At 42.0% G+C, this 49,550-nt stretch carries 42 protein-coding genes, 1 tRNA gene and 2 pseudogenes (1 of these 45 only partly in view); 19 read left to right on the top strand and 26 right to left on the bottom strand.

Annotated elements, in window-relative coordinates:
* Window positions 1–40 precede the first annotated feature (40 nt).
* Window positions 41–997: a hypothetical protein gene (locus tag QO187_RS08105; protein WP_371547956.1), complete on the bottom strand. Its 957-nt coding sequence runs from the start codon at window positions 995–997 to the stop codon at window positions 41–43.
* A gap of 334 nt (window positions 998–1,331) precedes the next feature.
* On the opposite strand from QO187_RS08105, the gene hsdR reads away from it, so the two are divergent.
* The 5 genes and pseudogenes from hsdR (at window position 1,332) to QO187_RS08080 (ending at window position 8,530) form a co-directional block, all read left to right on the top strand.
* On the top strand, window positions 1,332–3,758 hold the full coding sequence (gene hsdR / locus QO187_RS08100; protein ID WP_197707693.1) for an EcoAI/FtnUII family type I restriction enzme subunit R: 2,427 nt from the start codon (window positions 1,332–1,334) through the stop codon (window positions 3,756–3,758).
* Window positions 3,759–3,848: 90 nt separating this feature from the next.
* Window positions 3,849–5,270: pseudogene (locus tag QO187_RS08095) on the top strand (N-6 DNA methylase); the annotation flags it as partial.
* Between the two features lie 281 nt (window positions 5,271–5,551).
* A pseudogene (locus QO187_RS08090) lies at window positions 5,552–7,390 on the top strand (restriction endonuclease subunit S).
* A gap of 227 nt (window positions 7,391–7,617) precedes the next feature.
* On the top strand, window positions 7,618–7,893 hold the full coding sequence (gene thyA, locus QO187_RS08085) for a thymidylate synthase (protein WP_371547954.1): 276 nt from the start codon (window positions 7,618–7,620) through the stop codon (window positions 7,891–7,893).
* A gap of 64 nt (window positions 7,894–7,957) precedes the next feature.
* Window positions 7,958–8,530: a dihydrofolate reductase gene (locus tag QO187_RS08080; RefSeq protein ID WP_371547952.1), complete on the top strand. Its 573-nt coding sequence runs from the start codon at window positions 7,958–7,960 to the stop codon at window positions 8,528–8,530.
* Between the two features lie 132 nt (window positions 8,531–8,662).
* Here the strand turns inward: QO187_RS08080 and uvrC are convergent, their stop codons facing one another.
* A complete protein-coding gene (gene uvrC, locus QO187_RS08075; protein ID WP_371547950.1) occupies window positions 8,663–10,507 on the bottom strand; it encodes an excinuclease ABC subunit UvrC in 1,845 nt (614 codons plus the stop codon).
* Window positions 10,508–10,661: 154 nt separating this feature from the next.
* Window positions 10,662–12,185: a DUF3360 family protein gene (locus tag QO187_RS08070; protein WP_371547949.1), complete on the bottom strand. Its 1,524-nt coding sequence runs from the start codon at window positions 12,183–12,185 to the stop codon at window positions 10,662–10,664.
* Between the two features lie 512 nt (window positions 12,186–12,697).
* On the opposite strand from QO187_RS08070, the gene QO187_RS08065 reads away from it, so the two are divergent.
* The gene (locus QO187_RS08065; protein ID WP_102093128.1) at window positions 12,698–13,258 is read left to right on the top strand and encodes a DUF4442 domain-containing protein; all 561 of its coding nucleotides are present in this window, start codon (window positions 12,698–12,700) and stop codon (window positions 13,256–13,258) included.
* A 224-nt stretch (window positions 13,259–13,482) separates the two neighbouring features.
* Here the strand turns inward: QO187_RS08065 and rplS are convergent, their stop codons facing one another.
* The 4 genes from rplS to rpsP all read right to left on the bottom strand — a co-directional run bounded on the left by rplS (window position 13,483) and on the right by rpsP (window position 15,918).
* Window positions 13,483–13,902: a 50S ribosomal protein L19 gene (gene rplS / locus QO187_RS08060; protein ID WP_101205948.1), complete on the bottom strand. Its 420-nt coding sequence runs from the start codon at window positions 13,900–13,902 to the stop codon at window positions 13,483–13,485.
* Between the two features lie 205 nt (window positions 13,903–14,107).
* Window positions 14,108–14,872: a tRNA (guanosine(37)-N1)-methyltransferase TrmD gene (trmD, locus tag QO187_RS08055; protein ID WP_102092093.1), complete on the bottom strand. Its 765-nt coding sequence runs from the start codon at window positions 14,870–14,872 to the stop codon at window positions 14,108–14,110.
* A 77-nt stretch (window positions 14,873–14,949) separates the two neighbouring features.
* Window positions 14,950–15,483: a ribosome maturation factor RimM gene (gene rimM / locus QO187_RS08050; protein WP_101205950.1), complete on the bottom strand. Its 534-nt coding sequence runs from the start codon at window positions 15,481–15,483 to the stop codon at window positions 14,950–14,952.
* Between the two features lie 165 nt (window positions 15,484–15,648).
* Window positions 15,649–15,918, bottom strand: coding sequence for a 30S ribosomal protein S16 (rpsP, locus tag QO187_RS08045; protein WP_021812802.1), 270 nt, complete (start codon window positions 15,916–15,918; stop codon window positions 15,649–15,651).
* A gap of 426 nt (window positions 15,919–16,344) precedes the next feature.
* Here rpsP and QO187_RS08040 point away from each other — a divergent pair, with 426 nt between their 5' ends.
* Window positions 16,345–17,820, top strand: a complete 1,476-nt coding sequence (locus QO187_RS08040; protein WP_371547946.1) for an ATP-binding protein — start codon at window positions 16,345–16,347, stop codon at window positions 17,818–17,820.
* A 38-nt stretch (window positions 17,821–17,858) separates the two neighbouring features.
* Here QO187_RS08040 and QO187_RS08035 read toward each other — a convergent pair whose 3' ends face one another.
* The 13 genes from QO187_RS08035 to QO187_RS07975 all read right to left on the bottom strand — a co-directional run bounded on the left by QO187_RS08035 (window position 17,859) and on the right by QO187_RS07975 (window position 30,946).
* The gene (locus QO187_RS08035; RefSeq protein ID WP_201548390.1) at window positions 17,859–18,038 is read right to left on the bottom strand and encodes a hypothetical protein; all 180 of its coding nucleotides are present in this window, start codon (window positions 18,036–18,038) and stop codon (window positions 17,859–17,861) included.
* A gap of 203 nt (window positions 18,039–18,241) precedes the next feature.
* Window positions 18,242–19,939 (bottom strand): ATP-binding protein, encoded by a 1,698-nt coding sequence (locus QO187_RS08030; RefSeq protein WP_371547943.1) that lies wholly within the window; start codon window positions 19,937–19,939, stop codon window positions 18,242–18,244.
* A 329-nt stretch (window positions 19,940–20,268) separates the two neighbouring features.
* Complete coding sequence (locus tag QO187_RS08025; protein WP_057761994.1) at window positions 20,269–20,985, bottom strand: response regulator; 717 nt, start codon at window positions 20,983–20,985, stop codon at window positions 20,269–20,271.
* Between the two features lie 601 nt (window positions 20,986–21,586).
* Entirely contained in the window at window positions 21,587–22,003 is a 417-nt protein-coding gene (locus QO187_RS08020; RefSeq protein ID WP_057761996.1) for a F0F1 ATP synthase subunit epsilon, read from the bottom strand.
* A gap of 114 nt (window positions 22,004–22,117) precedes the next feature.
* The gene (gene atpD / locus QO187_RS08015; protein ID WP_101205954.1) at window positions 22,118–23,551 is read right to left on the bottom strand and encodes a F0F1 ATP synthase subunit beta; all 1,434 of its coding nucleotides are present in this window, start codon (window positions 23,549–23,551) and stop codon (window positions 22,118–22,120) included.
* Window positions 23,552–23,589: 38 nt separating this feature from the next.
* Window positions 23,590–24,471, bottom strand: a complete 882-nt coding sequence (atpG, locus tag QO187_RS08010; RefSeq protein ID WP_102093132.1) for a F0F1 ATP synthase subunit gamma — start codon at window positions 24,469–24,471, stop codon at window positions 23,590–23,592.
* A gap of 216 nt (window positions 24,472–24,687) precedes the next feature.
* Entirely contained in the window at window positions 24,688–26,232 is a 1,545-nt protein-coding gene (gene atpA / locus QO187_RS08005) for a F0F1 ATP synthase subunit alpha (RefSeq protein ID WP_201601534.1), read from the bottom strand.
* A gap of 94 nt (window positions 26,233–26,326) precedes the next feature.
* Entirely contained in the window at window positions 26,327–26,950 is a 624-nt protein-coding gene (locus QO187_RS08000; protein ID WP_371547939.1) for a F0F1 ATP synthase subunit delta, read from the bottom strand.
* Between the two features lie 13 nt (window positions 26,951–26,963).
* The gene (locus QO187_RS07995; RefSeq protein WP_101205956.1) at window positions 26,964–27,434 is read right to left on the bottom strand and encodes a F0F1 ATP synthase subunit B; all 471 of its coding nucleotides are present in this window, start codon (window positions 27,432–27,434) and stop codon (window positions 26,964–26,966) included.
* A gap of 117 nt (window positions 27,435–27,551) precedes the next feature.
* Window positions 27,552–27,800, bottom strand: coding sequence for a F0F1 ATP synthase subunit C (gene atpE, locus QO187_RS07990; protein WP_010197960.1), 249 nt, complete (start codon window positions 27,798–27,800; stop codon window positions 27,552–27,554).
* A gap of 33 nt (window positions 27,801–27,833) precedes the next feature.
* Entirely contained in the window at window positions 27,834–28,700 is an 867-nt protein-coding gene (gene atpB, locus QO187_RS07985) for a F0F1 ATP synthase subunit A (protein WP_101205957.1), read from the bottom strand.
* Window positions 28,701–29,376: 676 nt separating this feature from the next.
* The gene (locus QO187_RS07980) at window positions 29,377–29,775 is read right to left on the bottom strand and encodes an ATP synthase subunit I (protein WP_102092097.1); all 399 of its coding nucleotides are present in this window, start codon (window positions 29,773–29,775) and stop codon (window positions 29,377–29,379) included.
* 277 nt (window positions 29,776–30,052) lie between these two features.
* Complete coding sequence (locus QO187_RS07975) at window positions 30,053–30,946, bottom strand: metal ABC transporter solute-binding protein, Zn/Mn family (RefSeq protein WP_371547936.1); 894 nt, start codon at window positions 30,944–30,946, stop codon at window positions 30,053–30,055.
* A 210-nt stretch (window positions 30,947–31,156) separates the two neighbouring features.
* On the opposite strand from QO187_RS07975, the gene QO187_RS07970 reads away from it, so the two are divergent.
* The 6 genes from QO187_RS07970 (at window position 31,157) to gluQRS (ending at window position 36,845) form a co-directional block, all read left to right on the top strand.
* A complete protein-coding gene (locus QO187_RS07970; protein ID WP_165598211.1) occupies window positions 31,157–31,735 on the top strand; it encodes a Fur family transcriptional regulator in 579 nt (192 codons plus the stop codon).
* A 78-nt stretch (window positions 31,736–31,813) separates the two neighbouring features.
* A complete protein-coding gene (locus tag QO187_RS07965) occupies window positions 31,814–32,611 on the top strand; it encodes a metal ABC transporter ATP-binding protein (RefSeq protein ID WP_165598212.1) in 798 nt (265 codons plus the stop codon).
* Between the two features lie 113 nt (window positions 32,612–32,724).
* Window positions 32,725–33,528: a metal ABC transporter permease gene (locus tag QO187_RS07960; protein WP_114701802.1), complete on the top strand. Its 804-nt coding sequence runs from the start codon at window positions 32,725–32,727 to the stop codon at window positions 33,526–33,528.
* A gap of 309 nt (window positions 33,529–33,837) precedes the next feature.
* A complete protein-coding gene (locus QO187_RS07955) occupies window positions 33,838–34,677 on the top strand; it encodes a metallophosphoesterase (protein ID WP_371547934.1) in 840 nt (279 codons plus the stop codon).
* 492 nt (window positions 34,678–35,169) lie between these two features.
* Complete coding sequence (gene dksA, locus QO187_RS07950) at window positions 35,170–35,607, top strand: RNA polymerase-binding protein DksA (RefSeq protein WP_057762021.1); 438 nt, start codon at window positions 35,170–35,172, stop codon at window positions 35,605–35,607.
* A 242-nt stretch (window positions 35,608–35,849) separates the two neighbouring features.
* The gene (gluQRS, locus tag QO187_RS07945) at window positions 35,850–36,845 is read left to right on the top strand and encodes a tRNA glutamyl-Q(34) synthetase GluQRS (RefSeq protein WP_371547932.1); all 996 of its coding nucleotides are present in this window, start codon (window positions 35,850–35,852) and stop codon (window positions 36,843–36,845) included.
* A 136-nt stretch (window positions 36,846–36,981) separates the two neighbouring features.
* On the opposite strand, the gene ftsW is transcribed toward gluQRS, so the two are convergent.
* Entirely contained in the window at window positions 36,982–38,178 is a 1,197-nt protein-coding gene (gene ftsW / locus QO187_RS07940) for a putative lipid II flippase FtsW (protein WP_185156599.1), read from the bottom strand.
* Between the two features lie 277 nt (window positions 38,179–38,455).
* Window positions 38,456–39,880, bottom strand: coding sequence for a UDP-N-acetylmuramoyl-L-alanine--D-glutamate ligase (gene murD, locus QO187_RS07935; protein ID WP_371547929.1), 1,425 nt, complete (start codon window positions 39,878–39,880; stop codon window positions 38,456–38,458).
* A 708-nt stretch (window positions 39,881–40,588) separates the two neighbouring features.
* On the opposite strand from murD, the gene QO187_RS07930 reads away from it, so the two are divergent.
* The 4 genes from QO187_RS07930 to QO187_RS07915 all read left to right on the top strand — a co-directional run bounded on the left by QO187_RS07930 (window position 40,589) and on the right by QO187_RS07915 (window position 45,305).
* Window positions 40,589–42,088 carry a SulP family inorganic anion transporter gene (locus QO187_RS07930; protein ID WP_371547927.1) on the top strand — a complete coding sequence of 500 codons (1,500 nt, stop codon included), beginning with the start codon at window positions 40,589–40,591 and terminating at the stop codon, window positions 42,086–42,088.
* A 174-nt stretch (window positions 42,089–42,262) separates the two neighbouring features.
* Window positions 42,263–43,117: a universal stress protein gene (locus QO187_RS07925; protein ID WP_371547925.1), complete on the top strand. Its 855-nt coding sequence runs from the start codon at window positions 42,263–42,265 to the stop codon at window positions 43,115–43,117.
* Between the two features lie 479 nt (window positions 43,118–43,596).
* The gene (locus tag QO187_RS07920) at window positions 43,597–43,935 is read left to right on the top strand and encodes a P-II family nitrogen regulator (protein WP_010197981.1); all 339 of its coding nucleotides are present in this window, start codon (window positions 43,597–43,599) and stop codon (window positions 43,933–43,935) included.
* A 107-nt stretch (window positions 43,936–44,042) separates the two neighbouring features.
* Window positions 44,043–45,305, top strand: coding sequence for an ammonium transporter (locus tag QO187_RS07915; protein ID WP_101205964.1), 1,263 nt, complete (start codon window positions 44,043–44,045; stop codon window positions 45,303–45,305).
* Between the two features lie 193 nt (window positions 45,306–45,498).
* Here the strand turns inward: QO187_RS07915 and QO187_RS07910 are convergent, their stop codons facing one another.
* From QO187_RS07910 to QO187_RS07895, 4 genes are all read right to left on the bottom strand, one after another.
* Window positions 45,499–45,882, bottom strand: coding sequence for a DUF2147 domain-containing protein (locus tag QO187_RS07910; protein WP_101205965.1), 384 nt, complete (start codon window positions 45,880–45,882; stop codon window positions 45,499–45,501).
* Window positions 45,883–46,153: 271 nt separating this feature from the next.
* Window positions 46,154–46,417 (bottom strand): hypothetical protein, encoded by a 264-nt coding sequence (locus tag QO187_RS07905; protein WP_102093141.1) that lies wholly within the window; start codon window positions 46,415–46,417, stop codon window positions 46,154–46,156.
* A gap of 70 nt (window positions 46,418–46,487) precedes the next feature.
* Window positions 46,488–47,315: a DNA/RNA non-specific endonuclease gene (locus tag QO187_RS07900; protein ID WP_228153170.1), complete on the bottom strand. Its 828-nt coding sequence runs from the start codon at window positions 47,313–47,315 to the stop codon at window positions 46,488–46,490.
* Window positions 47,316–47,541: 226 nt separating this feature from the next.
* Window positions 47,542–48,378, bottom strand: coding sequence for a DNA/RNA non-specific endonuclease (locus tag QO187_RS07895; protein WP_228153171.1), 837 nt, complete (start codon window positions 48,376–48,378; stop codon window positions 47,542–47,544).
* 177 nt (window positions 48,379–48,555) lie between these two features.
* Here QO187_RS07895 and QO187_RS07890 point away from each other — a divergent pair.
* Window positions 48,556–48,646, top strand: a tRNA-Ser gene (locus QO187_RS07890).
* Window positions 48,647–49,140: 494 nt separating this feature from the next.
* Window positions 49,141–49,550 carry the 5' portion of a hypothetical protein gene (locus QO187_RS07885; protein WP_102094303.1) on the top strand. It continues 310 nt past the right edge of the window, so the window shows 410 of its 720 coding nt (coding positions 1–410); the start codon lies at window positions 49,141–49,143; its stop codon lies off the right edge, out of view.

Raw genomic sequence — 49,550 nt, 5'->3', positions numbered from 1 at the left:
TGTGCTTTGTACTCAACAAAAAACTTGGTAATCCGCCTCTTCAGTTTGATTTGCTTATTTCAAGTTGAGAGTGGGGTTTATTATATAAATAATCGAAAAATCTTTGTGTCTCTAATACAACTGCTAACGGGTAATGACTACCTTTTTTTAAGTTATCTAAGTTTGCATGATACATAATAGATGCTATATCAAAGCTACTGAGGTGTATTTTAGAACCTTCTGTAATTAAGTCGGCCTTTAAAGTCTTACACAGCCGTATAGACTTTTTCAGCCCACCCTCTGTTAAATACCTACACCTAGTATCAATAAGGTAAATATGTCTAAAAGGTAAGTTCATCAAAGTAGTTGGAGTTTTACTATCAAGTATGTTGACTCCAAGATCATACGCCTTTTTTTCTTGTTGGTATTTATCTGTTCTTACCCAGTGAGAAGGCACAACATCAACTTCACGTTGAAGCGAACCACCTACTAACTTAATACATTTGGCACCAGTATTGTCAACTGTTACTGCAGGGTAGGCACTTTTTAATTGAATGTGACATGCTGCTCTTAATTTGCTTATTTCTGTAATATCTTGAGAACGCAAAGTTTCCAAATAATGCTCTGATCTATAATGCGACTCATCAATAACAAGTAAATCAACATCACTAATACCCTTTATATGTACGTTCAAAGGTACAGAGCCTTGGAGTCTATACTCAGTATTTATACCATGATTATCCATCAACCTAGATTTAAGCTGTTTTTGAACTCTAACTGCAGTTTCAACGGATATCTCCGTATAACGCTTTCCTACTTCTTGCATTGCACCTAAAGCATAACGTACAGACGGTTTATCTGATGCGGACTGCCAGCTTTCCATAGACTCTTTTAAGGTATCAAGTTCTCTTTTTAAAACTGTATCTTCATTGAGACCATCAAATGAGTAACTAAAATTAGAACCTTTCCTGCGCTCTTCTAACCTATTTAGACGTTGATTAAAGTTAATGTCGGACATATGTTCCTTAGATTATCAGTTAATTGTGACTAAACGTAGTAGTCATCTGTGAATGTAAGTAGAAGATGAAATGTATACTACCTTAAAATAAATATACAATTATTACCTAATGCTATTTCTTAAAATGGTAACTATTAGAATTAAAGTATAAGTTAGTTACCGCTAAGCTAATACCATAGTATTTTTATATCACGTTAATTATGCACTAATATCATATCAAAGGTCTTTAAGTACTTAAGATTGATACTCCAATAGAAAAATAAGACACAACATATGTTAAAGTATAAATTACCCCCAACACTAGCTAGATAGGAAGCCTACTGCCATGGCTGGTATCAACAAATTAGAATTATCTGAAACAGATATTATCAGCAAGTTTATTCTACCTGCCATTAAAAGCTCAGGTTGGGATGACATGACTCAAATTCGCGAAGAGGTGAAGCTTCGTGATGGGAAGGTTATTGTCCGTGGTCAAATGGCAGTGCGTAAGACGGTCAAGTCTGCTGATATCGTTCTATATCACAAGCCTAATCTGCCACTTGCGGTTATCGAAGCCAAAGCAAACAAACACTCTATTGGTAAAGGGATGCAGCAAGCGCTTGATTATGCTGGGCTGCTCGAAGTGCCGTTTGTGTTTTCATCCAATGGTGATGGCTTTATTTTTCATGATAAGACTAGTACTACTACCCTCGAAACTGAGATTTCACTAGCAGACTTCCCGACGCCAGCTGAGCTATGGGATAAGTACTGTCAGTGGAAAGGCTATACGCAATCTCAGCTACCTATCATCACTCAAGACTATCATGATGATGGCAGTGGTAAATCACCGCGCTACTATCAACTACAAGCCATCAATAAGACCATAGAAGCCATTTCTCGTGGACAGGATCGCATCCTGCTCGTAATGGCAACAGGGACGGGTAAAACTTACACTGCATTTCAAATCATCTGGCGTCTGTGGAAGGCTAGAGAAAAGAAACGTATCTTGTTTTTAGCAGATCGTAATATTTTGGTCGATCAAACACGGGTAAATGACTTTCAGCCTTTCGGCACTGCGATGACCAAAATAGAAGGCCGTACCGTTGATCCAGCCTTCGAGATTCATTTAGGCTTATATCAAGCGTTAACAGGTCCAGAAGAGCATCAGAAAGCCTTTAAGCAGGTCGCACCAGACTTCTTTGACCTGATTGTCATTGATGAGTGCCACCGAGGTAGCGCTGCGGAAGACAGTGCTTGGCGTGAGATATTGGAGTATTTCAATAGCGCCACACAAGTAGGCTTAACAGCAACACCTAAAGAGACTGAAGAGGTATCTAATTCTTATTACTTTGGGGATCCTGTTTATACCTATACCCTAAAACAGGGTATCGAAGATGGGTTTTTAGCGCCCTATAAAGTGGTTCGAATTGATATCGATGTCGACCTACAAGGCTGGCGTCCAACCAAAGGACAGACAGATAGGCATGGTGAGTTGATTGAAGATCGTATCTATAACCAAAAAGACTTTGATCGTAGTCTGGTGATTGATGAGCGTACTGAATTGGTGGCTCAGACCATCACAAGCTACCTTGAGCGTACTGACCCAATGGCCAAAACCATTGTGTTCTGTAATGATATTGATCATGCAGAGCGTATGCGCCGTGCTCTGATTAACTGCAATCCCGAGCAGGTCAAAAAGAACGAAAAGTATGTCATGAAAATCACGGGCGATGATGAGTTGGGCAAAGCACAGCTTGATAACTTCATCAATCCAAAGAAACCTTATCCAGTAATAGCGACGACGTCAGAGCTAATGACAACAGGCGTTGATGCACAAACTTGTAAGCTTATCGTGTTAGATCAAAACATCAAATCGATGACTAAGTTTAAGCAAATTATTGGCCGTGGCACTCGTATCAATGATAAATACGGCAAGCTATGGTTTACGATTCTTGACTTCAAAAAAGCGACTGAGCTATTTGCAGATGAGCGCTTCGATGGTATTCCTGAACGTATCATGACCGTGACGCCAGCACAAATTAATGAAGGAAGTGCTGAGCTAGACGAAGTGGTCGATGGAGAATCAGACGCAGAGTTAGATATTGCTAATGGTACTGATCTGGCCTACACAACCCAAGATGATAAGAGTGGCTTTGATTTAGGGGCTGGTATGGGTGATGACATAGGTGTCAGTGAACCCGCGAAAAAATACCATGTGAAAGGTGTAGCTGTAAAAGTAACGGCACAGCGTATCCAGTATTATGATACTGATGGTAAGCTAGTCACCGAGTCTTTTCAGGACTATACTCGCAAAACTTTCACTAAGCAGTTCGCTAGTTTGGACGAGTTTACCAAGCGTTGGAACGATACTGAGCGCAAACAAACCATCATTGATGAGCTGGCAAATGCTGGTATTATTTGGGAAGCACTACAGGAAGAGGTCGGTTCAGACATGGACCCCTTCGACCTAATTTGCCATGTGGTATATGACCAGCCACCCTTGACGCGTCGTGAACGTGCGAATGAAGTTAAGAAGCGCAATTACTTTACCAAGTATTCAGACACTGCTCAAAAAGTACTAAATGCCTTGCTCGATAAGTATGCTGATGCGGGTGTAGAAGAGATCGAAAGCCTAAACGTGCTTAAAGTAAAACCACTTGATCAATTAGGTAGTCCGATGGAAATTGTCAGAGAAGGCTTCGGTAGTAAACAAGATTATCAGCAAGCCATTAGTGATCTTGAAAGTGAAATCTATTGGGCACCGCCACCCAAACAAGCTTAAGCAACTAGAAAAAATTAGCTACAATCCATATATCTAAGCCTCTTATTGAGGCTTGTTTTATTCATACTGTTTATTGAAAAGAGAAACTACATGTCAATCAGTTCAGTTATTAAGTCTATTCAAGATATCATGCGTCAAGATGCTGGTGTCGATGGTGATGCCCAACGTTTAAGCCAATTGTCATGGTTATTGTTTCTCAAGATATTTGATGCACAAGAAGAAGCGCTTGAGTTCGAACAAGAAAACTATAAGAGCCCCATCCCTGAGCAATACCTTTGGCGTAATTGGGCAGCTGATCCCGAAGGTATCACTGGTGATGAGTTACTAGAGTTCGTAAATGATGAAATATTCGTTGAGCTAAAAAACCTGACAGCGCCAGTAGATACCAACCCACGTGGATTTGTGGTGCGTCAAGGTTTGAGCGATGCCTACAACTATATGAAAAACGGTACGCTGCTACGCCAAGTGATTAATAAACTCAACGAAGTGGACTTCAATCGTTCAGATGAGCGCCATCTATTTGGTGATATCTATGAGCAACTGTTGCGTGATTTACAGAGTGCAGGCAATGCAGGTGAGTTTTATACCCCTCGTGCTGTGACACGCTTCATCGTTGACCGTGTAGATCCAAAGCTCGGTGAGCGCGTTATGGATCCAGCTTGTGGTACAGGTGGATTTTTGGCCTGCTCATTTGATCATGTCAAAAACAACTATGTCGAAACTGCCGAAGATCATCAAGCGCTACAGCAGCAGATTTTGGGGTTTGAAAAGAAACAACTGCCGCATTTGCTCTGTACAACCAATATGATGCTGCATGGTATCGAAGTACCCGTACAGATACGCCACGATAACACTCTAAATAAGCCGCTGTCGAGCTGGGACAGTGATATTGATGTCATCGTAACTAATCCGCCTTTTGGCGGCACTGAAGAGCACGGTATCGAAAAGAACTTCCCTGCTGAGTTCCAAACACGCGAAACGGCTGATTTGTTTTTACAATTAATCATTGAGGTCTTGAAAGATAAAGGCCGCGCTGCCGTCGTATTACCTGATGGCACCTTGTTTGGTGAAGGAGTAAAAACCAAGCTAAAGAAAATGCTGACAGAAGAGTGTAATCTGCATACCATCGTGCGCTTACCAAACGGTGTGTTTAACCCTTATACGGGTATTAAGACCAATATTCTCTTCTTTACCAAAGGTCAGCCAACCAAAGATATTTGGTTTTATGAGCATCCTTATCCTGAAGGCGTCAAAAACTACAGCAAAACCAAACCAATGAAGTTTGAAGAGTTTCAAACCGAGATTGATTGGTGGGGCAATGAATCTGACGGCTTCGCCAGTCGTGTTGAAAATGATCACGCTTGGAAAGTTGACTTCAGCAGTAAGCGTAAAACAGCTGAAAAAGATGCAAAGCCACACTGGGACAAAGCAAAAGTACTCTTAGGTGAAGTCAGTGCTTTAGAGCCTAATCTTAAAGTGTTACGTGCAGAACTAAAAGCTGCCAGCGATGAGTTAAAGCCTGATAACCTAAAAAAAGTTGAAGCGCTAGAAACTAAAATCAATAATCTGCGCCGTGATGCTAACAATAGCCAACAGGCTGGCGATAGTATATTCAATGCTATATTTAATTTTGATATAAAAAATCCGTTTGTTGATCAAGTCATTGATTATGACCCTAATAAATTACTCGCTGACTATGCCAAACAACAACAGAGTATCGATACTTTACGCAGCCAATTAAAAGATGTACTGGGCGCTGCGCTGTCTGCTAACACGACAGAGGACAAGTAGCTATGAATGTAAAAACGAGCTTAGAGGTGGGTAAAGACGCAAACAAACCAGAGCAGTTGATCACTGAACATATCGATATCTGGACTAGCGCTATATTGGCTAAATCGACTAGTGGGCGTGGCAGTAGCAAAAAGTATGAGCTATACGGTATTAAAAAATTACGTGAGCTGATCTTGGAGTTAGCGGTGCGTGGCAAGCTGGTACCACAAGATGCTAATGATGAGCCTGCATCTGTTTTGTTAGAGAAAATATTTCAAGAGCTATCTGTACCAATTAAAGACGATAGTATTAAAAAAAATAAACCTTTACCGAAGATGATGGAGTCTGAAAAACCGTTTAATAAACCAAAAAATTGGGAATGGGAGAGATTCGTTAATCTAACTATAAGTACTCAGGTAGGTTTGGATCGAGGTAAAGCAGAGCAGTCAAATGAATTTGAACATATGTACTTTAAAATGAATAATATCAACAATAGCGGAGGGTTGAACTGGGATACTTTAGCTCGAGTAAATGTGAGTGAAACTGAAAAAGAAAAGTATAGGCTTTATGAAGGTGACTTTTTATTTAATACTCGGAATAGTCAAGAGCTTGTTGGGAAAACCTGTGTAATACGTGATATGCCGGAAGAGGTAATTATTTATAATAATAATATAATGAGAGCTAGAATATCAAAGATTCTTCCCGAGTTTCTTGATTATTGGTTTAGATCTGCATCAGGTAAGCTTCTTTTAAATGAGCTGAAATCAAGTACAACAAACGTTTCTGCTATATACCAGAAAAAACTATTTACACTTATTTGTCCTGTTGCACCCTTATTAGAACAAAAACGCATCGTCGCTAAAGTCGATGAACTCATGCTGTTGTGTGATCAGCTAGAGCAGCAAACCGAAGCCAGTATCGAGGCTCACGCTACGCTTGTAGATGTACTATTAGCCACGTTGACAGATAGTGCTGATGCTGATGAATTGGCAAAAAACTGGGCAAGAATTGCTGAGCATTTCGATAGCCTATTTACCACCGAGCAAAGCATCGAAGCTTTAAAGCAAACTGTGCTGCAATTGGCAGTGATGGGTAAATTAGTTCCGCAGAATCTAGATGATGAATCTGCTTCGGTGTTGTTAGAAAAGATAGGTGAAGAAAAAGAGCAGTTGATTAGAGAGAAAAAGATTAAGAAAGAAAAGCCTTTACCTGCTATCACAGATGAAGAGAAACCTTTCAAATTACGGACAGGTTGGGTATGGGGCCGAGTTAATGATATTGCTCATCTCAAAGGAGGCTTTGCATACAAAAGCAAAGAGTTTTTAGATGTTGGAACTTACCAAGTTATTAGAATGGGAAATATTCGTCCTGATAATTTGAGATTAGATAAAAATAGTGTCTATATTCCAGAAGGTTTAGCCGAAAGTACCCAAGACTATCGAATAAATACTGACGATATATTATTAACAATGACAGGTACTAATGGGAAAGAAGATTACTAATATTCGTTAGTAGTCTTAGATACCCATTTGTTAGATCAACAACTTTATCTTAACCAGCGTTTATGTAGATTGCGACCCATACTAATCAATGTGAATTTTTTAAATATTGCTTTAAAAGAACCTCAGCTTAAAAACCCTATATTTAATCAATCAACTGGTTCTGCTAACCAAGCTAATATCGGTATGGGCGTAATTTCAAACTGGGTTTTACCAGTGCCACCTCTCACTGAACAACACCGCATCGTTGCCAAAGTCGATGAATTAATGGCTATTTGCGATCAGTTAAAAGTTAAGTTACAGCAGTCTCAAGAGACGCAAGCTCAGCTTACCGATACATTGGTTGATCGGGCTTTAGGGTGAGTTTTAGTATTGGGCTAAGTGTATTATATGTCTTGATAAGATATAATATCTCTTATCAAGACACTCTACTCGGTAAATCGAATAATGTTGATGTTGCTGGTAAGGACAACTGACCGTTTACACAGACCGTATTGTGCAGAATTAAAAATGCACAGTCGGAATGTAGCGCTCTACATTAGAAAATAAAACGACTTGTGCATAAATTAGGGGTTGTAAATTTCATAGGCGTGCCTTTTAATATTGCGAGCTATGCGCTATTGACTCATATGATCGCGCAGGTGTGTGGTCTAGAAGTTGGAGAGTTTGTTTGGACAGGTGGTGATTGTCATATTTATCAAAACCACCGTGAGCAGGCCGAGCTACAGTTGACACGCTCGCTATATAAATTGCCGACATTGTCTTTGAACCCTGAAGTAAAGGACATATTTGCGTTTGAGTACGAAGACATTAACGTCAATGACTATGAGTCGCACCCTGCTATCAAAGCCAAAGTTGCCGTATAAAGTTAGTCTGGTTAACTACGCCAAATAAGAGCAAAATTTAAGAATATAATAAAAAGGATATATTATGAGCTATGCCCATACCGAAGTTGCCCAAATCGCTGCTATTAGTAGCAATCGCTGTATCGGCAAAAACAATGAGCTGCCGTGGCATATCTCAGCAGATTTGCAACATTTCAAAAGCATGACGACCAAAGAAAACGATAGTAAGATTCAAGGTATCGTGATTATGGGTCGTAAGACATTTGAGTCAATGGGGAGCAAACCATTACCCAAGCGTGTGAGCTTTATTGTCACGACACAGATGGATTATGCTGAGACAAAAGGTCTTGCAGATAGCAGCAATGCTTATGTGGTACACAACCTAGACGATGCTCTGACACAAGCAGCTAGCCTTTCTCATGGCGCGCATCTCGATACGATTTGGGTGATTGGCGGCGAGCGAGTATTTAGTGACGCTCTGATGTACACCGACCGTATTGAGCTGACTCATGTAGATACTGACATTGCTGACGGCGATGCATTTTATCCTGAGTTGCCAGAACGCTTTAAAGTAGCAGACGAATCTGAGCAAATGCACGATGAAAAAAGCGATTTAAGCTTTAAGTTTACCACTTATAAAGTAGAAACTGATAAGTAGTAAAAGCTTATTAAAAAAGGGGTAGTCTTGGATAAGTAAAATTCTCCAAGACTACCCCTTTTTTGTTTAATTTCCACACAATCGTATTTATAGACAATCAATAAAAACTGCTGGTTGATAATATCTAATCCATTACTCATGCAGTACTTTATAAACCGTTTTTGCGAGTACTGGTCCGATTCCTTGTACGCCTGCCAACTCTTGCTGTGAAGCGCCAAGCAGCTGCTGCATACCACCAAAATGATTGAGCAAGTCACGACGACGTTTCTCGCCCAGTCCCGGTATCACCTCTAGCACTGATGAAGAGCGACGCTTATCCCGTTTTTTACGGTGAGCGGTAATCGCAAAACGATGCGCCTCATCACGAATATGCATCAGCAAGTGCAATGCTTTGCTATCCATCGGTAGATCTAACGGCTCATGATTGATAAAGTGCAATACCTCAAGCCCAGCCTTGCGCCCTTCCCCTTTTGCCACACTAATGAGCAAGGTGTCATCAAGAATACCCAACTCAGTTAATACTTCTTTGGCAATACCAAGCTGACCTTTACCACCATCAACCAATAGCAAATCCGGCAATGGCTGCTTCTTATAACGTCTGGTCAGCACTTGCTTCATCGCTGCATAGTCATCGCCACCTTGAATATCATGAATAGCATACTGACGGTAATCACGACGGCGCGAGCCACCTTGGTCAAACACCACGCAGCTACCAATGGTCGCCTCACCCATCGTATGTGAGATATCGAAGCATTCAATACGATCAATCGTCCGATCAGTGACAGTCGCCAGTACGTCTTTTAGCGCACCAAAGCGCGCATGTAGCTCTAGATAATCGCCAAGCTTGGTTTTTAATGCATTACTGGTATTTAGTGTTGCTAAGTCCAGCCACTCTGAACGGTGCTCACGCACATTGGTCTTGATGACTACTTTATTACCGAAATGCGTTGCCAATGCTTCACTTACTGCCACTTGATCTGGTATCTGATGGCTCAATATGATTTCAGCGGGCAAATCATCGGTCACTTGGAAATAAAATGACGTAATAAAAGCCGATAAATTATCTGCTAACGACTCACTACTATCCACATCTGGGAAATAATTTTTTCCACCCAATACACGTCCACCACGTACCGTCAGTACGTTCACACAGGTCATGCCAGCCTGACTGGCAATGGCAATCACATCTGCCTCACCTTGTACTGTGTAGACTGCTTGCCTTGCTTGTACTTCACGTAGCATGGACAGCTGATCGCGATAAAATACCGCCTTTTCAAAATCTAACGCTTCAGCTGACGCTTCCATCTTTTCAATCAGCGTACTATGGATGTCACTAGAGTCGCCTTTTAAAAAACGGATGGTATTGTTCACATCTTCTGCGTACTCTTCTGGCGATACCAAACCGACACAGGGCGCACGGCAACGTTTAATCTGATACTCAAGGCAAGGACGCTGACGCTGCTTAAAAAAGGTGTTGGTACATTGACGCATTTGAAACATTTTTTGCATCAATACCAACGTTTCTTTTGCCGCATGTGCAGAGGGGAACGGGCCAAAGAATCGACCTTTTTGATGATTACCTTTACCGCGACCGTAGGCCAAACGTGGATAAGGCTTATCGGCTGAGATAAACACATACAGATAGGATTTATCATCACGCAGCAGCACGTTATAAGGTGGACGGTGCTCTTTGATTAGATTCTGCTCGAGCAATAGCGCTTCGGTCTCACTACGCGTAATGATAGTCTCAATATTGTGAATCCGTGCCACTAGCGCCCGTGTCTTTGGATGATCTATCGTTTTGGCAAAATAGCTATTTACCCGACTTTTTAGCGACTTAGCTTTACCAACGTATAATATATCGCCGTTCTTACCCAGCATCTTATACACTCCTGGCAAGTTAGGAAGGCGTTTAATCAGATGCTTAAGACGGGCTTTTTTATCATCGACAGGACTCGATTCTGAGACATTAACCATAGAATTTGTTGCTCTTAAAAATCTTAGTAATACTGCTAGTTATGGGGCGGGAGTCATTGTTTTACAAGCCAATTATTATCGCAGTGCTACCCATAAAAAAGCCAGCTTTCGCCGGCTTAGTCTGTTCTATTATCGTTTATTCAATCACATACTACTAATGACGGAAGTTAGCCATCAATGCTGGGATACCCGGCAGCATACCAACGATAGCCATGACGCCTGTCAGTACCAGGAACATAATACCCGGTATGATCCAGCGGCTCATCTTAGTCAAATTCGCACTACGTTCTTTAGAGCCAATCAAGCCCAAGTTATCAAGCAACAACGTGAGCGACCAACCAAAGGCTGGGTTAACCAATGCCGACGCGAATACTACGATAGCAGCAGACTGCGTGGTTTTACCTTCACGCGTCATCTCCATACCAGCTTCTAGTAATGGAATAAACACCCCAACGATCAAGGCCACACACATCACTGGTTGCCAGATGGCTAAATCCATTGGATAGCCCCAAACCCCTGCGATAATACAAAATAGAGCCGTCAATAAAGCACCGGCAGGAATTGGACGTTTAGCAATCGCCGCAGGAACAATATACGTTCCCCAAGATGACGCAAAGTTGGAGCCGCCCAATACAGAGCCGACTACCTGACGAAATGAAGCACTGGTCATGGTGTCATCAATATCCATAAGCACTTTTTCAGTACGCTTAGGATAGCTGATTTTTTGGAATACTTGATGGCCCAAGAAATCTGGCGACCACATTGCCACGGCCAAAATAGCAAACGGCAGTACTACAATGAAGCTTTCAATCGTCGGCAGACCTAACATCCAACCTGTGTTTTCGCCCCACCAATACATTGGATTCATGTTTGGTAGACCTGGCGCTGTTTTGAACTCAAAAGGTGCGCCCAATGCAAATGCAAGACCTCCACCTAACACACAGCTTAGCGGAACCGCGAGCCAGCGTTTTTGCCAATGCTCAAGCAATGCATACAGCAGAATAGTCGCCAGAATAATAAAGAAAGCGATATGCGACATGCCAATCCCTTCTGCCCAAGCAAAGAGATTTTTGACCTGTGATGTGGTTCCGATAAAGCCCAAGTAAATCAATAGGCCACCGCACACACCTTTACTGGTTAAGTTGGCTAGTAGACTCCCCCCTTTACTAATCGCAAGGAGCAGACCAAAAGCACCGATAAGCAAACCAAAGGCCATCGGGTGCCCACCAGCTGCTACCACAATAGGAATCAGAGGGATTAATGGGCCGTGAGTACCAGCAAGGTTGGCAGTCGGCAATAAAAATCCCGAAAATAAAATAATAAAGAAGGAGACGATCAATAGCTCATATCGCACGTTTTCTAAGACAAACGCATCACCTAAGCCGAGTGGACCTGCAAAGGTTGCTGCAATGGCGCCCACCATAACAACTTTACCGATGGTCGCGGCCATTGCTGGAATAGTATCTTCGTATTCAAAACGGTAATCACGGAATGGTAAATTAGGACGCCAGCGTTTCGGCTGCATGATTTGTAATTCATGGTTTAGATAAGCATCACGACTGTCGAAACTAGCACTGGACTTATGCAAATCTACATAACTGCCTTGTACTTGACTGTCGTGGTTTACGTTCGAGGTCGGCGTATTAGACCCTGAAGAGGGGGTCTGAGGGTTACTCATCACATTTCCTTGTGTCGATTACGTCTTTGATTGACTACACACGCTCTGCTCTAATGTCATAGACCAAAGCGCCTATTACAAACTGCGAACTATTGTATGCCAAGACTTGATGAAATGCGAACCTAAAACCATTTAAAGATACTATGTATCTCATTATAATATATAAACTAAAGTTTCTATTTGAGACAAAATTGACCTTAATAGAAAACCATGAGGAAAAAATCTCTCTTTTATAGACTTTAAATTAGGATAAACGACCGTTTTATTGATAATTATTTACATCTAGATGATTTTTTATCACATAGATGAATAGCAAAGATAGTTATAATAAATAACGATCGTTACCTGTAAGTGGGCATAAATATGTCATTTCGGTTACGCTTTAGAGCTAGCGGGCTGAGTACTTTTTAATTATGATAAATACTTTTTATCGATTTATTTCTCAGTGACATTGTTTAAAACCGCATTATTGATACAATCAAAAAATTAAAAAAAGGCAACAGGACAAGTTTATGAGCGTATTACCTACCAACCTTGAGACCTTGAAACGTCGGGCCAAGCAAAGCATCATGCCATTGCTGACACCGCATTTATTAAAGCTGCGCCTTAATACTTATGCACCATACATTGGCGCAGGTATCAAAATCGATCATATCAGTCTCGATCAGGGTTTGTGCGTGGTAAGCATGGGACTAAATACTCTGAACAAAAATATCGTCGGTACTCAGTTCGGTGGTAGCTTATATTCGATGGTTGACCCTTTTTATATGCTCATGCTGATGCACCAACTGGGTAGCAATTACGTAGTGTGGGACAAAAGCTCACACATTGATTTTGTTGCGCCTGGCAGTAGCAAAGTCACTGCACGCATGAAAATACCTAGTTCTGAAATTATTACTATTCAAGAGTTGGCAAAAGAAGGCGAAGCGGTATTCCGTGAGTATAAAGTCGATATCGTTGATGAGCAGCAAAAGCTCATTGCAACCGTTACCAAGACGTTATACATTAGACTGCGCAAATACAGTAAGTCCAAAGAGCAAGTCAACCGCATCGATACATTTGATGCTCAATAAACTTTAGCTTATAACTGGCACTATCAGAGCTGATAAAACTCAAATTATTAATGCTATACATACAAAAACCCCAATCTAGCTTTCGCATAGATTGGGGTTTCGTCTTTTTTGGTATGGCCCGCTTATTTATAAATAAACCTATGAATAAGGGCTTGTATCTACTATTACCTTGTCTTGAGCCAATCCTAAAATTATAGGACTAATTCAAAACGGCAAACTTGTGCTTAGATACCAGGTGCAGTATCAACTGCATCAGGTACACCAGCGTCAGTTTTTTTCTGAGCTGGACGTGGCGCAAGTTTTTCGCGGATACGTGCTGATTTACCAGAACGCTCACGTAAGTAGTACAGTTTCGCACGGCGAACAGCACCGCGGCGTTTCACTTCAATGCTATCGATGATTGGTGAATGCAATTGGAATGCACGCTCAACACCAACGCCGCTTGAGATTTTACGTACGGTAAACGCTGAGTTTAGACCGCGGTTACGCTTAGCAATTACAACGCCTTCAAAAGCCTGTAAACGCTCACGCTCACCTTCACGTACTTTTACTTGTACCACAACGGTATCGCCGGGTGCAAAGTTTGGGCGCTCAAGCAATTGAGCGTTTTCGATGACCTGAACCAATGGATGCTTGTTGCTCATGAGAGTTATCTCCTCACATTAGATAATAGAGGCTTGACGCATATCACCTGTTTGTAATAATTAATCGCATCTCTTTATAGTGAGACACAACGTAAATGGGTTATAACCAACGGCCACTATGTGATGACTCGTTTTATTATTGCTCAAAATTCTGTTTCTTAACTGTTTATCAAACCTAGTAACAATAAAGTCAGATTTTAAAAATCTACTTTTTATCTGCTTTGGCCAATGCTTTCAGCCACTTTGCTTGCTCTACCGTTGGAGTAAACGCTTGCCATAAGTCTGGACGACGCGTTTGCGTACGACTGACTTGCTGACTAAAACGCCACTTAGCGATATTGGCATGGTGACCTGAAAGTAATACCTCAGGAACCGCCATACCCGCAAACTCATGCGGCTTAGTATAGTGTGGACAGTCAAGCAAGCCATCGACAAAAGAGTCTTGCTCCGCTGACTTGTCATCACCCATGATATCGGGCAGACGACGTATCACACTATCCATCAGCACCATTGCTGGCAACTCGCCACCAGTCAACACGTAATCACCTAACGATACTTCCATATCGACATATTGTGATAGTAAACGCTCGTCAATACCTTCATAACGACCGCATAATAAAATCATGCCATCGTAATCAGTCATATTGACTACGCTACTCTCACTAAGCGTCTGTCCTTGCGGTGACATATAAATCACCGGACAGTGCTCACTATCGACACGGCAACCATGTTGACTGGCACGCAATCGTGCATCCTCAATGGCTTTCGATAATGGCTCAGCCATCATCACCATCCCAGGACCACCCCCATAAGGGCGCTCATCAATACGGCGATAGTTATCGGTGGTATAATCACGTGGATTAATGCATTCAATCGTAACTTGCTCTTGAGTCACTGCTCGGCCCGTGATTCCAAATTCACGAATCGTGGCAAACATCTCAGGAAAAATACTAATTACGGCAAAATACATCTGATGTCTACTTGCGTTAAGGCTAAAACAATCGGTGTAAGTAATAATAACGTCTGACTAAAAAGCCAGAAACGCTATTAGTAATCACTCGGCCATGCCACAAGCACTGTTTTTTCAGTCATATTGACTTCTATCACAGTCTGCTTATGCCATGGAATCAGGCGTTCTTCATTGTCCAAACTGTCTGAATTTGCCGTTACACGCATGATGTCATGGGCACCGGTTTCAAACATTTCAGTGATATTACCTAAATACTCATCCTGCTCGTTCATCACGCGCAGACTGACCAAATCCGACCAATAATATTCGTCTTCAGCTGTTTCAGGCAGGACGTTTTGTTCGACCCAAACGGTAACACCGTTCATAGTCTCAGCAACATTACGATCAGGAATCTGCTCAAATTGAGCCACAATTCCTGTTCCTTGCTCACGCCAAGCCTTCACAGTTAAAGGTTTCATGCCAGTGGCAGTTTTCATCCACCACGGCTTCATGTCGAATATTGCTGTACGGTCATCCGTATCACTAAATACCCAAAGCCAGCCTTTAATGCCGTAAGGCTTCTTAAGCTGACCAATTTTCATAAGGGCACTAGCGTTTGGAACAGATGACATAGCAGCTAACCTAACAATGATTAAAACAGCAATTGCAAAAACAATTGCGTCAAAAGCGATAAACAGTTAATGGCGCACCCTGGTCAGACCAGTTACGCTATGTATTCTAAAGTCTACTGAGTCATGTCATAGTTTTGCTATGAACGTCTCAGTAACAACCAAAACTTAAGCAGTTGCTTCAGTTTGAGCTGCAGACTTGTTGTAAGCTTTTGCTAATGAAGCAACGCGATCTGAAGGTTGTGCACCTTTTGCGATCCACGCATTGTACGCTTCCATGTTTAGGCGTACTGCTTCTTCAGACTCTTTAGCGAGTGGGTTAAAAAAGCCGATGTTTTCAATATAGCGACCGTCACGCGCGCGGCGTTGATCAGCAACAACTACTTGATAAAATGGGCGTTTCTTGGCACCGCCCCGTGCTAAACGAATAACAACCATGTGAATTCTCTCTTTCGCAGGTATACCAAAAAGGGCATAATTATATCACAGTCTTTATTTGTTGAAAACATAAACTGTGCATATTTAATTATTTATTAACAATAGCTTAAATGTCGACCTAAGTAAAATATAACTGATAATAATGGCTTATTTTTAAAGTTTTTCTTTAGATTCTATAGATTACTGTCGCTCTTTCTGAAAAATAGATGATTGCTAAATACATTTATCCTTAAGCTTAACTTTATATCTATTCCAATAACTGTTTGGCTCGCTCGTCGATTGCATACTGTATCAGTACTATTTGTTGATTATGCTATTCTATGATATACCGCTATAGATTGATGCACGGACTAGCTTTAAGGCAATCGCAATTAAAGAGCTACACGCTATATCACACTAACTTTTCTTTTACTCTGTTGGACACATATGATCTCTCCGAACCCAAAGCCGCGTCGTAAAGGTTGGCTGCCACGCTCTTATTCCAACACTTGGCTAACGACCTTGATGGTTGCCTTTATCGTGCTTATCAGTGTGAGCTTATCGATTTTGTTCTTTTGGCGCAGTCTGTATCTGCCAGAGTTAAAAAACCATGCGCGTTATTTAACGAGTGAATTACAGCTGATCAATAGCGTCAATAAAGACTGGCAAGGTCGTCCCGAAGTACGTCAATGGATTTACCAGCACTCTCATGTCGTCGTGGTGAATAACCCAAGCGACTTTCCAGAAGTCGCTGACAAGCCATTCGTAAGCTTTTTTACGGATGTATTACAACGTGAAATCGGTGCACAGCTCGGCCGCCCTGTAGAAGTTTATTTTAAATTTAAGCCAACACCCCAGCTATGGGTACAAGATAGCCGTGATAGCAGTTTTTGGATACGTGAGCCTGTGGTTTACTATTCACAATATAGCCCAACGTTATTGGTGCTGTTTTTGATTGGACTGCCTATCCTATCGTTACTCACGATTATTCTGTTAGCGCGTCAGTTGAATCGCCCGCTACGCTACCTACAACGTGCAGCTACTAACTATATTAGGCTTGGTCATGCAACCACACTGCCCACTCAGAAAGGCCCCACAGAGATACGTCAAGTTAACATGGCGTTTAACCGACTGTTTACGACATTGAATCAAGCGCAAAAAGAGCGAACTATTATGCTCGCGGGCATCTCACATGATTTGCGGACGCCGTTGACACGTATGCGTTTGACCGCAGAGATGCTACCAGATGATTTTTTTCGTGAAGGGCTGATTTACGATATTGAGGATATGGATGCCATTTTAGAGCAGTTCATCTCATTTATGAAAGATGGTTCTGATGAGCCAGTCAGCTTGACCAATCTAGACACTATATTTAACGAAATTATGGTGCAGTTTGCGCCAATGAAGTTTGTATATGAGTCAGAATGCGACAAGGTGGTTCCTGTACGTCCATTATCTATCAAGCGTCTGATTATCAACTTGGTTAATAATGCCAAACGTTATGGAAAACCACCTATTTATTTATCGGCAACGGTTGTACCGACGTTTATAGAAACTGTCGAAGACGAAGATACGGATGTGGTCAGCGAAAATGTGGTGAACAAAGAAGCTCAAGAACAGCTAGTGATTTGTGTACGAGATTGCGGTGATGGCGTCGCTGACGATCAATTAGAGCGGATTATGCAACCGTTTGAACGTGGAGAGACGGCACGGACTACTCAAGGTAGCGGACTAGGTCTTGCAATTGTTGATCGTATTGCACGATTACATCACGGTACTGTTGAAGCCATTAACCACCCTGAAGGTGGGCTACAAGTATGTGTACGCATTCCCCTACTCTCTAAAGTCGCTGGAGATACTACGCTAGCGGCTGAAGTAGAAGAGGTATCTGAGGTAGATAATACGGTGCCAAATTCAAAATAGCGATGAGACTTTAATTTGAATAAGCAAAGAGGTAAACGCTAGTCTTTGCTACCAATAGCCGGCGGGATATACTCAGCACTGTTAGTAAAAGCTAATGGCTGGGTAATTTCAGCCTGAGCTGCTTGTAGTGTTTGGGTCGTTGACGGCTGTTTTAAGAATAGATAATAGCCTAACGTAATCGCATTCAACACTACCAAGCCACCAAATAAATATGGCATCCTATGCCTCCTATGACATTGTCCAACTGTCTTAAAAATAGCGACGTGCGCGTCATCTAGCTATAAAGCGCTATCGTGTTATACCGTTAAGATGCCGCTGATTCTCTTTAGCAACATGACTAATAATTATGGCCTAGCCTGATAATTTAGTCTGATGATTTAGTCTGATAGCTTGCTCTTATAGCTTAGCCCTATAACTTGGTTTAGTCTGACAACTTAGTATCGAAGTCGCGCTCGCTTTTCTCTTGCGTTAACTCATCAGCAGCAAGAATTTGCGTCAATGGTTTCATAGGCCATGTCATTACGAACCTTGCACCGCCTAATTCACGACTCTCATCTACCTTCATACTACCATTAAACCAAAAGGCAATACGCGATACAATAGACAAGCCTAGGCCATAGCCACCTGACGCGCGTGTACGGCTGTCATCTAAGCGTGAGAATGGAATGAATACTTTTTCGCGATCTGCTTCAGGAATACCATGTCCATCATCTTCGACACTGACGAAGGCATTGCCTTTTTTGACACCTGCACTAATGATAATGGTTGTTTCTGCATAGCGTAACGCATTACCTGCAAGGTTCTGAATCACACGGTGTAAGTAGCGTCTATCCGCAACTGCTGTGACTTTTGCATTTGGTAAACTGGTTACTATTTTGATAGATTTACCTAGCGCATTGGTTTCGCGCTCGATCTGCTCTAACAGCTCTCTTAAGTTTACTGGTTCTAAATCTAACTTTGGTGACCCTTCCTCAAGCTTAGCATAGGTCAAGATCTCATCAATCAAACCATTAAGCGATTCAATATCTTCATCAATATAGTCACGCTGCATAAAACGTGAGTCTTCGTCATCCGTATCAGCAAGCATATCTACGGCAAATCGAATACGAGCCACTGGAGTACGAAGCTCATGTGAAACCGCTCGGGTAAGCTCTCGCTGTGATTCAATCAAACGCTTAATATGCGAGGTCATGGCATTAAAAGTCGCTGACAAACGTGCTATTTCATCTTGACCAATAACCTGTACTTGAATATCAAGGTTACCTTGACTGACCTCATTCACACCTACCTGAATCAATTGCAGCTTACGCTCAAGCGGGAAGATGAGTGCATATACACCTAAGCTAATTAGGAACATACTGATAAGAATCATACTAATAATTAAGTTAAGCGGGAACCAGTTAAATAACGGTATAGGCCCAATTAAAATTGCCATATCATTGATTTCAGAGGGTACTATTACCCTAATAGCAGAGTTACTCGTACTACTGTTAGTATCTTGCAGTGATATGACGACTTCATCACGACGCAGACGAGCCATCTGATCTGAATCTAACTCAAGTGTATTGACTGCTTTGAACGCTAAAGGAAAAGAAAACTTCTTCTCCAATTCAGCCAAACGTGCGCGTTTGTCCGACAGTGTCATGTGATAAGACAAATCGTCTAACAAAAAGACCGCGATTGCCCGCACTTGCTGTTCGGTAACTTGAGAGATTCTCGCTGTTAAAACACTCTTGTTATCCGGCAAACGATAATAAACATCTGCATATACAGGCTGGTTAAAATAACGTACAACGGTATTATCATTTTTAAAGCGGCGTAGCTCACTGGCACTAAAGTCTACTTCGTCAATAGGCAAGACTTTAAAAGTAGTACCAAACAAACTGCTCGCATCTGATAACCAATATTCACGCTCTTCCTCGCTATTTTGGTGAGAGATTCCTTCACTCACCAAATGGAACGCCCCCATTGCCATATTTTCACGATAGGACTGCACACGTTCCTTATTGATGGTATCCATCAATAACTGCGCAAAGAGTGCCACACACAAGCAGACTATAAGTAGCCCAGCATAGATACGAACAAAAATACTGTGTTTTAAAGAAGAGACTAATGACATACGTGCCGTGACCAACTTAATAAATAGAGATTGCCAATATCATCAAACATATAGGTAGTGCTATGTGTTTGACGATATCGAACATGATCGAATAGGGATAGACTTTAACTTTGACTTTTAATTACCGTATTTTAATCCATATGCAGCAATCATCCAAAGACTTATATGTATGACATATATTTAGTCAGCGTCTATAATAATGGCTTAATTAAACCACATAACACTGCATTTAAGTTTAAAAATTAAAATTTAGCCACAAAAAAACCAGCATCGTTGCTGGTTTTTTCGAATAGTGATTAATAATTAATCAACCTATAGAAGCAACAATATTAGTTGCCTTCTTTTACGAATAGATAGCCTTTACTACGTACGGTCTTAATACGCTTTGGATTTTCTGGATCATCACCGATTTTTGGACGAATACGTGAGATACGTACGTCAATTGAACGATCTTGACCATCATACTCAATACCGCGTAGACGCTCAAAGATATCTTCACGAGATAGAATACGACCTGCGTTAGAAGCAAGCAACCATAGTAGATCATATTCAGCACTGGTGAAATCAACCAACTCATCACCTAGGTTAACTGAACGACCGCCGTTATCAATTACTAACTCGCCAAACTCCAGACGTTGTGGCACATCTTCTGATGGTGCATTTTCTGAGCGGCGCAGTAGCGCACGAATACGGGCAAGCAATACACGTGGCTGAGCAGGCTTGGCAACATAATCGTCAGCACCCATCTCAAGACCCAATACCTGATCCATGTCTTCAGTACGTGCAGTCAACATCAAAATTGGATTTTGATAATGCGGACGCACTTCACGGCAGACAGTCAGACCATCGCTACCAGGTAGCATGACATCAAGTACAACCATATCTGGTTGCTCATTGACGATACGGCGAATAGCACGATTACCATCAGTTTCAATTGCCACTTCTAAACCATTTTTGACCAAGTAATCTTGAGTCAACATGGCCAGACGCTCATCATCTTCAACAATCAAGATTCGGGGGGTGTTGTCTTCTTCATTCGTTGTCATTGTTATATCCTCTAATACATCTAATTTAAAAGCAGTAAAAGTAAGAGCGGTAAAATTAATAGCACCATATAGTGGCACAATTGATGTTCGTATAGCTGTTACAAACTTGGTAGCACAGTATACTATTAAATTATCAGCTTCCTATACTATAGCTTATAGTCGGTAACAAAACCTATAAACTACCCCTATCAAAACTTTAGTTTGCGTCCAGAAATTATGCCAATTACTTCGTTACTACATCGCAATTTGTATTATCTATCGTTTGCTGATTAGCCAAACCATCGAGCCAACGTTATCGCGTACAGTTACTGCTCGTTACTTATAATACGTTATGTCTAATATAACCATATATTACCCTTGTCGCCAGTGTCTTTTTAAGAAAATTCCAATGGACGATGATTCATTGATAATAAAAGATTTTTCCTGAGAATAGAGTGAACTGCCACAAATATTATCCAAGTGATAATCATATGTATTCAATGCAGAACCGTTAATTTCATAATGAATAGACATAAAAAAAACAGCCCATATAATGGACTGTCTTTTTATCATTATTTCTAGCGACAACTCTAAATTATTAGCTAGAGCTATCAGTAATAAATTACGCGCGGTTTTTGTACTTACGAATAGTCTGTAATTGTCCCACTGACTCTGCAAGTGAGGCCAAAGCCGCATTGGTTTGTAGCGTATCAGACTGGTTAACTAACATTTGCTCAGCCTTTTTACGTGCTTCGACAATTTTGCTTTCGTCAAGATTGTGTGCACGCATGGCTGTATCAGCCAATACCGTAACCATCTTAGGCTGTACTTCTAGTACACCACCTGAGACATAAATTACTTCTTCTTCACCGTTTGGTGTTTGCACTCGCATTGCACCTGGCTTTAGCAAAGTAATAAGCGGTGTGTGACCTGGCAATACACCAATCTCGCCTTCGGTACCAGTAGCTATTAACATGCTAATTTCGCCTGAATACAACTCTTCACGAGCACTTACGACGCGACATTGTAACGTTGCCATACTTAATTCCTTACCATCAAAGCGCGATCAAAAAACAGTAAAACTGCGATGCGTTACTGAAGAGTAGATACAAGGTTTATATTATATCTACTCGTTAGCTTATGCTCATACAACTTACGCTGACTTAGACTTCATTTTTTCAGCTTTAGCGACTACTTCATCGATGCTACCAGCCATGTAGAACGCTTGCTCTGGTAGGTCATCGTATTCACCAGCGATGATTGCTTTAAAGCTAGCAATGGTATCGCGTAGTGGTACGTATTTACCAGGTGCACCAGTGAAGACTTCGGCTACGTGGAATGGCTGAGACAAGAAGCGCTGAATCTTACGAGCACGATAAACAACCAGTTTATCTTCTTCTGATAGCTCATCCATACCCAAGATAGCGATGATGTCTTTAAGCTCTTTATAACGCTGTAGAACTTCCTGAACACCACGAGCAACATTATAATGATCTTCGCCGATTACTTGTGGATCTAGCTGACGTGATGTTGAATCCAATGGATCAACCGCAGGATAGATACCTTGTGATGCGATATCACGGCTTAGTACAACTGTTGCATCCAAGTGAGCAAACGTTGTAGCAGGTGATGGATCGGTCAAATCATCCGCAGGTACGTATACCGCCTGAACTGAAGTGATAGAGCCTGACTGAGTTGACGTAATACGTTCTTGTAGTAAGCCCATCTCTTCAGCTAGTGTTGGCTGATAACCAACCGCTGACGGCATACGACCAAGTAGTGCTGATACTTCTGTACCCGCTAGTGTATAACGGTAGATGTTATCAACAAACAATAGTACGTCACGACCTTTGCCAGTAACAGGATCTTTGGTATCACGGAAATATTCAGCCATGGTCAAACCAGACAGTGCAACACGTAAACGGTTACCCGGTGGCTCATTCATCTGGCCATATACCATTGCTACTTTAGACTTACTGAAGTCTTCGGTGTTTACAACGCCAGCTTCCTGCATTTCGTGATAGAAATCGTTACCTTCACGAGTACGCTCACCAACACCAGCAAATACTGACAAACCTTCATGTTTTAGAGCGATGTTGTTGATCAGCTCCATCATGTTAACAGTTTTACCAACACCAGCACCGCCGAACAGACCAACTTTACCACCTTTAGCGAATGGGCAAAGTAGATCGATAACTTTAATACCAGTCTCTAGTAGCTCAGTGCTGTTTGACTGATCCGCGTAGCTTGGTGCTTCACGGTGGATAGACCATTTGTCGTCAGCAACAACAGGACCTTCTTCATCGATAGGACGACCAAGAACATCCATGATGCGACCTAGCGTACCAGTACCTACAGGCACAGAGATAGGTGCGCCAGTATTAGTAACAGGTAGGTTACGCTTTAAACCTTCGGTTGAACCCATTGCAATAGTACGTACAATACCGTCACCCAGCTGTTGCTGTACTTCTAGGGTAGTTTCGGTACCGTCTACTTGCAAGGCATCAAAAATTTGAGGAACTTCATTACGGTTGAACTCAACGTCAAGAACCGCGCCAATAATCTGTACAATACGACCGCTACTCATTGCGTTCTCCTTGAACTTCTATATATAGGTGTAGTCAATTATGAAACAGCAGCAGCACCGCCAACGATTTCCGAGATTTCTCGGGTAATCGCCGCTTGACGCAGCTTGTTATAAACCAACTGTAAATCGTTAATAAGGTCACCAGCATTATCTGTTGCCGCTTTCATCGCAACCATACGTGAAGATTGCTCAGAGGCAATGTTTTCCATTACCGCTTGATAAACAATCGACTCAATATAGCGACCAAGCAATTCATCAATTAACGTCTTGATGTCAGGCTCGTAGATATAATCCCAGCTAAGTTCTGTCTGTAGACCACTGTCTTCATCATCGAATGACTGCTCTGGTAGAGGAACCAACTGATTGACTGTTGGTTTTTGAGTCATCGCATTGACGAATCGGTTGTAGACCACATAGATACGGTCAATATTGCCGTTACTATAGTCTTCAAGCATCGCTTGAACCGGTGCATTCAATTGTTCAAACGTTGGTTTATCGCCATAATCGGTCACAGCCGATGTAACTTTACCACCAAAGTTTTTAAAGAAACTCACACCTTTGGCACCGATGACTGCAAACTCAGCTTGTACAGACTGATCTTGATAATCTTGGATACTTTTAGTTAGGGCTTTGAATAAGTTAATATTCAAACCACCCGCTAGGCCACGGTCAGAGGTAATGACAATATAGCCAACCTTATTGACTGGACGCGATACCATATACGGATGTTTGTAGTCTGATGAGGCATGCACCAAATGTGAAATAACCCGGCGCATACTATCAGCATACGGGCGACCCACTTCCATGCGCTCTTGCGCACGGCGCATTTTACTTGCCGCTACCATTTGCATAGCACGAGTAATTTTCTGGGTGCTTTTAATACTGGTGACTTTGGCACGTATCTCTTTTAAGCTTGCCATAATGATTCCAATATAAGAGGGTTAAAAAGCATTGGCGCATGCGACAATCGTTTGATATACAACATCAATCCTACAGAATAATATTTTATATCTTGTGGCATTACGCGATCTAATACCGATAATGGTTAAAACAGTGGCGCAAATATCTGGTCAGACAACGCGCCACTTTATCAGCTCTAAGCTACAGTTATAACCAATTCGGCTTAACCCGTTAAATTAATAACTGTGATTTTGTTTAAAGGTCTCTAGAGATGACTTTAAACGACCTGCGATATCATCATTGTAGTTCGCAGTGTCATCAATCTCACGCATCAATTCACTTTGCTCATCATGCATATAACGTAGGTACGCTTCTTCGAAAGAACCAATCTTTTCGACAGGTACGTCAGCTAAGAAGCCTTCGTTTGAAGCATAGATAACGGCTGCTTGCTCAGAGATTGACATCGGCTGATACTGCTTCTGCTTCATCAATTCAGTCACACGCTCACCATGATCAAGCTGCTCGCGAGTTGCATCATCAAGATCTGATGCGAACTGAGCGAATGCTGCTAGTTCACGATACTGAGCTAGAGCGGTACGAATACCACCAGATAGCTTTTTGATGATCTTAGTCTGAGCAGCACCACCAACACGAGATACCGAGATACCAGCGTTTACTGCTGGACGGATACCTGAGGCGAATAAGCTAGACTCTAGGAAGATCTGACCATCAGTGATCGAAATAACGTTGGTTGGTACGAATGCAGATACGTCACCAGCTTGTGTTTCAATGATTGGTAGTGCGGTTAGAGAACCAGTTTTACCTTTCACTTCACCGTTAGTGAACTTTTCTACATAATCAGCATTTACACGTGATGCACGTTCAAGTAGGCGTGAGTGTAAATAGAATACGTCACCAGGATAAGCTTCACGACCTGGCGGACGACGTAATAGTAGTGAAATCTGACGATAAGCAACTGCTTGCTTTGATAAGTCATCAAATACAATCAGTGCATCTTCGCCGCGGTCACGGAAGTATTCACCCATCGTACAACCTGAGTACGGTGCGATATACTGAAGTGCTGCAGGCTCTGATGCTGAAGCAACCACAACAGTGGTATATTCTAGTGCACCAGTTTGCTCAAGCTTACGTACTACGTTAGCGATAGTCGAACGTTTCTGTCCGATAGCCACGTATACACATTTAATGCCTGAAGCTTTCTGTGCGATGATCGCATCGATAGCCATCGCTGTTTTACCAGTCTGACGGTCACCAATGATAAGCTCACGCTGACCACGACCGATTGGGATCATGGTATCAACGGCTTTATAACCAGTCATTACTGGTTGATCTACTGATTGACGGTCGATAACGCCTGGAGCGATCTTTTCGACTTTATCAGTCATCTTGGCATTGATCGGACCCTTGCCATCAATAGGATTACCCAAAGCATCAACAACACGGCCTAACAGCTCAGGACCTACTGGTACTTCAAGAATACGACCAGTACAATAGGCTTTTTGACCTTCTTGCAGCTTTAGGTAATCGCCAAGTACTACCGCGCCAACAGAATCACGCTCTAAGTTTAGAGCCATTCCGTAGATTTCGCCTTCAAACTCAATCATTTCGCCGTACATGGCATCTTCAAGACCATGAATCTGCACGATACCGTCAGATACTTTGACAATCGTGCCTTCATTCTTTGCAGTTGCACCCGCATCAAGGTCTTGAATACGCTGCTTAATCAGATTACTGATTTCCGCTGGATTCAATTGTTGCATTGCCTTGTTTCCTTTAATTTATGATAACCCGCCCACTGACTCAAATGCTCTTACTGTCACGCAGACACTATCATGACTGCATCGATAAATAGCATTAGGCAGTTAGCTGTGTTTTTAACTGTTGTAACTTGCCGCGCATCGAATCATCAATGACTTTGTCACCGACTTTGATTGTAGCGCCTGCCAATAGACTTGGATCAACTGATTCATGAATGACTACACTGGCATTTAGCGAGGTAGCAAGACGCGTTTGCAGCATTTGACGCTGTTCATCAGTCAATGGGTAGGCAGAAGTCACATATGCGTCAAGCTGCTTTAAGCTTATTGCCTTGTGACGGCGATAATGCTCATAAACTTCAGGAAGCAGCGCCAGACGCTCTTGTTGCGCCAACTGCTTAACAAAATTATTGAGCTGGGGTGATACTTTAGGGTAGCTAATACTGTTACCGTAGCGAGAACCTTTGCTCTCGCCCAGTAGCTGTTTAAAAGCAGAGTCGCTATCACCGGCTACTTGTGAGTCATAAAGATCGACCAAAGCAGCTGACTTATGCTCAGCAGAAACAGCTGGATTGTCTAGCCAAGTACTGAACGACTTGTCATTGACAACAGTGCTAGCGACAAGTAAGAAGTTTTCCCACTCGTTGACTGCGCCGTTTTCGTTGGCATAGTCAAACGCGGCTTTAGCGTACGGTCGTGCTAAGGTTGATAAGTCAGCCATTATATCCTCACAATTACAGCTTCGCCGCCAGTTGGTCTAACATACTGGCATGTTTTTGCACATCGACTTTGTCTTGCAAAATCTTCTCTGCACCAAGTACAGCCAGTTCAGCAACTTGGGCACGCAATGATTCACGCGCTTGATTGATTTCTTGATCGATAGATGCTTGCGCTTGTTGACGAATGCGCTCGCCTTCCGCTTGGGCTTGCGATTTTGCATCTTCGACGAGCTGATTGGCACTCTTGTTCGCTTGCTCGATTAGAGCAGCAGCCTTGGTCTTTGCAAGATCAAGTTCCTGCTGGACATTTTGCTCCGCGGTCGCCAAATCTGCTTTTGCTTTTTCTGCGGCATTCAGACCTTCAGCAATTTTACGCTGACGCTCATTGATGGCACCGATAAGTGGTGGCCACACGAATTTCATGCAAAAAATCACAAATATTGCAAAAGCAATGGCTTGACCGACGAGGGTAAAATTGATATTCACGTGATCACCTCTTTGTTAATGAAAAATCAGTTTCATTGATCATGTTTGGTAGTCAAATCTTGACTATATTTGATAGAAAGTCTCCGAATACCAAACATTTACAACTGAGCTTTCGGATTAACCTGCTAGAGGGTTAGCGAACAACAATAGCATAGCAATACCAACACCGATCATCGGAATAGCATCAAGAAGACCTGCTACGATGAACATACGAGTTTGCAATTGTGAGCCAAGCTCTGGTTGACGCGCAACGCCTTCTAAGAATTTTCCACCTAGAATAGCAAAACCAATACCTGTGCCAAGTGCGCCAAGACCGATAAGTAGTGCTACTGCGATAACTGTGTAACCACCTAATACTGGATCCATTGATGTATCCTCATTTACCTATTGAATGTCTAATTAATGTTCAGTTGATGATGCAAGCGACATGTAAACTATCGTCAGCATCATGAATACGAACGCTTGAAGTGTAATAACTAAGATGTGGAAGATAGCCCACGGTACCGATAACGCCCATTGAATCCAAAACGGCATTAGAGCAATCAGTATGAAAATCAATTCCCCAGCATACATGTTGCCAAATAGACGCAGACCAAGTGATACAGGTTTGGCTATTAGAGTAACTGCTTCTAGGATGAAGTTGATGGGAATCAAAATCGCTTGTACGATTGGGTTTTTGGCGCCAAACGGATGCAGTGTTAACTCACCGATAAAGCCGCCCAAACCTTTTTCTTTAATGCTATAAAAGATAATCAGTGCAAAGACAGAGAACGACATGCCAAGCGTGATGTTAGGATCAGTCGTTGGAACAATCTTAAAGAAAACATGATGTGGATCATGGCCCATAGCGGCACCGATTTGCCCAGCAATACCTGGAATGAAATCAACAGGTATCAAATCCATCAAGTTCATCAAAAAGATCCAGACAAAAATGGTCAACGCCAATGGCGCAATCAGTTTTGATGTACCACTGTATGAATCGCGAACGTTGTTATCAACAAACTCAACGATCATCTCAACTGCTGCCTGAGTTTTTCCTGGCACGCCTGAAGTGACTTTTTTGGCGACCATCCAAAAGACGGCGCAAAATAAGATACCTAGACCAATCGACCATAGCATAGAATCAAGATGGATAGCGTTAAAGCCCATTGCTCCTGCTTCTTCAGCAGTATGAGCAACTTTCCAACCTTCGCCCGGCAGATAGCCATACGTCCAATTCGTTAAGTGGTGAGAGATATATTCTGATGATGTTTGCTCGGATGCCATAATGTAAGCTTCTTATTAATCAACGATTTAATCAACTACCAAAAATATGGTTGTCATCTGATGAGGTGTAGTATTTATATCTATCTTGCTATTAAGCAGACAAATAGACCGTACTAAATCACTCATGTAACCAACAACATCCAACCCATAGTTCTATTACTAATATGCAATATTTGATAGCGTGAGATAAATTTTAGCTATCAAAAAAGGGCTTATGATAACTCAGTAATAGCCCTTGCATTTTTATACGCAAAATTATTATATATGTGCTCGCCCACTGACCGTTTTTTACGATCGGCGCTTAATGTAGCGCTTATAAGCAAAATATTTAGCCGCCTATATTAATGCAGCGTTGTATTCGTGTAAAGTCAATTGTGATTTTTTTATCCACTGTATGAATAAGTTAGCCACCAGTTTTACTTGCTAATATAGCTACTAACCATAATTAGATAACAGCACTCTAATTATCAGCAATACAGATAGTTGAATAACCCCTACCCTCTCACTGCATACTACGTCTAACATTGAGACTCATAGTGCGGTCTTTACAATCACTGGTGCTATCCTAAGACAGCGTTGTGCTTCGACTTTTCGAACTAGTCATAGAGAAGCTGGACGGCAGGGTGACTTGCCAGTACTATTAATAAACCATCTGTTTAGCGATCATTTATTAGCGCTAGCGTATATGCCACAACATCCAACTGTGACTAATTTGCATTACCATAAAACCGATAAACAGCGCTGGCGCAGATAGGGGTTGTACGGTAATAAAAATTAGTGCAAAACCAAACACGGTCAATAACCATTTTGACATTTGACCCCGATATAGCTGGCTAACGATGTGTTGGCGCGCGCGATATCCGGTGTACCAAAAAATAAAAAACGCAAATACTGCTTGAGTGATAAAACTTAGTAGCGCACCAATTGCAGTGCTTTTTGCTATCGTAAGCTCACTATGTAACCAAATAGTATCTACTAACCAAGCAATGATAATAAGGATAAATAGTATCCATGCTTGTCGTTTAATATAGATGCCAATCTTGTCTTTTTGCGTGCGTTTGGCAGGCTTGGTCATCGGTATTCCTATAGCCCTTACAGCATTGGGACAATATATCATACTTATGATAATTTTATCCGTGAATGACTTACTCTACAGGCATTACCTTTCGGCCAAAATAAAACGCTACTTATTATAGGTAGAGCGTAACTATTAAGCAAGTAAAATATGACTTTTATCAGTCACCTAACGCATTTTGCTAAGATTATTATATTATGTAGTCTGTAATAAATGCTTGAAGCGAAGCTATACAACCAACTCAATCAATCTGAGCAAATTGCTGTTTTTGGCTACATTACGAAATACATTGATATATCTGTTTGGCCATACTCTGCCAACCGCTGATAAAGTCATCGCTACTACTCATGTCTTCTGGTTGTACCGTACTCTTCACTGGCTGCAATTTCGCAAGTAAGCCTTTTGCTGGCTCACTTGGACTGACCAAACACATTTGCTTGGCTGGACGTTGCTCATTTAACCAACGTAGTTGGCTTGCTTTAGGTGATAGATGATGATCTACGCTCAGGCTGCCAACGAGCGTTAAGTGTAAGCTGTCTTCGATATATTGATAAGCATCATGATAAGCCCAATAAGGTCGTGTTTTTGAGGCACTCTGAATAGAGGTTTGCTCAAATGCAGTAACTTCTCTGTCTAGTTGCTGTGCAAATTTTTTCGCATTAGCTTGATACAGATCTTTATATTGCGGATTGGCATGACTATGAATCACAGCCAATGCGCGAGTAATGGCTTTGGCATTTTCAGGGTCTAGCCAAATATGTGGATCTAGTGTACCCGCGATGGTACCGCCCTTTACATCACGTAAGGGCTGACGATTGAATGCATCGAATTCAAATAAAGCAATGGCATTTGGGGCTGTTTTTAGACTTGCTGCTAGATTGTTTTCTAGCGGCTCACCGAACCATACGACGAACTTGCTGTCTTTGATTGCTTTGATATCACCTGGGCTGATACTACCATGATGACCCACCTCCCCCGCTTGCAATAGTCGATTGGCTGATGGCGCGCCTTCTGTTACTGCTTCACTTAACAAGAATAGCGGATAATTACTAACACTGACCGTTGCAGCTTGTGCATTCAGTGTGAAAGTTCCTAGAACGATCAGTCCTGTCATTAGCAAGCGCTGTAATGTGATAAGCGAACGTACGGAGTAAGTAAAAACAGCGTTCATAGTAAGCTCTTTTATTGTTAGATAGCATTGTTGGATAACGAACGTACAAGTAATAGTGTCCTGCCCCACTCCTGTAAAAAGGGTAGATATACAAGACTACTATAAGAAAATTAACTCATTTCTTATAGTAGTATGTTATACTATAACAATAAAAAACGCTATCATAAAAAACGTCATGCGATTACCATGCTATTTTTAGGAGCTTGTACCATGTCTATTACTTCATCGATCTGCGAACATTTGCATGATGTGCAAGATCTGACTCCGCATGATGTTCATGAACGCTTAGCAGCAGCTAAAGAGCATTGCCGTCTAAATGGCGCGCGCTTTACGCCTTTGCGTCAGCAGATATACCAATTAGTCTTGGAGGCAGATCAGCCCGTTGGCGCTTATGACCTAATCACTCAGTTGCAGCAAATGCGACTGTCTATACCTAATGATAGTAATATTCAAAAAGTAGCGAGTTCACCAACAGTGTCGGTAGAAACTAAGATAACCAAAAAACGCACGCCGAAAAATGTCGCGCCGCCAACGGTTTATCGCAGTTTAGAATTTTTGCTAAGTGAAGGGTTGATTCATCAATTAACCTCTATTAATGCTTATGTTCCTTGCTGTCATCCTCGCGCCCAGCATACAGCCGCATTTTTGATCTGCGATCAGTGTCAACGGGTGCAAGAATGCAGCAGCCTGCCCGTTCAGGAAATGATGAGCTTTGCCGAGCAAGATGTGGGGTTTGTGGTTGAGCGTAGCGTCATTGAGCTTAGCGGTCGTTGCCAAGCTTGCCAGTAAAATTAAAACTACTGTGGTTTTTGTGAGCGTTTTAAGCATGATTCGTCGATTGTCTATTTAACTATGCGTTGTCATATTATGAATATCTCTACCCTACCTTCTAATCAGTTAAATACTACTGTTGCGAATAGCAGTACTGTGAGTAATGCTGACAAATTATTGAGCTTAAACAATATCAGTTACCATATTGGGCCTCAACGCCTGCTCTCTCACATCGATATTGACATTGCTGTTAATGAGACGGTCAGTCTTATCGGTCCCAATGGCGCTGGTAAATCAACACTAGTCAAACTCATCTTAGGTTTGATTGAGTCAACTGATGGCTCTATGACAGCACATAAGCCGCTACGGCTTGGTTATGTACCGCAGCGATTTGCTGTGCCACCGATATTACCACTGCGTGTCTGCGACTTGTTGGGGCAAGCAGATAAAAAACGTTTAACCTCTGAGCAGCGACAGTTTATCTTTGATAACTTATCATTAACGCATTTACTGTCACGGCAGATGTTGCATTTATCAGGTGGTGAGACGCAGCGCGTGTTGCTAGCTAGAGCGCTACTAGACAAACCTAACTTGCTTATTTTAGATGAGCCGATGCAAGGTCTCGATCCCGATACTGAAGTTTGGCTATATCAGTTTATTGATGAGCTGCCTGATTTCTTACGTTGCGCCATGCTAGTGGTGTCTCATGATTTGCACTGGGTCATGAAAGGCAGCCGCCGCGTCATTTGTTTGAATAAGCATATTTGCTGTGAAGGACAACCAAGCGAGCTGGCCATTAGTACTGAATTTCAAAAGCTATTTGGTCATCATTATGAGCAGCCATACGTGCATCAGCCTCATGCCTGTGAACACCATGCGCCAAGCGAGTTATAGCGTTAGTAATCAAGGCTCAAAATCGCCAAAATCCAGCTCATTAAAGCCAAAACTATTAAACATATAAATAATACGGCTTTACTCTTTTATAAAAAATTTTACGGACATTCATTATGACTGCTTGGTTAGCCATCATTGCGCCTGCTTGGATCGCTGGCAGTATATTAGCGTTATTATCAGCGCCGTTAGGTTGCTTGGTATTGTGGCGGCGTATGGCATTCTTCGCCGATGCCTTAGCCCATGGCACGTTGCTAGGTGTGGCTTTGGCTGTGTGGTGGCAACTGCCAATGGGTATCGGCATTGCATTGATCAGTGTCATGGTCGTACTGGGACTGGTATTGATTGATGATGAGCGTCTGCCAGTGGATGCTGTACTGGCAGTCGTTTCGGTATCGCTCTTATGCCTAGGCTTGCTGGCTTTGACCCAATTGACTGACCAACAGGCCAATGTGCTCGGGTTTTTGTTCGGCAACTTATTAGATCTTGATTGGGCAGATTTGCCTTTGCTTGCTGGTAGCGTATTAGCTGGCTTGGGACTGCTTATCTACATTTGGCCTGCGCAAATCAAGCTGGCAACGCATGAAGCATTGGCACGTATTCAAGGTATCAACCCAACACGGCAACGGCTGTTTTTTATGGGTGTACTGGCAGGGTTTTGTGCGATTGCATTACAGGCGGTTGGCAGTCTATTAATTAGCGGATTATTAGTGCTACCTGCACTGACCGCACGTCTATGGTCAGCATCGCCAAAACAAATGGTGATTATAGCGTTGATAATCGCTCAACTGGGTGTGACACTTGGTGTGTGGGGCAGTATTTGGCTAGATATTCAGACAGGTCTTTCTATCGTCTTGATATTAGCGGCTTTATTTTTTACTGCACTCATTTTTTCGAAGTTAATAAAGATAAAACTTTAGTTAGCGTCGCTGTAAATACGTTATAATAAATAAAACACGACTGTTTTTCGCTATCTTTTTGTTCGACTTTATTTTATTAATATAATGAATACTTTAGTTCAATATTACTATAAGTTGGCTCTAACTTTGATATTACTAGTTAATAGTATAAATATCGTTGATTCGAGTTAAAGTAAGCTCAAGGCAAACACTGTGCTCTTTTATAGTAGATTGATAATAATTATAAATACCCAGTGAAAAATAGTAGCTCATTTATCCATACTCGCGCTAACAATAATTATTGTTGTGATTCGATAAGGGACTGAACCAATGCCAAACTATCCTGCCAATAAGTTAAGCACCTCCGACCAAACAATAAATATTTTACAAATTACTGATTTGCATTTATCGACGCCTGTCTTTGTTGATGAAAGTAACACCTATAGTGATGACGTAACTTGTCAGCGTAGTTTTGAAGCCGTGCTTCAGCAGGCGCTTAGTGAAGATATTCGCTGTGATTTGATTATTGTGACCGGTGACTTGGTCAATCGAGTAAAGTCTTCAATTTACGATCATATCTTTACTGTATTACAAGCGACTCAGATTCCTTTTGCTTGTATTGCTGGTAATCATGATGTGACGGACGAGAATGGTAAAGACTTGCCGTTTTTTCAGCGAGAGCTTGTCGCTCAGCCTGCTGACTCACGTTTGTTAAGTCGTCATGTCATTGAGACTGAATACTGGCAGCTGTTGTTATTAGACTCCTCCATTTCTGGTAAGGTCGCAGGCGAGATCACGCCTACTGATATCAATTGGCTATGTGAGAGACTCAGCACCTGTGATAAGCCCGCATTAATCGCCCTACACCATCATATTGTTCCAGTTGATTCTGACTGGATTGACACCCATATGGCAGAAAACACTGAGAGCTTTTGGCAGCATATGGCACCATTTGAACAGCTACAAGTGGTGATCAGTGGCCATACTCACCAAGAGCAAGTTCGACTGCGCCAAGACGTCACGGTGTATAGCACGCCATCTACCTGCTATCAGTTCAAACCCTATGAAGATGATTTCTCTTATGATGAGCATGCATTACCAGGATATCGCTGGTTGCAATTAGCCAACAATGGAACAGTTGCAAGCTGGGTTGAAAGACTGGATACTTGATGCCCAGAATTATTGGGAATAGTATAACCATTAGCCCTTTATACTTATAGCTTTCGTCAATAATTCCTAATCAAAAATGCAGTGATGAACAAACAAAATATGCATTCAATATAAAAAATCACTTCATTATTATTACAAACAATGATACAACTTATGAAATAAAGCAAGGGTGGCCCAATATCTAATATGAAGCCACTGCACGATAGCTAGGATGGCCCATTAACCACAAGCTCAGTTTTCACAATCAATGACCTACGGCATGCTTTAGACAGTATTATTCAAACCGAAGTTTGTATAACAACCTATCTAACAATCGGTATATAACTGTCAAGATATAAAGTCTACGATATTATTTGATCAGCTGTGTTACTTGTATTACCAAGTGGTGAAACGTTTGATAAAAGGACAAATTGTAGCGTTTGTAGCATTAATAACGTCTTGTCTTTTGATACGTCGTTTTATTGAATTAATTTGAAAAAGTAGGATACCCATATGAGCACCCTGACCACGAATCCGAGTGAAGTTAAATTTACTCCTTATGTGCCGGCCAAAGACGAAGAGTATATGTCTGATGCGCAGTTGGAGCACTTTAAGGCTATTTTATTGGATTGGAAAAACCAACTGATTGGCGAAGCGGATCGTACCAAAAACTACATCCAAGATGAGTCAAGCGCCATGCCAGACATCAATGACCGTGCCACTCAAGAAGAAGAGTTTGCATTGGCATTACGTACTCGCGACCGTGAGCGCAAACTTATCCGCAAAATCGACAAATCTATGTTAGAAATCGAAAATGATGACTATGGATTTTGTGAGACTTGTGGTGTAGAGATTGGATTACGTCGCCTTGAAGCACGTCCAACCGCAACTCAATGTATCGACTGCAAAACCTTATCTGAAATCAAAGAACGTCAAAACCAAGGCGCTTAGATCAGATATTACAGATATGAATGTAAGCAGAAGCGACCTTATAATAGGTCGCTTTTTGTATTTTAGACTGTCACTATTTTGCTGCGTTACTGACTTTGCTCTGATAAATACAATCGCCTGAATAATGACATTACTAACAAAACAATCTCATTTAATGAATATCTTTTGATACTCATATTTATTATTCTATCTTTATTACCTTTTATAGACAGCCATTTATTTTGAAAACAATGCCTACCGTCATGCCAACTCAAACGCTACCATCACAGCCTATCGGCCGCTTTGCGCCCTCACCAACGGGTGAGTTACATCTTGGCTCTCTAACCACCGCGCTTGCCAGCTTTTGCCATATCAAATCAATCGGTGGTAAGTGGCTGTTACGTATGGAAGATACCGATACTGAACGCTGTGATAGACAGTTCACTGAGCAAATTTTGATGGATCTTGAGGCACTTGGATTACATTGGGATGGTGATGTCATTTATCAGTCTGAGCGCATTGATATCTATAACGATTATCTATCATCATATCTGCGGCCGTTGACCTATGGCTGCCAATGTTCCCGTAAAGACTTAGAGCAGTACTGGGCGCAAGAAGAGATAAGTAGAAACCATAGTAATGCCAGCTTAACCGCGGCGACCGATCAGACATTATTAGACGAACAAGTTTCATCAATTAGCCAATTACAGCCAAATCGGCAGCGCTATCCACGTCGCTGTGTGGCAGCTGACTTTGATAGACAACAGCATAAGCTACGTATTCAGCTACCAGACTATCGGATTGGCTTCAATGATGGTATTCAGGGACTACAATGGGATAATCCGCAGCAGACGTTAGGCGATATGGTCGCTCGTCGTCAGGATAACATGATTAACTATATACTGGCAGCCAGCCTCGATGATGGTCTACAGCAGGTTACTCATATCATGCGTGGCCTTGATATTCTACCTATGACGACGGCGCAAATCGGTATCATGCAAGCCGCGCGCCTACCCACTATTGACCAATGGTATCATCTGCCATTGATTAATAATGCTGATGGCCAAAAGCTCTCTAAGCAAAACCTTGCTCAACCAATCGACACATCAGATTCGAGTCAACTTATTGCTGAAGCTCTATCGCTACTGCAGCAACCAAAGGTCGATATCGATACCCCAGAAAATATGCTTAAACAAGCTATTGCTCAATGGGATAACACCCCACTACAAGGCAAGCAGCAGTTAAATTTGTCTTATTAACAAATAGTTAATACATCAACAGCCGTAAAATAGACAATAAAAAGCGCCACTAAGAGTGACGCTTTTATTGCAATAATGCTAAACACTATTTACCGAAAATCTGAAGCTATGCAGAGACTATTATATATAGAGCCTATTAGTAATAACGGCATTGGCTTTTCTCAATTTCAGGGCTTTCTTTATATATCTTCAATAATAGCGCGACCATAACCAAGCTAATCAACATAGACGATCCGCCATAACTAAAGAACGGCATAGTCAAACCTTTGGTTGGAATGGCGCCCATATTCATCGCAGCGTTAATAATCGTCTGGGCAATAAATACCACACCGATTCCGAAAGCGGTATAGCTCATACGCATTTGACGACGTTTTAGCGCGTTGTAACTGATCCGCATCGCACTACCGATGATCAGTGCTTCCAGTATCAGTACCATGCTGACACCGACGAACCCTAACTCTTCACCCGTAATGGCTAATAGGAAATCCGTATGTGCCTCAGGCAAATGCGACAGTTTCTGTACACTTTCGCCATAGCCGACACCCGTGAATTGCCCACGGCCAAAGGCGATCAAACTACGTGCCAGCTGATAATCAGTATCCTGCACATCGTCAAATGGATCCATAAACGACATCACACGCACCAGTCGGTACTCTGCCGTAGTCACCATCAATACAGCTCCGCCAACAGCAGCAGCACCCAATGCTAAGAAATGCTTGTAAGGTGCCCCAGCAATATAAAAAATCGCGAACAGCGTACCAATAATGACGACAAAAGAACCGAAATCTGGCTGTGACAATAACAGTATCGTTATCAGCGCGACTACCAACATAATTCGTAAGAAACCATCTAGGCCATTACGAACTTCAAAAGATCGGCGTACCACAAAGTCAGATACAAACACAATCATGACCAGTTTGGCTAACTCAGCTACCTGAAAATTAAAGCCGCCTAGTGTGAGCCAGCGTTTGGAGCCATTAATTGGTGTGCTAAACAATGTGGCAACCAGTAATAGCCCTGTGATGCCTAACAAAGCAAACTGGGTCTCGGTCTTATATAGGGTGCGTAAAGACACGCCATAATAAGGAATGACCGCAACGATTAAACCAATCGTCATATACAACAGCTGGTTTTTGAAAAAATACAGCTCGGTCATACCGCGGCTAAGCGCAAAAGGAATAGAAGCAGAAGCAACCATCAGCAAACTAAGCACCATCATACAGCCGACGCTTGATAATAAAATTGCGCGCGCTGATGGCATAGATAGGACACCATCTGAGCCAGAGGTTTGCTTGGTTTGGGGCGAGGAACGAAAAAAAGAAGAGAGCGCCATAATTTTATATACACTAACAAACGAAAAAACACGGCGTCTATGAAACGCCACCGTTTAAAAAATCATAAAGTAAATCGTACTAGATAGATGATAGAAAGCCCTTAACCATCGGCAAACGCCTGAGCTAGCACCTATTTTAGTAATCAGGATTATATGCTTGACAGTAGCAGCAATCTATAAGCAAAACAATCATTTATCCAGAAAATACTGGCTGTTGCTAGAGAATAGACATCTGCTATGCCAACCTATATAGCTGCTTAATATATTCGACTACCTATCAAGCTTCTGATTGTGCGGTGTCTAATTGATTGACCAGTTGGCTAAAGTGTTCACCGCGAGCCGCATAACCACTATATTGGTCAAAGCTAGCACAAGCGGGTGACAGCAATACAGCTTGTACTTGCGATAAACTACTGGTAGTGACTTGTTGAATAGTCGCAAATGCGTTCTCTAGTGTCTGACACTGATGTAGTGCGACATCATCACTCAATTTCGCAGCTCTGAGATGTTGTTCAATCTGCTGACCATCCTCACCAATGAACAAGACTTGGCTCACATATTGATTGATAAAAGGCGTTAATTCACCAAACTGTTGCCCTTTGCCTTGCCCGCCTAGGATCAATAGTAGCTTACCGTCTTTTGGCGCATAGACTGCGCCCAAGCCTTCGATAGCGGCCATGGTCGAACCAATATTGGTGCCTTTAGAATCATTGAAATAATCAATACCAGCAGCATTGGCCACATATTGGCAGCGATGTTCAAGACCTGTGAACTGCTGTAAAGTGGTCAGCATACTCTCTAGCGGCAATCCTGCAAGCTCGCCAAGTGCCAGAGCCGCTTGCGCATTCAGTAGATTATGACGACCTTTAATCAACAGTTTGTCTGCCGACAGTAATCGTTCTGTACCACGAGCAAGATAAGTTTGGCCCTCTGTGTCGGTAATCAGACCATACTGACCTTTATCAGGGGCATGAATACCCGTACTAATTCTCGGTAGGTTGTCTGCGACCAATGGACGAGTGAGCGCATCTTCACGGTTAATCATCACCGACTTGGCACCTTGGAAGATACGATGTTTGGCTTGATGGTAGCCAAGCATATCTCCATGACGATCTAAATGATCAGGCGACATATTGAGCACAGTTGCTACCTTTGCGCCCAAGTTGGTAACGGTTTCTAATTGGAAGCTAGACAACTCAAGTACCGCAAGTTCCATATCAGAATTATCTAACAATGTTAAAGCTGGTACACCGATATTGCCGCCAACACCCACATTAACGCCAGCATCTGCCGCCATTTGACCAACTAACGTAGTGACCGTACTTTTGGCGTTAGAACCTGTAATCGCTACGATGGGTACGGTACACGCTTCACAGAACAGTTGAATATCGCTAACTACAGGAATATTGGCTTGGCGAGCAGCAGCTACTGCGGCAGTTTCAAGAGAAATACCTGGGCTAATAATAATACGAGCCGCTTGCTGCAATAAATCGGCATCTATCGCACCAAACTGGCGAATCTCAACCTCGGCTGGCAACTGATCGGCCAATTTAGGGGTAACTTGAGCATCAGTGACTGCGACTTGATAGCCTTGCTTGGCCAGATAATGCGCGACTGACAATCCAGACTGCCCCAAACCGACCACGACTTGTAGACCACTACCCTTATGAAGTAAGGCTTCTGTTGCTGTGTTAGTGGTCATATCTATTCCTTCTATTAAACGAGAAAAATTGCATCAAATAAGTATGCTGTATAGCGACTCTAAACGACGCCGCTAAGATATGCAGCATCTTAACGCCATCGTTCAGGTTTCGGTACTGATTTTTTATGAGTTTATGCTATTATTCGCCTGTTTTTATATTAAGTGGCTAATGCTATAATAGTCAGCTTGATTAATATTTATCAGTATTTTGCTGAGCACATTGCTCAAGCATTTTAGTTTAGCATGTTGTCACATTTATCGCGCTATTGTCACGCCTCTTCATCAACGATTCTTGTTGTGATAAGGGTGTATCAGACAATTTTGATAATTTGACGAGTGATATATCACCTTCTACTACAGCAAGTGATTGCTGACTCTATATATTATTGTAGGTACATCTATCTAGTCGCCTATTTTAAGCAATCTTTTAAAAAATATTTTTAGGTAATTTACTGCCCTTATCATCGTATTGATTATTGATGAGCGTATTTTTGATACCAAAAAAATCAGTAGATACTTTGATTATTAGTTAGATACCTCGGTTATTAGTTAGATATCTTGGTTATTAGTTTCTCACAATCCAACACAGCAACATGACCTAGTGCATGTTGAAGTAAAAGAAAAATGAATAGCTATTATTAGCGACGCGATCATTTTATAAATGAGTAATGATTACTTTTTTTGCCTCTAACCCTATGTAGTTTACTTATGACATCTTTTATTGATAACTTGCGTGACGAGTGGTTTTCCAATGTTCGCGGTGACGTTTTATCGGGTTTGGTTGTAGCCCTAGCCCTTATTCCAGAAGCCATTGCCTTTTCTATTATCGCTGGTGTCGATCCAAAGGTTGGCTTATATGCCTCATTTTGTATCGCGGTAGTGATCAGTTTTGTCGGTGGTCGTCCGGGTATGATTTCGGCAGCGACTGGCGCTATGGCACTGGTTATGGTCGATTTGGTTGCTGACCATGGTCTGCAATATTTGCTTGCCGCAACTTTGCTTTGTGGTGCCATTCAGGTCGTGATGGGCATTCTAAAGCTTGGTAACCTGATGCGCTTTGTTTCCCGCTCAGTGGTTATCGGTTTCGTCAATGCTTTAGCAATATTGATTTTTGCCGCGCAATTACCAGAACTGAACCCCATGACTGAGCGTGTTGGCATGACTGTTTACATCATGACGGCAGCTGGTTTGGCGATTATTTATCTGTTTCCACTTATCCCTAAAATCGGTCGCATCATTCCTTCACCGCTTATTTGTATTGTAGGTTTGACCGCTGTTGCAATGTATATGAATCTCGATATTCGCAATGTTGGCAGCATGGGTGATTTGCCAGATTCATTACCAGTATTCTTGTTACCTGACATTCCGTTAAACCTAAATACCTTGCTGATTATTGCGCCATACTCTATCGCGCTTGCCATCGTTGGTCTTTTAGAGTCTATGATGACAGCGACAATCGTCGATGAATTGACCGATACCCCAAGTGATAAAAACAAAGAGTGTCGTGGTCAAGGTATGGCTAATGTCGTGTCAGGTTTCTTTGGTGGTATGGCAGGCTGTGCGATGATTGGTCAGTCAATGATCAACGTCAAATCGGGTGGTCGTACGCGTCTATCTACTTTGATGGCAGGTGTTGTGCTTCTAATTATGGTCGTGTTCTTGAGCGAGTGGGTCAGTCAAATTCCAATGGCAGCCTTGGTTGCAGTCATGATTATGGTATCGATTGGTACATTTAACTGGCAGTCTATTCGCGAATTTAAGACACACCCAATGTCATTTAATATCGTTATGCTGGCGACTGTATTGACTACCGTCTTTACTCACAACTTAGCTTACGGTGTCGGCGTAGGTGTCTTACTATCTGCCTTAGCATTTGCTAATAAAATTGGTCAATTCTTAACCATCTTTAGTGAATATGATGACAGCAGCAACACCCGTTATTATTATGTTCAAGGCCAGGTGTTCTTTGCCTCTACCACCCAGTTTTTGCATAGTTTCGATACCAAAGAAGCTGTAGATAGTATTCAGATTGATGTGAGCCAAGCACATTTCTGGGATGTCAGCGCTGTTGATACCTTGGACAAACTAGTGATGCGCTTGCAACGTGAAGGCATTGATGTCAAAGTGGTAGGACTCAACAATGCGAGTCGAACACTGATTGATCGCTTCTCTGTTCATGACCGCCGAGATATTGGCTTGTTAGACTAAGCGAAACTGCTAAGCGAATCTACGTAGTTGTCATGTGGCTGTATTATTAGTCTATGGCTAATGTATCGGATATTAATAGACAGTTATATTGGTAAAAGGGTTGGATGTATTTTTCATACGCCAACTATAAACTGAGATAGCAGATTTTTATTACTAAAATGATGTGGTCGTTTTATGAGTAATTTAAAACCAGATAGTGTGATTGCTTGCTTGGACTGTCCTGATCATGTTCAAGCGGTACTAGAGGCCAGTATGTGGGCTTCTATTCGCCTGCGCGCGCCTGTTGGCTTATTGCACTCGATGCCAAGCTTGCAGCAAAAAGCCGCTATTAATTATTCTGGTTGCCTCAATATTGATGACGAAAATGCTTTGCTCGAACAATTCACATCCAAAGAACATTTGAGCAACTGTGAGCTAAAAGCACAGGGCCGATTGCTATTATCTCAAGCGACCTCGTATTGTGAGCAGCAACGCCATAAGCTAAAGACATATACACTGCATCGTCATGAGAACCTCAACCAAAGCATTGATTACGTCGATGACAAAGCACAAATGATCGTTATAGGTCATCATGTCACCTGCAAATCAACACTGAGCCAACTTATTCGGGTCAGTCACTGCCCCATTTTGGTGACACATGCACCATTTTTGCCCCCTACTACCGCTTTATTTGCGTTTGATAACAGTCCAACGTGCCATAAGCTACTAAATTGGCTGTGTAAAACGCCACTGGTGCGTGCACTAACGGTTCATATTGTGATGGTTGGCAAGGAAACTTCTGATAACTATGATGCGTTGCGTGAAGCCTACGCCAAACTCAAACAGGCGGGTATTAAATCCAAAAAGACATTGCTCGACTGCCGAGATGTTGCAGCAGCTTTGAACTACTATCAAAACCAGCATGATATCGGTTTACTTATGACTGGGGCTTTTGGCCAATCTCGTCTACGCGAATTACTACAAGGTAGTGACACTAAAAAGCTATTGGTCAGTACAAAAACCCCTTATCTGCTATTTCCTAAAGCATAACGACATATATATAAACACGCCCAAACCCTTTATTCACCTAAGCGCAGGGGTCTGACTACTATGTTAGGCTCTGCCGCTTATCTCTATTTTCTCTCTACATTGCCGCCATTCATCTTTGATATGCTTGCATGAAAAGGCCAAGCTAACGACCAAACTCAAGTTAGCAAATCGTCACATGAAATAAAGGGATAGCCTCCCCAAGCACTCAAAAAGTTGGTTATAATAAAGTTTTCGTTAACCAAACGCTAAAGATTGATTCACCTTTATTATGCTTGTAGCGATGGCTCTAATCGTTGCATCGTAGCCCATACTCTATGTTACTACTGTTATTACTTTTTAATGAACAACGCCAATTCTACCTCCCCCCTTGAGTAGGTTGGCACAGTTCTTGAATAACTTACAGTAAGCAAGGCAGAGATATGATGATGCACCATAGTACTTCTATCAATCTGCGGCATCACACAAATAAGGAATTTTTTATGAAGCTAATCACTGCGATCTTAAAACCGTTTAAGCTCGACGACGTGCGTGAAGCGCTTTCCGACATCGGTGTTAAAGGTGTCACTGTCACTGAAGTCAAAGGTTTCGGTCGTCAAAAAGGTCATACAGAGCTCTATCGCGGCGCAGAATACGTGGTGGACTTTTTACCTAAAGTAAAAGTCGAAGTCGCTGTGATCGACGAGATGGTTGAGCCTGCTATCGAGGCAATCACTCGTATCGCTAGCACTGGTAAGATTGGTGATGGCAAGATTTTCGTCACTGCACTTGAGCAAGTTATCCGCATCCGTACGGGTGAAACGGGACCTGACGCTATCTAAATTTGAAGACCTACCTACGGGCATAAACTTATAGGTACAGACTCTTACAGCATTTTTATCTATCGGTAATGCCGATATCTATATTATAAATTCAAGGGGGAATTTAAATGGAAAGTCAAATCTTTGAGCTCCAATATGCGCTCGATACGTTTTACTTTTTGATATGTGGTGCGTTGGTCATGTGGATGGCAGCAGGCTTCACTATGTTAGAGGCCGGACTGGTCCGATCAAAAAATACAGTCGAAATCTTAACTAAAAACGTCGCACTATTTGCAACGGCTAGTATCATGTATATGGTATGCGGCTATGCGATTATGTATGGTGGCGATTTATTCTTAAGCGGAATTGCAGGCGGTGATACGTTAGTAGAAGACGCTCTAGCAGCCTCTGCTGAAAACGGCTTCGGTGGCGACTCTGTCTACTCTGCCGCATCAGACTTTTTCTTCCAAGTGGTCTTTGTAGCGACCTGTATGTCAATCGTATCAGGCGCCGTTGCTGAGCGTATGAAACTGTGGTCATTCTTATTGTTTGCTGTAGTCATGACTGGTGTTATCTACCCACTAGAAGGTAGCTGGACATGGGGCGGCAACGATGTCTTTGGTCTATTTAACCTAGGCGACATGGGCTTCTCTGACTTTGCAGGCTCTGGTATTGTACATATGGCCGGTGCTGCAGCAGCTCTAGCAGGTGTATTGCTCTTAGGCTCACGTAAAGGTAAATATGGCCCTAATGGCGAGATACGTGCTATTCCTGGTGCCAACCTACCATTAGCGGCACTCGGTACACTAATCTTGTGGATGGGTTGGTTCGGTTTCAACGGTGGTTCAGTGCTTAAATTAGGCGACATCGCTAGTGCTAATGCTGTTGCAATGGTATTCTTGAACACTAATGCTGCTGCTGCTGGCGGTGCTGTCGGTGCCTTAATCTTAGCCCGCATCATCTTTGGTAAAGCGGATCTAACCATGCTTCTAAACGGTGTACTAGCAGGTCTAGTTGCCATTACTGCTGAGCCTTCAACTCCTTCTGCATTACAAGCTACTATCTTCGGTGTTATTGCCGGTATCATTGTAGTGTTATCAATCTTAGCCTTAGACAAAATTAAAATTGATGATCCAGTTGGTGCAATCTCAGTTCACGGTGTGGTCGGTCTATTCGGTCTACTAATCGTACCTATTACTAACCCAGCATCTACCTTTATCGGTCAGATTGTGGGTGCTGCAACCATCTTTGCTTGGGTATTCATTGCCAGCCTAGTGGTTTGGTCTATCATCAAGCTAGTTATCGGTCTACGTATCTCTGAAGAAGACGAGTACGAAGGTGCTGATATTGCAGAATGTGGTATGGAAGCTTACCCAGAATTTATAAGATAAGCGCCTTTCAAATAAGCTAAAGATTACTGTTAAATGCGCTGATACTACCTACTGTAGTATCGGTGTTTATAATTTTAGTGTTTAAAGCTCTCCCCTGTTGAAGCCATAAGCTTAAATCTAAAACGTAAAAAATCCCGCGAGACCTTTCGGTAACGCGAGATTTTATGTATTACGCTGAAACTAGTTTTTTAGTTTATTTCTTTTTCCACTCTTGGCTACGAGAGAATGGGCCAATATAGCCTTTTAGCTTTAATGTGTTGCCGCTTAAGCTTGCAGTCATACGATAGTCTTTGCCTTTTTCAGGGTCAGTAATCGTACCACCACTATATTTACCACCACCGTCAGCTTTTAGACCTTTAATAATGGTCGTACCAACGTGCTTTTTGCCTTTAGCTGAGTTAGTAGCAATAAGAGTACCGGTCAACACACCATTTGACTCAGTGATTTTTACCGTACCTTTTGGCTTGCCTTCATCATATGTCTGCCAAGTAGTGTTGGCTAATGGGTCAGCGGCGAATGCCATGCTAGCAATACCAATACCAGCAACTGCTAAAGTGGTCTTTGTAAATAACTTCATAGATTGACTCCCTTCATACAATGATTACTCGAAACGTTATGTTTCTGTTGTCCTATGCTTATCCTTTGCTAGAATCTTTTGTTATGAGTCTTGGGGTATTTACCTAATTACTTGCGTCTTAATTAGATATTACCGCAATGACTCATAAGGTTTGTTCAAAGACCTGAGCGACATAAGCGATGTCTTGATTCATTATAAGCAATTTTTTAAGTTTGCCTAGTAATTTTTTTATACTTTATTATTTCTGGAAAAATAAAACTATATCAAAGACTTACAGGAAAGGGTTGTCGATATCTTTATCTAATTGGTCATCCTTTTCCTTTGACTTAGCATCATTCTTACTATATAGATTTTTATCTGCAAATGCTTGTACGATTTTCTCCGACAGCTCATGTAGCTGTTGGGCTTGCTCGTATCCTAACTCGTCAAAAGTGAGATCAATATCACCATATATAATAATCTTGTCTTTTTGATTTTCAATGACAAGATCACCAATCTGCATGCTTTGATGGTCGTTGGCGAATGGCTCAATCATTTGATTATCCTTATTATCAGTAACATTGTATTTTTTCAGAATGAGGCGGTTTTAGGGTCTTACTTTCAGCTTAAGCCTGTAATTGTGCAATCAACCATTCTAAAATAGCCCAGACAAACAGTATCCACTCAGGCTCTTCTACTGGCACCTCGGGGGTATCTGAGCTCTCACCCGCCTTCAATGGTAAATCAAACGCTTGTGTTTTTGTTTGGATATCTAACATCGGTAAGACATCGATACCCGTTTCAGCAGTTAACTCATCAATGCTAATAACTTCGATACGCTCTGATTCATCATTGGGTGCGTAATACACCCCGGCTTGATTGGTTGCTGGGATATATACCGCTTTGAAGAAATGGCTAGGCACAAGGACACGGTTAGCGAGCTGCTTGGTTTTTTTATCAGTAAATGCCACACCCGTGATGGTATACACCTCACCGTATTGCTGCGTTAAATACCGAGTGGCAGATTCAATATTACGCCAAATGTAGCGATTGTTACGTGGTGACTGCGGAGCAATATTGGCTAAACTAAAGCTATCATACTGCTGGCTGCGATTGGCCATATTGGCATTGGGTGCCAAATGACCTCGATCATAGCCAGAGCCTGAATAATCGGATAATGAGGCTCGTGCTGACTTTGGCAGTTTACTCTCTTCGTGAAAGCTGTCTTCACGATCGATCTGCTTAGCTTGTTGTAGACGTGTGCGATCGAGATGCTCTGCTGACCAAAGCGGTGTACGCGATACCCCCGAGTACATGACCGCAAAGCCATCCATGCATAGCGCTTGTGTGTCTTTTTTTAGCTTGGTATTGGTAAATTCAGGATAAACACCCCCATAAAAAGACTGGCTACACTGGGTCAAATCATCAGCGTGTACTAATGAAGTACTTATCATTATGATAAATATCGTTGTCAATCTTATGTTTTTGATACTATGTACACCCCATGTGAAACTCATAATCTAGCCATATTTTTTTGTACTTTTAACACCTTATCTTAACAGGCACTTAATAGTAAATGAAGTCAACGAAGTTATATGTATGTGAACTACCTATGCAAGTATATCTTTGATCAAATAGTATTTATTAGTCACCAATATAGACACTTAACTAGACATTAAACTAGTTCATTAACCAATCAATAATCGCCCAGAAAAATAACTTCCAAACAGGATCTTCTGCTGGTATATCAATAGGTAAATCAGAGCTTTCACCTGCCTTCAATGGTAAATCAAATGCTTGAGATTTGGACTGACTATCTAGCATAGGTAATACATCGATACCAATCTCAGTGGTCAGCTCATCGATACTGATCACATCGATGCGTTCTGACTCATCATTTGGGGCGTAATACACGCCTGCTTGATTGGTTGCTGGGAGATATACAGCTTTGAAGAAATGGCTAGGTACAAGCACACGATCAGCGAGCTGCTTGGTTTTTTTATCAGTAAATGCTACCCCTGTAATGGTATAGACCTCACCGTATTGCTGAGTCAAATATCGAGTCGCTGATTCGATATTACGCCAAGTATAACGGTTATTACGTGGTGACTGCGGAGCAATATTGGCTAAACTAAAGCTATCATACTGTTGGCTGCGATTGGCCATATTGGCATTGGGTGCTAACAGCCCGCGATCGTAGCCAGTTCCTGAGTAATCATAGAGTGAGGCACGTGCGAAGGCGGGTAGTTTACTCTCTTCATGGAAGCTATCTTCACGATCGATCTGCTTAGCTTGTTGTAGACGTGTGCGATCGAGATACTCTGCTGACCAAAGCGGTGTACGTGATACCCCCGAGTACATAACCGCAAAGCCCTCCATGCATAGCGCTTGTGTCTCTTTTTTTAACTTGGTATTGGTAAATTCAGGATAAACACCCCCATAAAAAGACTGGCTACACTGGGTCAAATCATCAGCGTGTGTCTGGGTGATACCCGTCGCGACAAGCAATACTGCCATCAGCGCACTATTCTTACATCCGTACTTAAGCCTACTAAAACTTATCATTCAACTTTCAACCATTTATACTTGCCGTTACATACTTACTATCCTAGCAGGCGCTTGCCAATAAAGAAAGATAGCGCGCAAGTCGTGACATTCTACATGGTATCCGCTATACTTAGGCGTTCAAAAAATGGTGAAGTGGGTGAGTGGCTGAAACCGCACGCCTGGAAAGTGTGTATACGTTCATAGCGTATCGAGGGTTCGAATCCCTCCTTCACCGCCAATCTTATTCTGCTTAAGCAAAACCTCAGTTTTCCTGTCTTGTTCTACCTTTCTCTAAATATTCTTTATACTTTTTAACAGTAAGACTTTCAGTCTATACTCATCCTCTACTGCTGTCTGAAATATTTCTGTTTAGCCTTAATTTCATATGTCGTATAAGATTTAATAACTATATATCTAATTGAATAACACATTGATTGACCAAACTAAAAAATTCGTACCATGGGCTGAGAGTGACTCATAAAATGAGTAGATACTCTATTACGATTCGTTTTATTAATAGCTTAATTTTATTCCTAGACCCTTATACGAAAAAGGCTTTGAGTTTTTCTGTGGCGCTTAATCTAGCTTTGTATCTATATTTACTATCATTGCTATTCCGTACAAAAATGTAATCACAATAGGGTCTCTGATACTCGGCAGATGCCATTGTCCAAAAATTGGATTATAGTAGATATCGGTAGTATTTATTTAAATAAACTAAAGGATACAACAATGAAAACACTAGGAATGTGTATCGTTGCAGGACTCGGGTTGAGTGCTTGCGCTACTGGCATGGGCGGCATGGCAACAGGTAATACCAATCAAAATAACAACTCTGATAAAGTCGTTACTCAATACCCAATTGAGACTGCCCTACTCAATATCTACGCTAAACAACGTAGTGAAAAACTGGTCGCTACTGTCGGCGGACAAAGCGTAGCCGCAGATATTCAAATCACCCCTAAAGGTAGCATGCGTTTTAATAATAAAATGGTACAAGGCGCAGAAGTCAGCACAATCAACACAGTGAATCAGCAGATCACGGATCAGTCAGTCGCTATCAATTACTTTACGCTAAATCCATTGGTGTTCCATGGTTTTACGGATAGTACGGGTGAGTATTCAATCGCCAACCAAACGAC

This window comes from Psychrobacter sp. Arc9 (assembly GCF_041431295.1).
Classification (GTDB): Bacteria; Pseudomonadota; Gammaproteobacteria; order Pseudomonadales; family Moraxellaceae; genus Psychrobacter.
The sequence above is the reverse complement of the archived record's forward strand: the minus strand, read 5'-3'. Positions and strand labels throughout refer to the sequence as shown.

What these genes read in the sequence shown, in the direction of transcription:
- QO187_RS08105 (WP_371547956.1), bottom strand. Translation starts at nt 997, where the DNA reads ATGTCCGACATTAACTTTAATCAACGTCTAAATAGGTTAGAAGAGCGC.
- QO187_RS08080 (WP_371547952.1), top strand. Translation starts at nt 7,958, where the DNA reads ATGAGCTATGCCCATACCGAAGTTGCCCAAATCGCTGCTATTAGTAGC.
- uvrC (WP_371547950.1), bottom strand. Translation starts at nt 10,507, where the DNA reads ATGGTTAATGTCTCAGAATCGAGTCCTGTCGATGATAAAAAAGCCCGT.
- QO187_RS08070 (WP_371547949.1), bottom strand. Translation starts at nt 12,185, where the DNA reads ATGAGTAACCCTCAGACCCCCTCTTCAGGGTCTAATACGCCGACCTCG.
- QO187_RS08065 (WP_102093128.1), top strand. Translation starts at nt 12,698, where the DNA reads ATGAGCGTATTACCTACCAACCTTGAGACCTTGAAACGTCGGGCCAAG.
- rplS (WP_101205948.1), bottom strand. Translation starts at nt 13,902, where the DNA reads ATGAGCAACAAGCATCCATTGGTTCAGGTCATCGAAAACGCTCAATTG.
- trmD (WP_102092093.1), bottom strand. Translation starts at nt 14,872, where the DNA reads ATGTATTTTGCCGTAATTAGTATTTTTCCTGAGATGTTTGCCACGATT.
- rimM (WP_101205950.1), bottom strand. Translation starts at nt 15,483, where the DNA reads ATGTCATCTGTTCCAAACGCTAGTGCCCTTATGAAAATTGGTCAGCTT.
- rpsP (WP_021812802.1), bottom strand. Translation starts at nt 15,918, where the DNA reads ATGGTTGTTATTCGTTTAGCACGGGGCGGTGCCAAGAAACGCCCATTT.
- QO187_RS08040 (WP_371547946.1), top strand. Translation starts at nt 16,345, where the DNA reads ATGATCTCTCCGAACCCAAAGCCGCGTCGTAAAGGTTGGCTGCCACGC.
- QO187_RS08035 (WP_201548390.1), bottom strand. Translation starts at nt 18,038, where the DNA reads ATGCCATATTTATTTGGTGGCTTGGTAGTGTTGAATGCGATTACGTTA.
- QO187_RS08030 (WP_371547943.1), bottom strand. Translation starts at nt 19,939, where the DNA reads ATGTCATTAGTCTCTTCTTTAAAACACAGTATTTTTGTTCGTATCTAT.
- QO187_RS08025 (WP_057761994.1), bottom strand. Translation starts at nt 20,985, where the DNA reads ATGACAACGAATGAAGAAGACAACACCCCCCGAATCTTGATTGTTGAA.
- QO187_RS08020 (WP_057761996.1), bottom strand. Translation starts at nt 22,003, where the DNA reads ATGGCAACGTTACAATGTCGCGTCGTAAGTGCTCGTGAAGAGTTGTAT.
- atpD (WP_101205954.1), bottom strand. Translation starts at nt 23,551, where the DNA reads ATGAGTAGCGGTCGTATTGTACAGATTATTGGCGCGGTTCTTGACGTT.
- atpG (WP_102093132.1), bottom strand. Translation starts at nt 24,471, where the DNA reads ATGGCAAGCTTAAAAGAGATACGTGCCAAAGTCACCAGTATTAAAAGC.
- atpA (WP_201601534.1), bottom strand. Translation starts at nt 26,232, where the DNA reads ATGCAACAATTGAATCCAGCGGAAATCAGTAATCTGATTAAGCAGCGT.
- QO187_RS08000 (WP_371547939.1), bottom strand. Translation starts at nt 26,950, where the DNA reads ATGGCTGACTTATCAACCTTAGCACGACCGTACGCTAAAGCCGCGTTT.
- atpE (WP_010197960.1), bottom strand. Translation starts at nt 27,800, where the DNA reads ATGGATCCAGTATTAGGTGGTTACACAGTTATCGCAGTAGCACTACTT.
- atpB (WP_101205957.1), bottom strand. Translation starts at nt 28,700, where the DNA reads ATGGCATCCGAGCAAACATCATCAGAATATATCTCTCACCACTTAACG.
- QO187_RS07980 (WP_102092097.1), bottom strand. Translation starts at nt 29,775, where the DNA reads ATGACCAAGCCTGCCAAACGCACGCAAAAAGACAAGATTGGCATCTAT.
- QO187_RS07975 (WP_371547936.1), bottom strand. Translation starts at nt 30,946, where the DNA reads ATGAACGCTGTTTTTACTTACTCCGTACGTTCGCTTATCACATTACAG.
- QO187_RS07970 (WP_165598211.1), top strand. Translation starts at nt 31,157, where the DNA reads ATGTCTATTACTTCATCGATCTGCGAACATTTGCATGATGTGCAAGAT.
- QO187_RS07965 (WP_165598212.1), top strand. Translation starts at nt 31,814, where the DNA reads ATGAATATCTCTACCCTACCTTCTAATCAGTTAAATACTACTGTTGCG.
- QO187_RS07960 (WP_114701802.1), top strand. Translation starts at nt 32,725, where the DNA reads ATGACTGCTTGGTTAGCCATCATTGCGCCTGCTTGGATCGCTGGCAGT.
- QO187_RS07955 (WP_371547934.1), top strand. Translation starts at nt 33,838, where the DNA reads ATGCCAAACTATCCTGCCAATAAGTTAAGCACCTCCGACCAAACAATA.
- dksA (WP_057762021.1), top strand. Translation starts at nt 35,170, where the DNA reads ATGAGCACCCTGACCACGAATCCGAGTGAAGTTAAATTTACTCCTTAT.
- gluQRS (WP_371547932.1), top strand. Translation starts at nt 35,850, where the DNA reads ATGCCAACTCAAACGCTACCATCACAGCCTATCGGCCGCTTTGCGCCC.
- ftsW (WP_185156599.1), bottom strand. Translation starts at nt 38,178, where the DNA reads ATGGCGCTCTCTTCTTTTTTTCGTTCCTCGCCCCAAACCAAGCAAACC.
- murD (WP_371547929.1), bottom strand. Translation starts at nt 39,880, where the DNA reads ATGACCACTAACACAGCAACAGAAGCCTTACTTCATAAGGGTAGTGGT.
- QO187_RS07930 (WP_371547927.1), top strand. Translation starts at nt 40,589, where the DNA reads ATGACATCTTTTATTGATAACTTGCGTGACGAGTGGTTTTCCAATGTT.
- QO187_RS07925 (WP_371547925.1), top strand. Translation starts at nt 42,263, where the DNA reads ATGAGTAATTTAAAACCAGATAGTGTGATTGCTTGCTTGGACTGTCCT.
- QO187_RS07920 (WP_010197981.1), top strand. Translation starts at nt 43,597, where the DNA reads ATGAAGCTAATCACTGCGATCTTAAAACCGTTTAAGCTCGACGACGTG.
- QO187_RS07915 (WP_101205964.1), top strand. Translation starts at nt 44,043, where the DNA reads ATGGAAAGTCAAATCTTTGAGCTCCAATATGCGCTCGATACGTTTTAC.
- QO187_RS07910 (WP_101205965.1), bottom strand. Translation starts at nt 45,882, where the DNA reads ATGAAGTTATTTACAAAGACCACTTTAGCAGTTGCTGGTATTGGTATT.
- QO187_RS07905 (WP_102093141.1), bottom strand. Translation starts at nt 46,417, where the DNA reads ATGATTGAGCCATTCGCCAACGACCATCAAAGCATGCAGATTGGTGAT.
- QO187_RS07900 (WP_228153170.1), bottom strand. Translation starts at nt 47,315, where the DNA reads ATGATAAGTACTTCATTAGTACACGCTGATGATTTGACCCAGTGTAGC.
- QO187_RS07895 (WP_228153171.1), bottom strand. Translation starts at nt 48,378, where the DNA reads ATGGCAGTATTGCTTGTCGCGACGGGTATCACCCAGACACACGCTGAT.